Genomic DNA, 56,039 nt, shown 5'->3' on the forward strand with positions numbered 1-56,039 from the left:
CGAGCCCATAGGCAATGTGCCGCCCGCAGAAGCCGAAGCCGCATTCCACGCTGCGCTGGAAACGCGCGATGTGGCCGCGTAGCTAACGAACATCGGCCTCCGGCAGACCCGGAGCGGTTCACCCTCCTCTTGCGTCCGCAGCCTGATGCCGGTCGTGCGGGCGCTTCAACGAGGCGCGCGGCTCGTGGGTCAGGAGGAAGAGGGTGAGGCGCGCGCTGGAACTCTCACGGGCGCCCGCCCGCCGCCCGCGCATGAAAAAGGGGCCGCGGCTCGCGCCGCGGCCCCCTGCACTGTCCCTCGCGATCTTCGCCGCGTGGTTCCGGGGAGGCGAACCTCCCCGGAGGCGGATCACATCATGCCGCCCATGCCGCCCATGTCGGGCATCGCCGGGCCGGCGCCCTTGGGCTCGGGCTTGTCGGCGACCATCGCCTCGGTGGTGATCAGCAGGGCCGCCACCGACGCCGCATCCTCGAGCGCGGTGCGCACGACCTTCGCGGGGTCGATCACGCCGAACTTGAACATGTCGCCGTACTCTTCGGTCTGGGCGTTGAAGCCGAAGTTCCGGTCCTCGGACTCCAGCACCTTGCCCGCCACCACGGCGCCGTCGAGGCCCGCGTTGGTCGCGATCTGACGGATCGGAGCCTGCAGCGCCTTCTTGACGATGGTGATGCCGGCGTTCTGGTCGCCGTTGGCGCCCGTCAGGCCCTCGAGAGCCTTCGAGGCCCACAGCAGCGAGACGCCGCCGCCGGGAACCACGCCCTCCTGGACCGCGGCGCGGGTCGCGTTGAGCGCGTCGTCGACGCGGTCCTTGCGCTCCTTCACCTCGATCTCGGTGGCGCCGCCGACGCGGATCACCGCGACGCCGCCCGCGAGCTTCGCCAGACGCTCCTGGAGCTTCTCACGGTCGTAGTCGGAGGTGGTCTCTTCGGTCTGGGTGCGGATCTGGGCGACGCGCGCCTCGATCTCGGACTTCTCGCCCGCGCCGTCGACGACGGTGGTGTCGTCCTTGGTGATGCGGATCTTCTTCGCCCGGCCCAGCATGTCCATGCCGACGTTCTCGAGCTTCATGCCGAGATCCTCGGAGATCACCTGGCCGCCGGTCAGGATCGCGATGTCCTGCAGCATGGCCTTGCGGCGGTCGCCGAAGCCGGGGGCCTTGACGGCGGCGATCTTCAGGCCGCCGCGCAGCTTGTTCACGACCAGGGTCGCCAGGGCCTCGCCCTCGACGTCCTCGGCGATGATCAGCAGCGGCTTGCCCGACTGGATCACGGTCTCGAGCAGCGGCACCATCGGCTGCAGCGACGACAGCTTCTTCTCGTGCAGGAGGATGTAGCAGTCCTCGAGCTCGGCGATCATCTTGTCGGCGTTGGTGATGAAGTACGGCGACAGGTAGCCGCGGTCGAACTGCATGCCCTCGACGACCTCGGTCTCGGTCTCGAGGCCCTTGTTCTCCTCGACCGTGATGACGCCCTCGTTGCCGACCTTCTGCATCGCGTCGGCGATCTGGCGACCGATCTCGGTCTCGCCGTTGGCGGAGATCGAGCCGACCTGGGCGACTTCGGCGGTGTCGTTCACGGGACGCGAGGCGGCCTTGATCGACTCGACGGCCTTGGCGACCGCGGCGTCGATGCCGCGCTTCAGGTCCATCGGGTTCATGCCGGCGGCGACCGACTTCAGGCCCTCGCGGACGATGGCCTGGGCGAGAACGGTCGCGGTGGTGGTGCCGTCGCCGGCCTCATCGTTGGTGCGCGAAGCGACTTCGCGGACCATCTGCGCGCCCATGTTCTCGAACTTGTCCTCGAGCTCGATCTCCTTGGCGACGGTGACGCCGTCCTTGGTGATGCGCGGAGCGCCGAACGACTTGTCGATCACGACGTTGCGGCCCTTCGGGCCGAGGGTCACCTTCACCGCGTCGGCGAGGATGTTGACGCCGCGCAGCATGCGGTCGCGGGCGTCGGTGGAGAAGCGTACGTCTTTGGCGGCCATCGAATGGTCTCCTTCAGAACTTCAGGGGATCAGGCGCGAGCGGGGATCGCTCAAGCGGCCTTCGCGGCGGCGTCGTCGCCGAGGATGCCGAGGATGTCGGACTCCTTCATGATGAGGAGCTCCTTGCCATCCAGCTTGACCTCGGTGCCCGACCACTTGCCGAACAGGACGCGATCGCCGGCCTTGACGGCCATGGGGATCAGCTCGCCCGAGTCCTTGCGGGCGCCCTCGCCCACGGCGACGATCTCGCCTTCCTGCGGCTTCTCCTTGGCGGAGTCGGGGATGATCAGACCGCCGGCGGTCTTCTCTTCGCTTTCGATGCGGCGCACCAGCACCCGATCGTGCAGCGGGGTGAAGTTCATGACGTGGCTCCCTTGCAATGCGGCTTCCACGATGCTCCGAACGAGGGCCTGGACCCGTCTCACCGAGACCGGGCCCGGCTGTTAGCACTCGGAGCAGGGGAGTGCTAACGACGGCGGAGTTAGGAGATCGGCGCCATGCTGTCAAGATTCGCGAAACGCATCTTCGCGGCCCTTTCGAGCGGGGACGTCGACGACCCCTTCCGGACGGCCCGGGACGTGGCGAGCGGGGGCCTCCGGCGCAAGGCGCGGGCGGCCGGGCGTCTCGCCGCAGGGGCCTCGGCGCTGCTGTGGGCTGGGGCGGCCGCGGCCGACTGCGGCGGCGGGCGCGACCTGCTGGCGGCGCTGGCGCAGGAGGACCCCGCCGCCCATGCCGAGATCATGGCCGCCGCGGCGGCGGAGCCCGACCCCGACGGCGTGTTCTGGCGGGTGACGCGGCCCGGCGCGGCCGAGAGCTGGCTGATGGGCAGCTTCCACATCCCCCATCCCCTGATCGACCCGGCGCCGCCGAAGGCCATGGCCGCGCTCGACCGCGCGCGGGTGATGCTGATGGAGATGTCGCCCGAGGAGCTGGCCCGCTTCGGGCCGATGGCGGCCGCCGATCCGACGCTGGTGGCCAACGTCGATCACCCGCCGCTCGACCAGGCGATGTCGGCGGAGGATTTCGCCGCGGTGGCCGAGGCGATGCAGGCGCTGGGCGCCCCGCCCGAGCGCACCGCCTTCATGCGCCCCTGGATCGTGTCTCTGACGCTGGCCACGCCGCCCTGCGCGATGGCCGCGCTCGCCGCCGGCGCAGAGCCCATGGACACCCGCATCGCCGCGCGCGCCGCCGCGCGCGGGCTGGAGGTGAAGGGGATGGAGACCTGGGAGGACCTGCTGCCGATGCTGCAGGCCGACGAGTGGAGCGAGCAGGCGCTGCGCAGCCTCGCCAACGCCGCGCGCGACGCCGCCGAGGGCCGGGACATGCAGACCACCTCCGCCCGGCTCTATGCGCAGGAGCGGGTCTGGCCGCTGTGGACCTGGTCGGAATGGCGGGCGCGCCAGGACGGCCTGGAGGAGGCGATGGCAGAGGCGCGCGTGGAGCTGTTCGAGAAGCGCAACCTGCGCTTCGTCGAGGCGGCCGCGCCGGAGCTGGAGCGCGGCGGCGCCTTCGTGCTGGTCGGCGCCCTGCACCTGGGCGGAGAGGGCGGGATGATCGAGCTGCTGCGCGCCCGCGGGTTCACGGTCGAGCGGGCGGCCCTGCGCTGAGGGGCGGCGGGGGCCCGGCGGCCCCCGCCCGCGCTCAGGAGACGGCGCCGATCATCGTGCACAGGGTGCAGATCGCCAGCAGCGGCAGGATCAGCCCCGGCCACCAGCTGGGCGCCCCGCCCACACGCGCAAGCGAGACGTCGGCGGCGAAGACCGCGATGAAGGCGGGCGCCTCGATCCACAGCATCGCCCGCCCGCCGATCCCCAGCGCCAGGAAGCCCAGCAGCGCGGGCGCCACGCCCACGCCCAGGGTCCACCAGGTCGCGCCCTCGCCCAGGCCCGCGGCGGCGAAGCCCCAGCGGCAGCCGCCGTGGAAGGCCAGCAGGATCGCGCCCCAGACGCCCATCAGGTAACGGGCGCGGTCGGCGCCTCCGATCTCCGAGGTCAGGGCGAGCAGCAGCAGGACCACGAAGGGCGCAACCGCGACGAGACCCACCGCCAGGGCGGGAATCGGCGCCTGCAGCGGTCGGAAGGACAGCTCGGAACTCGGCATCGGACGCTCTTCTTCAGTGTATATGACGCTGCGACAGGTCAAAGCAGATCAGGCCCGCGCCGGGGTTGCAAGCCGGCGACTTGCGGCGCCCCCCCCTCGGCCCCCGCGCCGCCCGGCGGCTGGACCCCGCGGCGCCTTGCCGGTTGCCTCGGCGGCCCATGCGGGGCAGGGGACGGGGCGACCTCGCCGCGGCCGCGCGCGGCAGGACCGTCCCTCTGCCGGAGCCCCGCCATGACCCCGATCATCCGCTCGCTGTCCGAGCTCGACGGCCGCTACGACGTCCTGTTCTGCGACCTGTGGGGCTGTCTGCACGACGGCAAGCGGGTGTATCCCGCCGCGGTCGAGGCGCTGCGCCGGTTCCGCGCCGGCGGGGGCACGGTGATCCTGATGACCAACGCCCCCCGCCCCGCCTTCTCGGTCGAGCGGCACCTGGAGCGGCTGGGCTGCCCCCTGGACGTCCGCGACGGGGTGGTCAGCTCCGGCGACGCGGCGCTCGCCTCGGTCAACGCGGGCGACTGGGGCCGGCGGGTCTTCCACATCGGCGCCGACAAGGACGAGGCCTTCTTCGAGGTCGCGAAGGTCGAGCGCGTGGCGCTGGAGGAGGCCGAGTCGGTGCTGGTCACCGGCCTCGTCGACGACCTGACCGAGACGCCCGACGACTACGCCCAGGTGCTGGCCGCCGCGCACGCGCGCGGGCTGCGGATGCTGTCGGCCAACCCCGACGTGCATGTCGACGTGGGCGAGCGTCGGATCTGGTGCGCAGGCGGCATCGCCCAGGCCTACGAGGCGCTGGGCGGAGCGACCGCGGCCTACGGCAAGCCCCACGCGCCGATCTACGCGATGGGGCGGGCGATGGTCGATTCGCTCCGCGGCGCCCCGGTTCCGGACGCCCGCATCCTCTGCGTGGGCGATGGCATTCATACTGATGTCGCGGGGGGCGCCGCCCAGGGTCTCGACACGCTGTTCGTCACCGGCGGGCTCGCCGCCCCGCAAATGGGTGCGGACGTTGAGAATCCCGACCCGTCGCAGCTTGAAATTTACGTTGCGGAGCACGCGCTTCGCCCCACTGCCGCCATCGGGCGCCTGCGCTGAATGTGGCGAACGCGTTCATAAACATGGCTTTATGCAATCTCCGCTTCTCTGCTGCGACGCAAAATGCTATGGATTTTAGGGAACGGCGGAATTCCGTCCGCCAGAACAGTTCGGAGATCGACATGAAGATCGCCAAGACCGCAATGACGACCCTCGCCGCCGCCGCTCTCGCGACGACCTTCGGTCTCGCTCCGGCGTTCGCCGACCAGTCCGGCGCCGCCGCGCCCGCCGCCCCTGCGGTGAAGACCGGCGGCACCACGGCCGAAGTCGGCCAGGCCCCCGTGCTCGGCCTGCCCCCGGTGGTCGTCGGCGTCGCGGTCGTCGCCTCGGCTTTCGGCCTCGCCGTCGCGGCCAGCAACAGCGGCGGCGACAACACCCCGTCGACGCCCTCGACCCGCTGATCGGGGCGCCCGCGGGCGCGTCCCCTCGGGGCACGCCTGGCTGACGGGCCAGGAGAAGGTCGGGTCGGGGCCGCAGGGTCCCGGCGCGACGTAAACGGTTTGTTCACTTCCGTCCGTTATACGGCGGGAGTGGGCGGTGTCGGAGGAGCTGGGGGACGACTTCCATCAGGAGCGTTCCATGAGAACCTTGCTCGTCGCCCTCTGCATCCACGGATTGGCCCTAGGTCCAGCCCTCGCGGACACCGCCGCGCCGTCTTCGTCCCAGCCTCAGCCCAAGGGCGTGTCGCAGCAGCTGTCCGCGGCGCCGGTCATCGGCCTTCCGGTGATCGCCATCGGCATCGGCATCGTCGGCGCGGTGGCCGTCGCCGTGGCCGTGTCGTCGAGCAGCGACGACAAGAACTCGACGACCAGCACCAACTGATCCGCGTCGCGGCTTCGGCATTCGGGGTCCGTCTCCGTCGGCGCCGACGGACGACCGCAGGTCTCTTGCGGTCGCATCGGGCGAGAATCGGGGCGTCGCCAGCCAGGTCCGCTCGCGGACACGGCCCTCGGCGCCCGACGGACCGGTCGCCGGCGGCGCGCGAAAGGGCGATGTCCCCGCCTTTCGTCGTCGACGGCCGGTCCGGCCGATGCCGCGGCGTCGCGGAGCGATCCGACGGCGGCCTGAGCGGACGCTGCCTGAGCAGACTCGGTCGGTCATCGCCGGCCGGATGAAGCGGCGCTGCGGATGAACCGCCGCCGCGGATCACGGCGCCCAAGTGGAGGGATCCGCTCGAGCGCAACCTCGGCGCCGAACGCTGCAAGGCGGATGGCGGCGGCGGGGATCGGTGAAGGAATTCAGTCGGTTACGCCGTTCCGGCGTGATGTCAGGCCGCCCTGCAACAGGTCGCGGCCCCGACTGCGTTGCGCCCTTACACGGGTGTTGCCTGCCGACATCGAGTCATGTAACCCTTCGGCAAGTGGATGTCTTGGAGGGTGCAATGAAACTTATCGCTACCACTGTCGCCGCGCTGGGCCTGATGGCCGCGCCGCTCGCCGCTCAGGAAGCCGCGGCCCCGAAGGTGCGGACCGCCGGCGTCGCGCAGCAGGCCGAGCTGGGCGCCTCGCCGCTGCTGGGCGTGCCGCCGCTGGTGATCGGCCTCGTCGGCGCCGTGGTCGTCGTCGGCGCCGCCGTCGCGATCTCGAACAGCAACGACAACAACTCGACCCCCTCGACCAAGTGAGCTTCGCCTTCCTCCGTGGGGGAAGGGAGACGAAGACAGGTCGAGACTTCGGTCGCACGAACCGCGCGACGCCGGAAGCGGCGTTGCGCTTTGCGTTTCAGCCCCTGCCTGCCATGGCATTCGACAGGGCGGATGGAAGGCGGAGAGCCCGAGGCGCGCGGCGCCGCGCGCCGGTCAGGCCGGCGAGCGCCTGATCGCGACCACGACCAGGCGCCTGTCCTCGAAGACGACGCGACGCCCGCCCGCGGCGGACCGCGTCGGTTCCGGGCGCCTGGCCGCCTGGAGTCTCAGGGAGCGAAGGGGGTGAGGACCGAGATCTCGAGCGAGCCGCGCTCGGGCCCGAACCACTGCACCGACTTCCACACGAAGCCCGTCTCCTCGTCCGCCCAGTAGCGGTTGACGATGGTCAGGTACGGGCTGCGGCAGGTCTCCTCGACCTCGATCACGTCGAAGGTCACCTCGGCGATGACCAGCTCCGTCGGCCCGATCGCCCGCGGCGCGCACAGGAAGGTGCGCGCGAAGGGCCGCCCGACGCCGTCGAGGAAGCGCATCACCCGCGTCACCTGGCCCGGCCACTCGCGCACCGGGCGCTGCGTGACCAGGAAGTCCTCGTCGGGATCCGAGCGATAGCCCGTCCGCTGGTCGCCCAGCCCATGCCCCGAGAGCAGCGCCGCGCCGTCGAAGGTCAGGCTCTGCCGGGTCGGGTTGAAGTAGGTGACCTTGCCGTCCGGCTTCGCCGCGTAGGCCAGGAAATAGGCCATGGGCGAGCCGTTCGAGCTCGCGCCGATCAGGGCGCCGTTGATCTGGTTGATCTCGGCGCGGGTCAGCTGCCTGGGCGGCTCGGGCGTCTCGCCCAGGCCCACCGTCCCCGCGAGCGACGACAGCGCCGTCTCGCCCAGGCGGCGCATCAGCTCGGTGGTGCTGCCCTGCGCGCCGCAGCCCGCCAGCAGCGCCAGGCCCGCCAGCATCGCCCCGGCCCGCCGCAGCCGGCGACCCGTCGCCGACCGCGCGGCGCCTGTTTCCGCCCGTCCGCTCATCGCCAGAAATGCCCCCAGTCGGCGCGCAGGTCGCCGCGATCGACCTCCTGCACGATCGGATAGAGCCGGTTGGCGACGCTCAGCCGCGCGCCGCCGTCGCGGGTCAGCGGCCGGATGTTCATGTCGAGGCGCGAGCGCGTCTCGTAGGGCAGGCCCCAGGCGAAGGGGATGGTCAGGCGGATGCCCTTGTCGAAGCTGCCCTCGCCGTACTCGTCGAAGGGCACGTCGGTCAGGGTGAAGAAGCCGCCGATCTCCCAGCCGTTGGCGAAGCGCCGGGTCAGGGTGAAGGTGCCGCCCCAGTCGCCGGCCAGGTAGCGGCCCGCGTCGATCTGGACCTCCATCCCGTGCCAGCCGGTGTCCCAGTAGACCGAGGCGTGGCCGGTGACCACGTCGTAGTCCTGGAAGCCGAACAGCATGTCGAAGTCGCGCTGGGCCACGTAGTTGACCTCGAGCCCCAGGCCCCAGTCCTGCGTCGAGGGCTTCCACAGCACCTCGCCCGAGACGCCGCCGAACATCCGCTCGAGATAGCCCAGCGAGACGCGGCCGTAGGTCTCGGGCGTCACCTTGAACAGGTAGTCGCCGGTCAGCCGGTCGATGCCGGGATCGCCCTGCTTGAGGTACTTGGCGAAGTCCGAGCGCACCCGGGGCAGGACCGAGTCCGAGGTGCGGGTGATGTCGTCGAAGCCGTTGAGCAGCGATTTCGACACCGCCGCGTTCAGCCCCAGGCCGCGGGCCACCTTCAGCTCGCCGCCCGCGACCAGCTGCAGGTCGGCGCGCAGCGGGCTGTCGGGGTCGAACAGGTTCAGCGGCAGGGCCGGGCTGAGGAACCAGCTGAAGGTCGGATAGGCGTCCGGATCGAACTCGGGCAGGAACGAGCCGCCGGACGGCTCCGCGCTGAGCAGCTCGGCGTCGACCCAGGAGGTGCGCTCGGCGTCCGGCTCCTCGACCGCGGCCTCCAGGCGCGCGCGGCGCAGCAGGATGGTCGTGGTGGGCAGGTCGCTCTCGAGCAGGGTGATCTCGAAGTCCTCGACCGAGGGGGGCAGCACGTTGGCCATCGCCCGCGCGGTGCGCCCGATGGCCTGGGGCGCCGCGTTGTAGGTGGGGTTCGCGATTTCGACCCGGGCGCGCGTCCCCTCGATATCCGCCGAGACCAGGGTCACCCGGTCCGCGTCCAGCGTCTGGCTCAGCGCGTCGGTCAGCGCCGCGGCGTTGGCCGGATCGTTCGCCCAGGAGGTGTCGTAGGAGCCGACGAGAACCCGCTTGCCCTCGACATAGCGCCGGCCGGTCTCGCGCAGCAGCACCGAGCACAGCGGCGCGCCGGAGGAATCGAGGAAGGTCACCCCGTCGATCACGCCCAGCTCTGCGTCCACGTCCAGCGCGTCGTCGACCGGGCACTCGGCGCCGGGACGCAGGCGGGTGGGGGCCTTGGCCCAGCGCGCGCCCTCGGTCGAGCCCGAGAGCAGCGTCGCCTCCAGCCCCGCGTCGGAGCCGAGCGCCGGGCCCGGTCCGATGCGCTCGACCACCACCGCGCCCAGCTCGGGCGAGGCGGCGTTGTCGATCGGCGGGCGCACGGTCATCGGCGTGGGGCCGGGGTCCAGGTCGCGGGGACCGTTGAGCCGGGTCGGGTTCAGCCCGATCGAGGCGCGGACGCCGAACTCGGAGCCGTACATCGCGTAGGCGCCCAGCGAGAACCAGTCGTTCACCCGGTACTCGGCCCCGAAGTTGAAGGGGATCTTGGGGTCGAAGGAGCTGTTCTGCTGCTCGCGCAGGTAGGCGTCGGTCGAATACTCGGCCTTCAGCGCCAGCCCGTCGAGGAACGAGGGCCGCCACTCGACGCCGGCGAAGCCGCCCATGTCGGGGCCGCGGAAGAACTCGCCGACGTTGACCTTGCCGGTGCCGTTCGAGCCGCCGCGCGTCTTGAAGCGGTTCGAGAAGTAGCCCAGCGGGTTCTCGAAGTTGCCGGTGCCCGAGAGGCGCCCCCAGCCGAGGCCGCCGGTCACCTGGAGGCCGGGCGCGACCTCCTTGGTGGCGACGAAATACTCGGAGGAGTAGATGCCGGTGCCCAGGAAGTCGCGCAGGCCCAACGCGACGGCGGGGAAATAGCGGGATTCGTCCGAGAGCAGGATCTTGATGTCGAAGCTGCGGTCGAAGAGATCGTCTGCGGGGAAGAAATCCTCGATGATCGAGTAGCGGAACGCGGCCTCGACGCGCGGAAGCACCTGGAAGGACAGGGTGTTGCGCATGAAGCCGCCGAAGTAGCTCGACGTGAAGCCCAGCTCGGCGTCGGGCTGGACGCGCGCGGTGGGCATGTCGATCAGCCCGGTCATGCCGTAGAGGTTGCGGCTCTCGTACCGGGGGGGCGGAGGTTCCTGAGACAGCGCGGCCCCCGCAGGCGCCATGGCCGCGGCGAGCGCCACGCAGAACGAGATGCGTCTGCGGCCAGGAGCCGAAGGTGAAGTCATTCCGTCGCCCGTTCCAGAGGCAGGTTCGTTCTTGTCTAAAGTCTTGATCGCACGGGGCCGGGCCGCTGTCGACCGTCGCGCGGGGGCGCAGGCGCGGCGCGGCGGCGCGCTGTTGTGCGCGCGCTACGCAGGCGGCGGCGGCGCAGGCCCGGTCGCGCAGGACTTTCCGGCGCGGTCTGAACCGCCGTTCAGCGCAGGAGGTTCAGCGCCCGCGACGCCAGGCCGCGCCAGGCCTCCCGCGCGCGGCCGCGGGGGGTCTTCACGTAGTCCCGCTCGGCGTGCAGCCACTCCAGCACCTTCTCGGGCGGGGCGGGCAGGCGGGTGACCGGATCGACGTAGCGCGGGTAGAGGATCAGCGCGCAGGCGGCGAGCGCGTCGATCGACAGCGTCCGCCCGCGGGAGAAGGCGGGATCGAAGGGCGTCTCGGTCAGGCCCCAGCCGGCGTAGAAGGGCCGCCCGAAGGTGGTGACGGGCAGGTCGCGCAGCAACGCCTCGAACCCCATCAGGGAGGTCATGCACTCCACCCGGTCGGCCCATTCCAGGCAGGCCTCCGCGGCGCTGTCGGCGGCGACCGCGTCGGCGCATTCGGCCAGCGTCGCCGCGTCGACCGCGCCCGGGCGCATTCCGGTCAGCACGTCGGGGTGGGGCTTGTAGAGGATGAAGGCGTCGGGGTGACGCGCGCGCACCCGGCGCAGCAGGTCGGCGTTCTTCTGCACCTCGGGCGAGCCGAAGCGCAGGGACTGGTCGCCCTCCACCTGCCCCGGCACCAGGATACGCCGGCGCGGCGTCTCGGGCAGGGGGGCGGAGCGGCCGAGGTTGTACTTGGTGATCCCCAGCTCCACCAGCCGCCGCCGCAGCGCGCCGCCGCGGGCGAGGAGCGCGTCGGTCAGCTCCGCCTCCCGGGTCAGCGCCTCGAAGTCGGTGGGGCGGGTGGCGTCGAAATAGAGGCCCATCCGGTCGACGGCCAGCGAGCAGGGCGGCGCGTGGCGCAGGCCCAGCCCGACCGAGCGCACGAATCCGTCCTCGAGCCGGACGACCTCCAGCCCCGCCGCCTCGGCCTCCGCCGCGTCGCGCATCCCCCAGACGGCGAGGCGGGCGCGGGTGGCGGCGGCGACCTGCACGGCGTTCTTCATGCCCCCGACATGGGCGGGCGGCCCCTCGGGCCCGGTCAGGAACGGGTCGGCGTTGCGGCGTTTCCAGCGGGAGAAGCCCAGCGTCACCGTCCGCCGCTCGTTGCGCTGCGCCTCGGCGCGCAGCAGGGCGAGCGCGTCCAGCGCCTCGCCCGCCGGCGCCGAGAGCCCGCGCCAGGGATCGACGAAGCGCGCGCGGGCGAGCCAGGGCGTGGGGTCGGCCGGCCCCGCCAGCGTCAGGCCGAGCCGCCCGCCCACGGCCGCGCGATGGGCGAGCGCGCCGTGGGACGCGACGACCCGGTCGAGCCGGGAGGGGCGGACCTCCGCCACCCGGCGCACCACCGGCAGACCGCGGCGGCGGGCGGCGACCTCGCCCTCCCCTCCATGGGCGAGGACCACGGTCTCGGCCCCCGGCGCCTCGGCCTCTGCGAGATCCAGCAGCGCCTCGGCCCGCGCGGCGTCGGCGTCGCGCAGGTCGATCAGCGTCTCGGGCGTGGCGGCGGCGGCGACCGTCGCGGGCCACCAGGTGAGGTCGGCGGCGATGCGCGCGGCGAGCTCGGCGGTGGCGGAGGGGGAGCGGGGCGGCGCCTCGCCCAGTCCCAGCGCCACCGGGGGATGGCCGTGGATCGCGGCGGGCAGCAGCCAAGGCAGGGCGGCGCCGGCGGTCGGCGCGTCCTCCCAATGCACCAGGCGCGGGGTCCCGCGGCCGCCGGTCAGCGTGCGCAGCGCCCGGCGCAGGCGCGCCCGGCCAGCGTTGGCGCGGCGGGCGTCGGGGGGATCGTCATGCCCCGCGGGATCGCCCCGGCGGCGGGCGCCGGGGGCGGAGACGCCGGAAGGGGCGGTCCTGTCCATGGCGGAGCGGACGTCGGCCCTCAGGCCCCGGCCCCGAAGGGCAGCTTGCGGGCCCGGACCTTGGCCAGCGCCTCGGCGCAGATGTCGACGGCGCGGTCGATCTGGGCGTCGGTATGCTCCGAGGTCAGGAAGAAGCGCAGGCGGGCCTGCTTCTCGGGCACCGCGGGGAAGGTGATGGGCAGGGCGTTGAGCCCGGCCTTGAAGCATTCGTCCGACAGCATCGCGGCGCGCGCGCTGTCGCCCACGATCACCGGCATCACGGCGGCGCCCTTGGCCTCGCCGGTGTTCAGCCCGGCGGCCTTGGCGCGCTCCAGCAGCCGGCGGCCGTTGGCCTGCAGGCGATGCACGCGGTCCGGCTCGGCCTGGAGGACTTCCAGCGAGGCCAGCGCGGCGGCCGCCAGCGGCGCGGCGAGGCCCACCGAGAACACGAAGCCCGCGGCGTTGGCCTTCAGGAACTCGATCAGCGCGGCCGAGCCGCAGATGTAGCCGCCGCAGGAGGAGAAGGTCTTCGACAGCGTGCCCATCCAGATCTCGACCGAGGTCGGATCCACGCCCTGCATCTCGGCGATGCCGCGGCCGGTCTCGCCCAGCACGCCCACCGCGTGGGCCTCGTCGACCATCAGCCAGGCGTCGTGGCGGTGCTTCAGCTCGACCAGCCGGGGCAGGTCGGGCCAGTCGCCGTCCATGGAGTAGAGCCCCTCGACCACGATCAGCGCCCGCTCGTAGCGGCCGCGGTTGCGCGAGAGGAAATCGTCCAGCCAGTCGAGGTCGTTATGCGGGAAGGTCACCCGGGCCGCGCCGGACAGGCGTGCGCCCTCGGTGATCGAGTTGTGGATCCAGGTGTCGGTCAGGATCACGTCCTTCGGGCCCATCAGGGCGCCGATGGTGGTCATGTTGGTGGCGTGGCCCGAGACCATCGTCAGGCAGTCCTCGGCCCCGTAGAAGGCCGCGAGCCCCTTCTCGAGCTTCGCGTGCAGGTCCCGCTCCCCCGCCACCACGCGCGACGCGGAGACCGAGACGCCGTAGCGGTCGATCGCGTCCTTCGCGGCGGCGTGGACCTTCGGGTGCCCGTTCAGGCCGAGGTAGTTGTAGGAGCTGAAGTTCAGCACCTCCCGCCCCTCGATCACGCAGGTGGGGCCGGCGTAGCCCTCCTGCTCGCGGAAGTAGGGGACGCCGATGTCGAGCATCTCGGCGGCCGACTTCTGCAGGCGGATCTGCTTGTGGCCGGGCAGGGCGCCGAAGTCGAAGGCCTTGGGCTGCGGCTTCGGACCCGGGCGCGGGGCCGGGCGGTCGGACGGGGTGCGGCGGGAGCGCGTCTGGCGCAGCTCCTCCAGCAAGGCGGAGCGGCGCGCGGCGCCGAAACGGCCTTCGCGTTCAGAGCCGGACATGGGGCTCGTTCCTTCTTACGGTGCGGCGCGGGGCCGTCGTCGTTTCGTGCGAGGCCCTCGGGGCCGCCGCCCGTCGAGCTGCGGCCCCAGGGGCCGCAGGCGTTCCGTGTGCGGTCCAGGAGACCGCCGGGCGCTCAGTGAATCGCGCCGGCGGGGCCGCCCGCGCGGCGCTTGAGCTCCGCGAGGGCTTCCTGGTCGATCTCGTCGCCGGCCCCGACATGGCGTTCCACCAGCCCGTCGAGCACGGCGTCGCCGGTCTCGGCCCCCTCGGGGCTCGCGCCGGCCTCGGCCGGGTCGAGCCGCTTGAGCACGCGGGCGGCGATGTCCATCAAGGTGGCTCCGCCGGCGAGGCTCATCAAGGGGATGTCGATCCCGAGCTTTTCTTCCGCCGCCATGCGCAGGTCGACGGCCATCAGGCTGTCGAAGCCGAGCTCCGTCAGCGGCTGGCGGGGGTCGATCTCCTCGGCCGGCAGGCGGAGGATGCGCGAGGTCTCGCCGGCCAGCAGCTCGGAGATCTTCTTCAGCGCCTCCGCCTCCGACAGCCCCGCCACCAGGGCGGCGAGGTCGAGGGCGGCGTCCCCCGCGGCGGAGGCGTCGGGCATCTCCATCCGCGCGAAGAGGGGCGTGCGGGTGATCGCCAGCTCCCGCGAGGCCGAGGCCCAGTCGATCTGCGCGTAGTTCACCGCCGAGGCGTCCTGCGGATCGGCGGCGGCGAGCGCCATCTCCAGCCCCTGGAACGCCTCGCGCGCGGTGATCGCCGAAGAGCCGAGGCGGTCCGAGAGGATCGCGCCGGTCTTGGCGTCGCGGGTCAGATACCCCGCATCCGAGATCGCGCCCCAGGCGACCGCGAGGCCCGGCAGGCCCGCGCGGCGACGCTCGGCCATCAGCGCCTCGAGGTAGCAGTTGGCGGCGACGTAGGCCGTCTGGCCGGGGTTGCCGACCAGGGTGGTCGCCGAGGAGTAGACGACGAACAGGTCCAGCTTCAGGTCGCGCGTCAGGCGATCCAGCGTCTCGGCGCCCGCGATCTTGGGGCGCAGGACGGTGCGGATCCGCTCGCCGTCGAGATTGGCGAAGAGCGCGTCGTCGAGCGTCATGGCGGTGTGCAGCACGCCGCGCAGGCGGGCGGGGCCGGCCTCGATCTCGTCGATCAGCTCCTTCTGGGCCGTCTCGTCGGCGGCGTCGCAGGCGCGGGTGATCACCTTGGCGCCCATCGCCTCCATCCGGCGGATGGCGGTTTTCGCCGCTTCCGTGACCCGGCCGGAGCGGGAGGTGAGCCAGATGTGGCGCGCCCCGCGCTCGACCAGCCAGGCGGCCGTCTCGGCGCCGAAGCCGCCGAGGCCGCCGACCACCAGGTAGGCGCCCTTGGCCCCGATCTTCGGAGCGCGGGTCTTGGGCGCCTCCACCTTCGGCGGGGCCTTCACCAGGATCTTCCCGATGTGGCCGGACTTCTGCATCAGGCGGAAGGCGTCGACCACCTCGGCCGAGTCGAAGACGATGTGGGGCAGGGGGATCAGGTCGCCCTGCTCGAAGCCCACGCCCAGCTGCTCGAACACCGAGACGGCGAGCTCGGGGCGGTAGACCAGCAGCTGGTCCGCGTCGACGCCGAAGTAGGTCAGGTTCCGCCGGAACGGCCGCAGGCCGATCTGGGAGTTGGCGTAGTAGTCGCGCTTGCCCAGCTCCACGAAGCGCCCGAAGGGCTTCAGGCACTCGATCGAGCGCTCCATCGCCTCCCCGAACAGGGAGTTCAGGACCACGTCGACGCCGCGGCCTTCGGTGACGCGCATCACGTCGTCGGCGAAGACGAGCGAGCGGCTGTCGAAGACATGCGCGGCGCCCAGCTGGCGCAGCAGCTCGCGCTTGGCCGGCGAGCCTGCGGTGGCGATGACCTGCGCGCCGCGGGCGGCGGCGATCTGCAGGGCCGCGAGGCCCACGCCGCCGGCGCCGCCGTGGATCAGCACCGTCTCGCCGCGCGAGAGATTCGCAAGCTCCACCAGCCCGTACCAGGCGGTCAGGAAGGTGGTGGGGATGGTCGCCGCCGCCGTCAGGTCCACGCCCTCGGGCAGCGGCGCGACGGCGTTCTCATGCACGCAGACATGGGTCGCGAAGCAGGACGGCGCGAAGGCGATCACGCGGTCGCCCTCCCGGAAGCGGGCGCAGCCGGGGCCGGTGCGCACCACGACGCCGGAGCATTCCATGCCCAGCGTGGGGCCGGCGAAACCGTCCTCCAGCGCCTCCTCGGGCAGCAGGCCCTGGGCCCACATGATGTCGCGGAAGTTCAGACCGGCGGCGACGACCTCGATCTCGACCTCGCATTCGGCCGGGGCGCCGCGATCCTCGACCCGCCACTCCAGGCTGTCGATGGAGCCCTGCTGGCCCAGCGCCAGGCGACGCACGCCCATCGCGGGGTTGGAGAGCTGCGCCGCGCGGGCGCGGTCGGCGAGATCGGAGACGCGCTCCGCCCGCACGCCGGCGCGGCCGGCGAGGTCGTGGACCGTCTCGCGGTCCTCGGCGGGGCTCAGGATCTCGGCGGCGAGGCGCGCGGGCAGGTCGGCGGCCGCGATCTCGGGCGCGAAGTCGGCCAGGCGCACGTCGATGTCCGGGAACTCGTTCGCCAGCACGCGGGCGAGGCCCCAGGCGGCGGCTTCGGATGGGCAAAGCGGGCGCAGGGGGCCGGCGGCGACGCCGCCGCGGGTGACCACCCACAGCCGCGCCACGCGGCCGGGCAGGGCCAGCGCGGTCTTGGCCGACAGCATCCGGGCGTGGGCCGCGGCCAGCGCCGGGCCGCTCTCGGCCAGGTGCGCGGCCAGCACGATCTCCACCCCCTCGGAGGCGTCGAGCGCGGCGGCGAGGCCGGCCTCGGCGACCGGCGAGGCCTTGCGCCCCGCGGCCGTCAGGCGGGCGGCGAGCGTCTCGGCGAAGGCCTTCTCGGCGGCGGCGTGGACCACCAGGATCGGGGCGTCGGTCGCCTCCGCCTCGGGCCGCATCCGGGCGGGAGCGGTGGCGAGGATCAGGGCGGCCTGCGCCTCGGCGCTCGCCAGCGGGCGGGCGGAGACGTCGAGGAAGCCGGCCTGGGCCAGGGTCTCGGTCCACTCGGCGGCCTCGCGCAGGCGCCCGACCGGCAGGGTCGGATCCAGCGTGTCGGACCACCAGGCGGCCTCGTCGCCCTCGGTCAGGTCGGCGATCAGGCTGGGCGCCTCCTCGACGGCGACGAGGGCGGCGCCCTCGGCCATCAGGCACTTCAGGTCCGCCAGCGCCGGCGCGCCGAGGCGGCACAGCGCGTCGCCCGCCAGCACCAGGTCGAAGCTGCGGCCCTGCGGGATCTCGTCCATCGCCAGGTAGGCGATCTTCGCCCGCTCCGGGTCGCCCACCTTCAGGGAGCGGACGTGGCGCGGATCGGGGTCGGTCACCACGCAGGAGGAGACGACGGAGGCCGCCTGCAGGCGGTCCAGCAGCGCGGCCGGGGCGGCGCCGGCGACCAGCACGTCCAGGCGCCGGTCGGCGCGGGCGTTGGCCAGCGTGATCTCGGTCGCCTGGGCGATGGCGGACCAGCGCGCCTCGCCCGAGGGGCCGGAGGCCGCCATGCGAAGCTGCGCGGCCGTCACCGGCCCGTCGGCGCCCTCGTGCGGGCCGGCGGCCAGCAGCCTGGGCAGCGCGTCGGGCAGGGCCATCAGGCGCGCGATCTCGACGATGCGGCGCGGGGCCTCGGCGAACAGCGCCTCGGTCAGGGCCGAGAGCGGCGGGTAGGGCGGGTTGGGATCGAGCAGCGCGCGCCCGTCCTCGGCCCGGCCCACGGCCTCGTCCTCCTCCAGCGCGATCAGCAGGCGCTCGAACAGGGGGCGGGCGGTCTCGGCCAGGCGGCCCTCGGCGATCAGCGCCTCGGCGTCGAGCACGGTGGACTCGGTCGCCAGCGTCGCCAGCGCGTCGCGCGCGATGCGCCGCGCGGTGGTGTCGAGCAGGAGCGAGCCGGCGGACAGCTCCGGCGCCTCGTCGACCGCGAGGTCGCGCAAGAGGCCCGGGGCCAGCGCGCCGAGGTCGGTCTTGGCGCCCTCCGGCGGGGCGATGCGCGCGAGCGCGTTGCGGTAGGTCAGCTCCGAGGCGGGCTTGGCCTTGGCGATCCGCACGCCCTTGAAGCGCGCGCCCGTCAGGGTCGCGATCGGGCCGCCGGTGGCGTCCACCAGCCGGAACGTCGCCTCCAGCGAGCGGTCGGAGGCCTTGTCGATCTCCACCCAGGCGCCGACCGGCGCCGCGTGGGGCGCGTGCAGGATCAGCGAGCCGATGCGCACCGGCAGGTAGGACATGGTGCCGTCCGCGGCCTCGGCCCGCTCGGCGATCAGGGCGAAGAGGCCGTGGAAGGCCGCGTCCAGCAGCGCCGGGTGCAGCGCGTGGCGCGTGCAGTCGAGCGCGGGATGCGCGGCGTCGAGCGTCACGAACGCCGACCGGGCGTCGACCAGGCGCGCGGAGACGGCGCGGCGGAACACCTCGCCGTAGCCCAGCCCGAAGCGGCGGGTCAGCTCGTAGAGGCGCTCGGCGCCGATGGTGCGCTCGGCGTCCGGCGCGGGCGGGGTCTTGGCGGCCGGGATCGGGCCGGCGGGGCGGCGCAGGCGGCCGCGGGCGTGCAGGCCGAAGTCCTCGCCCGACAGGCGCCGGCGGCTCTCGACGTCGACCACGTGCCGGTCGCCCTGGATGCGGGTGCGCAGCTCGTAGCCGGTCCCCTCCTCCATCGCGAGCGGGCGCAGGATGTCGAGGTCGGCGAGCTCGATCGGGCCGCCGTCGTGACCGTCGCCGGCCATCGCCTCGATCCCGGCGGCGAGCGCCATGTCGACGTAGCCGGCGGCAGGGAACACCACCGCGTCCTCGACCCGGTGGTCCGACAGCCAGGCGGGGGAGGCGGGGTCGACCGTGGCGCGCCAGTCGCGCGCGCCCTCGCGCAGCGCCGGGCCCAGCAGCGGATCGCCGCCCAGGTCCTCGAGCTGGCGCACCGCCTCCTGGGAGGGGGGCACGAAATAGGTCTGCAGGCGCCAGGGATAGAGCGGCAGGTCCTGCTCGGGCCGGGCGTCGCGGCCGAAGAAGCGGTTCTCCACCACCTGCGCGCCCTGCGCCACGGCCAGGGCGACGACGCGGCGCATGTCGGCGCGCTCGTCCTTCTCCTCCAGCGTGGGCAGCACCGCGGCGGGTTTCGAGCGTTCGGCGGCCGTGTCGCGGACGTAGGTCGACAGCACCGGGCGGGGCCCGATCTCGACGAAGGTCACGCAGTCGGCCTCCAGCAGCGCCTCGAGGCCCTGGCGGAACAGCACCGGCTGGCGGATGTTGGTCCACCAGTAATGCGGGCCCAGCGCCTCGCCGTCGCAGGCGGCGCCGAAGGTGGCCGAGATGAAGTCGCAGCGCGTCTCGGACGGGCGCAGCCAGTCGAGGTCGGCCAGCAGGTCGTCCTTCAGCGCCTCGGCGATGGGGGAGTGGAACGGATAGTCCAGCCCCAGCGCCTTGCAGGCGATCTTCTTGCGGCGCGCGAACTTCGAGAAGGCGGCGATCTGGTCGGCGGGGCCGGAGATCGTGACCGAGCGGGGCGAGTTGTCGGCCGCCACCGCGATCTCGTCGAAGCCGCCTTCCTCGAGCGCGGCGCGCGCGGCCTCCTCGCCGGCGAGGACCGCCGCCATGGTGCCGCGGTCGCGGATCTTCTCCTGGTTGCGGGAGCGCACGTGGATCAGGCGTACCGCGTCGGGCAGATCGAAGGCGCCGGCGGCCCAGGCCGCGGCGACCTCGCCGACCGAGTGGCCGACCACGGCGTCGGGCTTCAGGCCCTTCTCGGCCAGGCTCTCGACCGTCGCGACCTGGGTGGCGAAGATCAGGGGCTGGGCGAGGGAGGTGTAGGGCAGACGCTCCTCGAGGTCCTCGGCATGCATCGCCTCGACCAGCGAGACGTCGGCGAGCTTCTCGAAGATGGTCGAGACCGCGTCGAAGGTGGCGCGGAAGATCGGGTCGTTGGCGTAGGCGGCGCGGCCCATGCCGACGTGCTGCGCGCCGTTGCCCGAGAAGACGAAGGCCGTGCGGCCCTCCTTCGACTGGGCGCGGCCTGTGGCCAGCAGCGGGGACTTGTCGCCGGCGATGTAGGCGTCGAGCGCGGCGAGCTGCTCCTTGCGGTCGTCCGACAGGGCGATCAGGCGGTGGGGCAGACGCTCGCGCTGGTAGGCGGCGGCGTTGGCGATGCGCGAGGATTCCGCGGCCGAAGCGCCGTCGAGCCGGTCGCGATAGGCGCGGGCCAGCGCGGCGAGGGACTCTTCGGAACGGGCCGACAGGATCAGCGGCGCCGGCTCGATCTTGCCGGGCTCGGGGCGCTTCTCCTCGGCCTTGGGCTGGCGCAGCACCACGTGGGCGTTGGCGCCGCCGAAGCCGAAGCTGTTGACGCCGGCGTAGAGGGGGGCGCCCTGCGCCTCCAGCGGCGTCGCCTCGGCCGCGACCGACAGGTTCCAGTCGTCGAACTTGATGTCGGGGTTCGGCTCGTTGAAGTGCAGCGAGGCCGGGAGCATCCCGTGCTCCAGCGCCAGCTGCGCCTTCAGCAGGCCGACGAGGCCGGAGCCGGCCTCGAGATGGCCGACGTTGGTCTTGGCGGAGCCGATCAGCAGCGGCTCGGTCCGGCGCTGGCCCAGCGCCTGGCCCAGCGCCCAGGTCTCGATCGGGTCGCCCGCGCGGGTGCCGGTGCCGTGCGCCTCGATGAAGGCGAGCTTGGCCGGGTTCACCCCGAAGCGCTGGTAGACGTCGTCGAGCAGCGCGCGCTGCTGGTCGCCCGAGGGCAGCGAGACGCCGGTGGTGCGGCCGTCGGAGTTGATGCCCGCGCCCGAGATCACGCCCAGCACGCGGTCGTTGTTGGCGATCGCGGATTCCAGCGTGCGCAGCACGAAGACCACCGCCCCTTCGGAGCGGACGTAGCCGTCGCCGTTGGCGTCGAACGCCTGGCAGAGGCCGACCTTCGACAGCATCGTCGCGGCCGAGAAGCCCACGAACGGGAACGGCGACAGCAGCATGTTCACCGCGCCGACGATGGCGGTGTCGACCAGCCCCGCCTGCATGGCGACGAACGCCTCGTGCAGGGCGTAGAGGCCCGACGAGCAGGCGGTGTCGACCGTGTAGCTCGGCCCGTTGAGGTCGAGGATGTAGCTGATCCGGTTGGAGATCAGCGACAGCGTGTTCCCGGTCATGAACTGGGAATCGATGCCCGCCGGGTCGTAGTAGAACCGGTTCGCATAGTCGGAGGAGGACGCGCCGACGAAGACGCCGGTGGTGGCCTTGGGCAGGTCGGTCGCGCGCAGGCCGGATTTCTCCAGCGCCTCCCAGGTCACCTGGAGGATCAGGCGCTGCTGGGGGTCCATCTGCTCGGCCTCGCGGGGCGAGATGCCGAAGAAGCCCGCGTCGAAGTCGAAGGGCGCGTCGAGCTGGCCGGCCGCGAACGTATAGCTCCGCCCGGGGCCGCCCGCCGGAGTCTTCCAGCGATCGGTGGCCCAGCGGGAGGGGTCGACCTGCCCGACCGAACAGCGTCCGTCCTTCAGCAGCGACCAGAATCCGTCCGCGTCGGAAGCGCCGGGGAGGCGGCAGCCGTACCCGACGATGGCGATCTCGCCCGGCTTGGTGGATTTAAGCACAGCCTGCCCTCTGCGACCTCAGCAGCGCGCCGGGGTCTTGCGCCCGACGTTCTCGATCTTCGGTCCCCTTCCCCCCGCGTCGTTGCGCGCCGGGACCGTGCCTCGCCTTCGCCCTAGCGGAATTCTGGTTCCGCGGCAACTTGGCCCTGCGGCCGCACCTCTCTTAACAGGGCGTCGGTCGACGGCGTCGATTAACAACCGGTTAAGCATAACTTTCCGACCGTGTCGAAACAACGCTTTGCAACGGAATGTTGCAGGCGCCGAGTTAGCGCGGCGGCGCGATATGACGAAGAACCCACCCGGCCAGGTAGAGCGAGCCGCAGATCAACACCCGCGGCGGAACCCCGGACTCGGCCCCTTCGGAGTCGGTCTGGGCGTCGGGCCGGGCGCCGGCGCGGCGGAGGGCCGCGTCGAACCCGTCGGCGGGCGTGGCGTCGAGGCCCGCGGCGCGTCCGGCCTCGGCCAGGACCTCGGCGCTCAGGCTCGCGCCCGCATCTGGGATCGCCAGCGTCTCGACCGAGGCGGCCAGCCCGCGGAAATGCGCCAGGAACCCCGTGGGATCCTTGGTTTCCAGCATTCCCACCACCAGCCGCAGGGGGGCGGGGCGACGCTCGTTCAGCGCGGCCATGTGCGCGGCCAGGACCTCGCCCGCCGCGACGTTGTGGCCGCCGTCGAGCCAGACCTCCGACTCGGGCGGCAACCCGGGCAGCAGGGCGGCGTCGAGGCGCTGCAGACGCGCGGGCCACTGCACCTGCGCCAGCGCCGCCGCGCAGCCCGCGTCCGAGACGCCCAGCCGGCGCAGGGCGGCCAGCGCCGCGCCCGCATTTTCCACCTGGTGGGCGCCGGGCAGCGCCGGCAGGTCGAGGTCGAGCAGGCCGTTCCCGTCCTGGAACACCAGCCGCCCGCGCTCGGACCAGGCCTGCCAGTCGCGGTTCGCCACGATCAGCTCGCAGCCCAGCGCCTCGGCCCGCGCCTCGATCACGGCCAGCGCGTCGTCGGGCTGCGGGCCCACCACGCAGGGCACGCCGGGCTTCAGGATGCCGGCCTTCTCGCCCGCGATCTCGGCGATGGTCTCGCCCAGGTACTGCTGGTGGTCGATCGAGATCGGCGTGATCACGGTCAGCGCCGGGCGGTCCACCACGTTGGTCGCGTCGAGGCGGCCGCCCAGGCCGGTCTCGAGCAGGGTGTAGTCCGCCGGCCTCCGCGCGAAGGCCAGCATCGCTGCGCAGGTGGTGATCTCGAAGAAGGTGATCGAGGTCCCGCCGTTCACCCGCTCGCACTCGTCCAGCAGGGCGGCGAAGTCGGGCTCGGAGATCAGCTCCCCCTTCAGGCGGATCCGCTCGTGGAAGCGGGCGAGGTGGGGGGAGGTGTAGACGTTGGTGGTCTTGCCCTCCGCCTCCAGCCCCGCGCGGATCATCGCCAGCGTCGAGCCCTTGCCGTTGGTGCCCGCGATATGGACCACGCCGGGCATCGAGCGCTCGGGGTGGCCGAGCTCAGCCAGCAGGCGGTGCATGCGGTCGAGCGTCAGGTCGATGATCTTGGGGTGGAGCGTCATCAGGCGCTCCAGGATCACGTCGGAGGGGGCGGAGCCGGCCTGGCCGCGGATCGAATCCGCGGTCACGCCGCCGACGCCGGCGGGCAGGACGGGGCCGTCGGTTTCGGCAGCTCTGGGGCTCAAGCCTCGGGGGACCCTGACTTCGCGGCTTCGACGACCTCGGCGGCTTCCTGGGCGGCGGCCGAGGGGGCGGGCAGGTCGCCATGGACCCGCGGGCTCTCGTTCATCAGCAGGCGCAGAAGACGCGCGAGCTCGTCGCGCATCTCGCGGCGGTGGATCACCCGGTCGAGCATGCCGTGGTCCAGCAGGTATTCCGCCCGCTGGAAGCCCTCGGGCAGCGTCTCGCGGATGGTCTGCTCGATCACGCGGGGACCGGCGAAGCAGATCAGGGCGTTGGGCTCGGCGATCTGGATGTCGCCCAGCATCGCGTAGGAGGCGGTGACGCCGCCGGTGGTGGGGTTGGTCAGCACCACCACGTAGGGCAGGCCGGCCTCCTTCACCATCTGCACCGCGACGGTGGTGCGCGGCATCTGCATCAGGGACAGGATCCCCTCCTGCATGCGCGCGCCGCCGGCGGCGGAGAAGACCACGAAGGGCGCGCGGCGCTGCACGGCGCGCTCGGCCCCCGCGATCATCGCGTTGCCCACGGCCATGCCCATCGAGCCGCCCATGAACGAGAAGTCCTGCGCCAGCGCCACCACCGGCAGGCGGCCCAGCTCGCCCTCGGCCAGCAGCACGGCCTCATGCTCGCCGGTCTTGCGGCGGGCGTCGCGCATGCGGTCGGGATAGCGCTTCTCGTCCCGGAACTGCAGCGGGTCGGCCACCGGCTCGGGGATCGCGATCTCGTGGTACATGCCGCCGTCGAACAGCGCCGTGAAGCGGTCGCGCGGCGAGATGTGCATGTGATGCTGGCACGAGGGGCAGACGTTGAGCGCCTCGGCCAGCTCGCGGTGGAACAGCATCGTCCCGCACTCGTCGCACTTGCGCCAGAGGTTGTCCGGCATCTCGCGCTTCGAGGTGAAGAGCGTGTTGAGCGAGTTGATCCGCGGGCGGACGTAGTCGTTGATCCAGTTCATGGCCCGATCCCGTTGTTCCGCCCCGAGCGGGGGCGCGCCTCCAGCGCCGGCCGGTCTGGCGGCGAGGTAAAGGCGCGGGGCCCGATTTGCAAGCGGCTCGGGGCGCGGGAGGGGCGATCCGTTTCGCGACCGAACGACCCGTCGGCCGGGGCAGGGACGCGGGCGGGGGGCCAAGCCGGCGGGCCGGCGGGCCGGCGCATCGGGGCGGCGGGCGGAAGACGGCGCCGGATGTCGCATTCCCCGGCGCCCCGGGTTGAAGGCCGCGCCGCGCCGCCCCATGCTGCGGCGCGATTGCAGCGAGGCGGAGGGCCGGCGGATGCCGATGGGCGCGGGCGAGATCTGGACCTGGAGCGAAGGGTCCTGGCATCAGGGCGACGTGCGGGTGGCGGGCGCCGCCGATCACGGTCTGTGGCAGGGCGCGTCGGTCTTCGACGGCGCGCGGGGATTCGAGGGCGTGGCCCCCGACCTCGACCTGCACTGCGCCCGGGTGAACGCCTCCGCGCGCGCCATGGGGCTCGAGGCGACGGTCCCCACGGGCGAGATGATCGAGCTGGCGACCGAGGGGCTGGGCAAGTTCGCCTCCGACGGGCCCGTCTACATCCGGCCGATGTACTGGTCGCGCTCCGGCGACGCCTCGCTGATCTCCGCCGATCCCGAGAGCACGGTCTTCGCCCTATGCCTCGAGGCGCTGCCGATGACCGATCCGGCGACGCTGCCCAACGGCGGCCTCGCGCTGACCACAACGCAGTTCCGCCGGCCGATCCAGGCGGTGGCGGTGATGGACGCGAAGGCCGGCTGCCTCTACCCCAACAACGCCCGCATGGTGCGCGAGGCGAAGTCGAAGGGCTTCGACAACGCGCTGGTGCAGGACCTGAACGGCAACGTGGCCGAGCTCGCCACCTCCAACGTCTTCCTGGTGAAGGACGGCGTGGTCGCGACCCCGATCCCCAACGGCACCTTCCTCAACGGGATCACCCGCCAGCGGGTGATCAAGCTGCTGCGCGGCGCGGGGATGGAGGTGGTCGAGACCACCCTGACCCTCGACGACTTCCGCGCGGCGGACGAGGTCTTCTCGACCGGCAACGCCAACAAGGTGGTGCCGTGCTGGAAGTTCGAGGATGTCGAATACGGCCCGGGCCCCGTCGCGAAGCGCGCGCGCGAGCTCTACTGGGAGTTCGCCCACGCCTGAGCGCGGTCCCGGCCGCTCCAAGAAAGGCCCCGCTCCAAGAAAGGCCCCGGGGTTCGCCCCCGGGGCCTTGCTCGTTCTTGGGAGCTGGCGGAGGGTCAGACCCGGCGCAGGAAGCGGCGCAGGCGGGCGGCGTTCAGGCTGCCGGCGACCAGGTGGGCCAGCGTCTCGCGCGAGGTGACGGCGTCCCAGGCGGCGCGGCGGCGATCCTGCTCGCGCCAGCGTTCCGCCAGCGCGGGGTCGGCCAGCGCCGCCAGCGTCTGCTCGGCCCAGGCGCCGTGGCGGGCCTCCCACCTGGCGGGGGCGGGCGTCTCCCACACCCGGGCCATCAGGGTCGCGAAGCTCTTGAACGCCTTGCGCGGCAGGCCGGGGGCGAGGCGCGCGGCGGCGGCCTCGGGGTCGGCCGGGCCGCCGGGGGCGGCGGGATCGGCGCGGGTCAGCAGCCGCCAGTCGAGCGCGTCGCGCAGCCGGACCGAGCGGCGGTGGTGGCGCCGGTCGGCGACCTGGGAATGCTGGACCAGGTGGATCAGCCGATCCTCGGCCGTGGGGACCCGCAGCCCCGGCAGGGCCGAGGGCAGCGCCCGCGCGCCGAGGTCGCGCAGCGGCCCGCCGTGCGACCAGCCGGTGCGCGCGTGCAGCTCCACCGTCGCCACGCCCCGGCCCGGCGGGGGGTAGAGCGCGGGGAAGTGGTAGTCGGTCGCGACATAGGCCTCGACGTCGCCGGTGTAGCCGGCGTCGAGCAGCGCCTGCACCGCGCGGGGCAGGTCGGCCTCGTCGGTCAGCAGGTCGATGTCGGTCATCTCGCGCCAGGGCGCCGGCGCCCCGCCCGCGGCGACCACCGTGGCCGCGCCCTTCAGCGCCGTCGCCTCGACCCCCGCGGCCGAGAGCAGGGCGGCGAGGTCGCGAAGCTGGGCGGCCATGCGCTCGGCCACCGCCTCGCGCGGGGCCATGGCGGGGCGCAGCAGCAGCTGGGCGACCGGCGGCGGCAGGCGGCGCGAGAGCGCGTCGCACACCGCCCAGGCGACGCCGTTGTCCGAGGCGAAGGCGACCAGGTCCAGCGCGCGCGCCTTGGGCGCCGGCGGCGTCGCGCCCGTCTCCCAGGCGCGCAGCAGGGCCAGCGTCTCGGCCACCACCAGGGGGCCGGGCGCCCTGGCGGGCGGGGCGGGATCGGGCGCGGTCATCGGGCCGGGGCCTGTCGCAGGGGCCCGCCGCGGCCGGCCGCTCGCGGCGCCGGGCCGCGGGGCCGGGGCGCGCCGGGCGCGGGCGCGTCCCCACGACGGTGCGCGGACGCTCCCGCCTGACGGGGCGCGGGCGCCTCCGCCCCGGCGGGGCGGGCCCGATGCGGTCGGGGACGGGTCACGGTCGTCGTCGTCTCCTGGCTGTGGTCCCTCCTGTCGCCCATCGCGCCGGGCGCGTCCAGCGCCGCGGAGCCGCGGCCCGGGGGGACGTCGCGTCGTCCCGCTATGGTGGCGCCGGGGTGAAGGCCGCGTTACACCTCCCGGACCATGCCGACCGGGAGACCGCATGACCCTCGCCCTCATCCACCACGAATCGAGCCTCGCGCATGTCGAGCCCGCCGGCCATCCCGAGCGGGTGGACCGCATCCGCGCCGTGCAGGCCGCGCTGGAGGACGAGCGCTTCGCCCACCTGCGGCGGATCGAGGCGGTCCCGGCGACCGAGGCGCTGCTGCGCCTCGCCCATCCCCAGGGCCACATCGATCGGATCCGCGACGCGATCCCGGCGGAGGGCGGGGCGATGCTGGATTCGGACACCTACCTCTCCCCCGGCTCGCTCGACGCCGCGCTGCATGCCGCGGGCGGGGCGGCGCAGGCCGTCGACCTGGTGCTGGACGGCGAGGCGCGCGGCGCCTTCGTCGCGACCCGCCCGCCGGGACACCACGCCGAGCCGGACAAGCCCATGGGCTTCTGCCTGTTCTCCAACGCCGCCATCGCCGCGCTGCACGCGCTGGAGAACCGGGGCCTGAGCCGGGTGGCGGTCGTGGACTTCGACGTTCACCACGGCAACGGCACCCAGGCGGTGCTGTGGAACGAGGGGCGGGCGACCTTCTGCTCCTCCCACCAGTGGCCGCTCTATCCCGGCACGGGGGCCGAGTCGGAGACCGGCGCCCATGGCAACGTCCACAACGCGGGCCTGCGCCCCGGCTCGGGCGGCGCCCTGTTCCGCGCGGCGTGGGAGAACCGGCTGCTGCCCGCGGTCGCGGCCGCGGCGCCCGAGCTGATCATCGTCTCGGCCGGGTTCGACGCCCACCTGCGCGACCCGCTGGCCGAGCTGAACCTGGTCGAGGCCGACTTCGCCTGGATCACCCACCGGATCTGCGACCTGGCCGAGACCTGCGCGGATGGGCGCGTGGTCTCGGTGCTGGAAGGGGGATACGACCTCGTCGGACTCGCGGTCTCGGCCGCGGCCCATGTCCAGGCGCTGATGGAGCGGAGCTTATGAGCGAACCCAAACCCGTCGAGGACCTGTCCTTCGAAGACGCCATGCGCGAGCTGGAGCAGGTGGTGGACCGGCTGGAGAGCGGGGACGCCCCGCTCGACGCCTCGATCGCGCTCTACGAGCGGGGGGCGAAGCTGAAGGCCCATTGCGAGGCGATGCTGAAGGCCGCCGAGCTGAAGGTCGCCCAGATCGCCGAGGGGCCGGACGGATCCGTCTCGGCCAAGCCCGTCTCCATCGACTGAGGGAGCCCGCGGGCATGACCACCGAGGCCGAGGCCGGCTGGGCCGCGGAGTTCGCCGAGCGCCTGGCCACCGACGTCGCCATCGCCGAGGGCGCGCTGGAGGCGCTGCTGCCGCCGGCGAACCTGCTGGGGGAGCGGCCGGGCCTCGCCCCCGCGATGCGCTACGCCTGCCTGGGCGGGGGCAAGCGGCTGCGCGCCTACCTGACGCTGGAGACGGCGGAGCTGTTCGGCGCCCCCGCCGAGGGGGCCGAGCGCGCGGCGGCGGCGGTCGAGTGCCTGCACGCCTATTCGCTGGTCCACGACGACATGCCCTGCATGGACGACGACGACCTGCGCCGCGGCCGGCCCACGGTCCACAAGCGCTGGGACGAGGCGACGGCGGTGCTGGTGGGCGACGCCCTGCAGACGCTCGCCTTCGAGATCCTGGCCGACCCCCGCACCCATTCCGACCCGGCCGTGCGCGCCGAGCTGTGCCTGGGCCTCGCGCGCGCCTCGGGCGCGGCGGGGATGGTGGGGGGGCAGGCGCTCGACATCGCCGCCGAGAGCGCGCCCTCGCCCCTGAAGCTCGCCGAGATCGAGCGGCTGCAGGCGCTCAAGACCGGCGCGCTGATCGTCTTCGCGGCCGAGGCGGGGGCGATCCTGGGCCGGGCCGACCCCTCCGCCCGCGCCGCGGTGCGCGGCTATGCCGAGGCGCTGGGCCGGGCCTTCCAGATCGCCGACGACGTGCTGGACGTCTCCGGCGACGCCGAGGCCGCGGGCAAGGCCCTGCGCAAGGACGAGGCCGCTGGCAAGGCCACCTTCGTCTCGCTGCTGGGGCTGGAGGGGGCGCGCGCCCGCGCCGCCGAACTGGCCGCCGAGGCCGAGGCGAAGCTCGCCCCCTTCGGCCCCCGCGCCCGCCCGCTGGCGCTCGCCGCCCGCTTCACGGTGGCGCGCGAGAGCTGAGAGGCGGGCGGCCCCGCCGCCATCCGCCTCCTCCTCCGCCGGACGCGCCGGGGCCGGAGGGCCCAGCGCCCCGGGGTCGCGGCCCTTCCCGCATTGCCCCGTCGGCTCGCTTCCCCTAAGTGTCCCCGATCGCCGACCCCGCGCCGAGCCAGGGACAAGCATGACCGACGAGACGCCCCCGACCGATCGCCCGCGCACCCCGCTGCTGGACCGGGTGGCCAGTCCTGCGGACCTGCGCGGCCTCTCGGATGGAGACCTCGCCCGCCTCGCCGACGAGCTGCGCGCCGAGACCATCTCGGCCGTGTCCGAGACCGGCGGCCACCTGGGCGCGGGCCTGGGCGTGGTCGAGCTGACCGTGGGCATCCACGCCGTCTTCGACACGCCCCGCGACAAGCTGATCTGGGACGTCGGCCACCAGGCCTATCCCCACAAGATCCTCACCGGCCGGCGCGACCGCATCCGCACCCTGCGCCAGGGCGGCGGGCTCTCGGGCTTCACCAAGCGCTCGGAAAGCCCCTACGACCCGTTCGGCGCGGCGCATTCCTCGACCTCGATCTCCGCGGCGCTGGGCTTCGCGGCCGCGCGCGACCTCGGCTTCGGCGAGGGCGGGCACGCCATCGCGGTGATCGGCGACGGGGCGATGTCTGCGGGCATGGCCTACGAGGCGATGAACAACGCCGGCCACCTCGGCTCGAAGCTGGTGGTGATCCTCAACGACAACGAGATGTCGATCGCGCCCCCCGTGGGCGCCATGTCGCGCTACCTGACAAGCTTGTGGGCCGGCGAGCCTTTCCAGGACTTCGCCGCCGTCGCCAAGGGCGCGGCCAGCCTGCTGCCGGGACCGTTTCGGGAGGGCGCGCGCCGCGCCAAGCACCTGCTCAAGGAGCTCGCCGTCGGCGGCACCCTGTTCGAGGCGCTGGGCTTCTCCTACGTCGGGCCCATCGACGGGCATGACATGAGCCAGATCCTCCCCGTCCTGCGCACCGTCAAGGCGCGGGCCGACGGGCCGGTGCTGATCCACGCGATCACCCAGAAGGGCAAGGGCTACAGGCCCGCCGAGCAGAGCGCCGACCGCTACCACGGCGTCTCGAAGTTCGACGTGGTGACGGGGGCGCAGAAGAAGGCGCCGTCCAACGCGCCCTCCTACACCAAGGTCTTCGCCAACGCGCTGGTGAAGGAGGCCGAGCGCGACGAGCGCATCGTCGGCATCACCGCCGCGATGCCCGACGGCACCGGCCTCGACATCTTCGGCAAGCGCTTCCCGAACCGGATGTTCGACGTGGGCATCGCCGAGCAGCACGCGGTGACCTTCGCCGCGGGCCTCGCGGCCTCGGGCATGAAGCCGTTCTGCGCGATCTACTCGACCTTCCTGCAGCGCGCCTACGACCAGGTGGTCCACGACGTGGCGCTGCAGTCGCTGCCCGTGCGCTTCGCCATCGACCGCGCCGGGCTGGTTGGGGCCGACGGCGCCACCCACGCCGGCGCCTTCGACGTGGGCTACCTGGCGAACCTGCCGGGCATGGTGGTGATGGCCGCCGCCGACGAGGCCGAGCTCGCCCGCATGGTCGCCACCGCCGTCGCCCACGACACGGGCCCCATCGCCTTCCGCTATCCCCGCGGCGAGGGCGTGGGCGTCGAAATCCCCGAGCGGCCCGAGCCCCTCGAGATCGGCCGCGGCCGGGTGGTGCGCGAGGGGACCGCGGTCGCGCTCCTTTCCTTCGGCGCCCGCCTCGCCGAGGCGACGAAGGCCGCCGAGGACCTGGAGGCGAAGGGCGTCTCGGCCACCGTCGTCGACGCGCGCTTCGCCAAGCCGCTGGACCGCGAGCTGATCCTGCGCCTGGCGCGGGAGCACGCCGCGCTGGTGACCATCGAGGAGGGCGCCTCGGGCGGCTTCGGCTCCCAGGTGCTGCATCTGCTGGCCTGCGAGGGCGCGCTGGACCGCGGCCTCGCGGTGCGGCCGATGACGCTGCCGGACCTGTTCCAGGACCACGACGCGCCGTCGGCCATGTACCACCAGGCCGGTCTCGACGCCGAGGCGATCGCCGCCACCGCCCTCTCGGCGCTGGGCGTCGCGCAGATCGGCAAGGCCGGCCGCGGCTGAGCGGGGGAGCCGGGCTTCGCCCGGTTTCCGCTGCGCGGGCGCCCGCAGGCCGGGCTTCGCCCGGCTTTCGCTTCGCGGGGCGCTTCATCTTCGAGCGACGGCGGATCGCCGCCACGCTTCGGCGCGCTTGACCGCGGGGGCGGGGCGGGCCGACAACTCGGCCTCCCTCCTCCCCGGACCGGAGCGCCCATGAGCCTCGCCGCCCCCGACCTCGCCGACCTGCCCGAAGCTTCGCCCGGCGTCCCGATCCGCCTCGACCGCTCCGATCCCGCGGTGGCGCGGGTGATCCTCGACCGGGCGGGGCGCAAGAACGCGCTGACGCTGGCGATGTGGACCGCCCTGGGCGACGTGTTCGAGGCGCTGGCCGAGGCCCCGGAGGTCCGCGCCGTGATCCTGACCGGCGCCGGCGGCGTGTTCTGCGCGGGCGCCGACATCTCCGAGTTCGGGGCGGCGCGCTCGGACGAGGCCTCGGGCGAGGTCTACTCGGCCGCGGTCGAGCGGGCCAACCGCGCGATCCGCGACTGTCCCAAGGCCACCTACGCCGCGATCTCGGGGCCGGCGATGGGGGGCGGCTGCGGGCTGGCGCTGTGCTGCGACTTCCGCTTCGCCGACGAGACCGCGGTGTTCTCGATCCCCGCCGCCCGCCTCGGTGTGGTCTACGCCGCGACCGAGACCGAGGCGCTGGTCGCAACCGTCGGCGTCGAGGCCGCCAAGGACATCCTCTTCACCGGCCGCCGGCTCGACGCGCGGGAGGCGCGCGAGCGGGGGCTGGTGACGGCGCTGGCCGAGGACGCGATGGCCGCGGCGCTCGCCCATGCCGACCTGCTGCGCGCCAACGCCCCGATGACCATCGCCGGCGCCAAGGCGACCCTGCGGGCGCTCGCCGGCGCGCCCGAGCCCGGCGCGATGGCGCGCGCGCTCGACTGGCAGCGCCGCGCCCTGCTGTCGGAGGACTACCGCAACGCCGTCGAGGCCTTCGCGCAGAAGCGCAAGCCGGAGTTCCACGGACGATGACCGATCCCGCTCCCACCCTCCCCGCCGCGCCCGACCGCGCCGAGATCGTGCGCGCCCATTTCCGACGCCAGGCGGAGACCTGCACGTCGATGGGCTCGCCCTTCACCGGCGCCCTGCTCGACGGGCTGGCGGCGCGCATGTCGCCCGAGGGGCCCGTCGCGCGCCGCCTCCTCGCCTGGCCGGGCGATCCCGGCGACGACGCGCTGGCGCTGCGCACGGCGGGGGCCCTGCACGCGCTGGCGCGCGCGGGGCTGGACCCGGCGCTGACCGCCGCCTGGCCGCCGCGGGCGGAGGGGGCGGGCGATCCGGTCGACCTCGCCCTCGCCGCCTTCGCCGGGCACGAGGCCTGGCTCGACCCCTGGCTCGACGGCCCCCCGCAGACCAACGAGACGGGGCGCTCCGGCTCGCTGCTGGGCGGGCTGCTGGCGCTGTCGGCGCGGACCGGCGGGATGGAGGTGGAGGTGCTGGAGATCGGCGCCTCGGCCGGGCTGAACCAGAACCTCGACGCCTTCCGCTACGACTTCGGCGAGGGGCGCGCCTGGGGCGACCCGGCGGCGACGGTGCACGTGCGCCAGGCGTGGCGGGGGACGCCGCCGCCGCTCGACGCGCGGCTGGAGATCGCGGCGCGGGCGGGCTGCGACCTCAACCCGCTCGATCCCGCCGACCCCGCGGCGCGGGCCCGCCTCGCGGCCTATCTCTGGCCCGACCAGACCGAGCGGCTGGCGCGGGCCGAGGCGGCGATGGCGCTGGCCGCCGCGCGCAACCGCCCCGTGGAGCGGGCGGACGCGGCCGAATGGCTCGAGGCGCGGCTCGCGACGCCGCAGCCCGAGGGGCGGGTGCGGGTCGTGATGCACTCGATCATGTGGCAGTACCTGCCCGCCGCGGTGCAGGCGCGCATCTCCGTCGCGCTGGCCTCGGCGGCGGCGCGGGCGACCGCCGCGCGCCCCCTCGCCTGGCTGCGGATGGAGCCGGACGGGGCCCGAGGCTCGGCCGCGCTCAGCCTGTCGCTGGCCCGCGGGGATGGCGCCGAGTGGGCCGCGCAGGAGCTGGCGCGGACCGACTTCCACGGACGCTGGACGGAGTGGACGGGCTGAGGGGCTGAGGGGGCGGGGGGGGCAGGGGGCGACCCCCTCCCTAAAACTTGAGACGTTCGGCCCCGCCCCCGGGCCCGGCCGCGGGTTGTCTCATCCGGCCGGCGCGGCGATACAGGGGGCGTTCATCGCGTCGTCCTTCCGCCTCCGGTCCCCGAGGTTTCATGCTGCGCCTGCTGTTCTGGACCGTCGTGTTGGGCGCGCTGGCCGCGCCGCCGGCGCTGGTCTATGCGGCGCTGGAGCCGGAGCCGGCGCTGGAGCGCGCAGCCGCGCCCAGCCCGCAGGCGGCGCGCAGCTCCCGCAAGCTGGCGCTGCGCCTGCACGCCGCCGCCACCGGGCAGGGCCCGGCCGAGGTCGAGGTCTCGGCCGAGGAGATCGACGGCCTCTTCGCCACCGCCGCCCGGGCGCTGCCCGACCTGCGCGGCCGAGCCGAGATCGGCGACGACGGGGTGCGCATGGCGATGTCGCTGCGCCCCTCGGCGCTGGCGGACCTGGGCTGGATCAACCTCGACCTCGAAGTCGCCCCCTCCGACCGGGGCCTGGACCTGCGCCGGCTGACGGTCGGGCCGCTGGCGCTGCCGCCTGGCCTGACCGTCGCCGTCCTGCGTCGGCTGGCGGACTTCGCGGCGGACGAGCCGGTGGGCACGCTGATGCTGGGCGCGGTGGAGCGGGTCGCGACCACGCCCGGCCAGGTCGCGCTGACCCTCGACCCGCGCGAGGGCGCGCAGGACCCCGGGGCGCCGGGCGTCTACGAGCGGGTGACCGGCTCGCTCCGCCGCCTGATGGGCGCGGAGGAGCGGCCGCGCGTCGGCGTCCACTACCTCGCGATGCTCGAGGCGACGAAGACCGGCCGCCTCCCCCGCTATGGCTCCACCGCTCCCTGGATGGCCTTCGCGGTCGAAAGCGCGCGCGGCGTGGTCGCGGCCGAGCGTCTGGGCCCCGACGCGGCGGAGGCGGAGATGGAGGCGGCGATCCTGGCGCTGGCGGCCCATTGCGGGGCGCGCTGGGCGATCGAATCCGCGGTCGGCGACATGCCCGCGCCGCCCCTGCGCTCGCGCTGCGTCGACACCCGGCTGGCGGAGCGCGACGACCTGCGCAAGCATTTCGTCCTCTCCGCGGCGCTGGAGGCGGCGGGCGATTCCACCCTCTCCTTCGGCCTGGGCGAGGTGAAGGAGCTCGACGACGCCTCGGGCGGGGGCTCGGGCTTCAGCTTCGACGACGTGGCCGCGGACCGGGCGGGGATCCGCTGGTCGCAGGCGGTGCGCGCGGCGGCGCGGGCCGGCGACGCCGCGATGGCCGAGGCCGCGCGCCTCTCGGCCGGGGAGGCCGCGGTGATGCCCCCGATCGAGGGCCTGCCCTCCTTCCTCGCGCCGTCGAGGTTCGAGGCGCTCTACGGCGAGGTCGACAGCCCCGCCTACCTCCGCCAGCTGGCCGAGATCGACGCCCGCATCGACGCCCTGCCGCTGCACGACCGCTGAGGGAGCGCCGCGCGACGCGCCCGCCCGGGGCCGGCGTCCCGCCCGCGGCGCGGCCCGGCGTCGCGCGCGGGGCGGCCGCCGCCCGGCCGGAGCGTGCGCGGGCCCCCCTTCCGTGCGGCCCGGACGACGGCCGGCGAAGGCGCGCGCGGCCCGCGCCCTGCGGCATTCGCCCCGCGGCGCCGCGCCGGCCTTGCGCCGCGGGCGGGGCGATCCCCATCTGTGCGACGCCCGACGCGGCGCCTCCGTCCAGAGGGAACAGGCGTCGCACGGGCGCCGCACCTTGACGCCCGCGTCGCCCCCGGATGCCCCCTGCGCCGCATCGCCGTCTTGCGGCGCCGCGGCATTTGCGTCATGGGGGCGCCCAACCGATGGCGCCCGCGCAGAAGCGGGGGGGCGCCCGACCCCCCGATTCCGACGAACGGACCTATCCACGATGCAGCTTCGCAACATCGCCATCATCGCCCACGTCGACCACGGCAAGACCACGCTGGTCGACGCGCTCCTGCGCCAGTCCGGCGCCTTCCGCGAGAACCAGGCCGTCGCCGAGCGCGCCATGGATTCGAACGATCTCGAGCGCGAGCGCGGCATCACCATCCTCGCCAAGGCCACCTCGGTCGAGTTCGAGGGCGCGCGCATCAACATCGTCGACACCCCCGGCCACGCCGACTTCGGCGGCGAGGTCGAGCGGATCCTGTCGATGGTCGACGGCGCCATCCTGCTGGTCGACGCGGCCGAGGGCCCGATGCCGCAGACCAAGTTCGTGACCTCCAAGGCCCTGCGCCTGGGCCTGCGCCCGATCGTGGTGCTCAACAAGGTCGACAAGCCCGACGCCGACCCCGACCGCGCGCTCGACGAGGTCTTCGACATGTTCGCGGCGCTCGACGCCGACGAGCATCAGCTCGACTTCCCCGTCCTCTACGCCTCCGGCCGCGCCGGCTGGGCGGACGACGAGCTCGACGGCCCGCGCCAGGACCTCTCGGCCCTGTTCCGCAAGGTGATGGAGCATGTGCCCGCGCCCAAGCAGGTCGCGCACGCCGCCGAGCCCTTCTCGATGCTGGCCACCACGCTCGAGGCCGACCCGTTCCTGGGCCGCCTGCTGACCGGGCGCATCGAGACCGGCAAGATCACCGCCGGCGCCACCATCAAGGCCCTGCGCCCCGGCACGGGCGAGATCGAGCGCTTCCGCGTCTCCAAGATCCTGGCCTTCCGCGGCCTGGCCCGGCAGGCGGTGGACTCGGCCGAGGCCGGCGACATCGTGGCGCTGGCGGGCCTGGCCAAGGCCACCGTCGCCGACACGCTGTGCGACCTTGCCGTGAACGATCCGCTGTCGGCCCAGCCGATCGACCCGCCGACCATCGCGGTCACCTTCTCGATCAACGACAGCCCGCTCGCCGGCCGGGACGGCGACAAGGTGCAGTCGCGCGTGATCCGCGACCGGCTGATGCGCGAGGCCGAGGGCAACGTCGCCATCCGCATCACCGACACCGCCGAGAAGGACGCCTTCGAGGTCGCCGGCCGCGGCGAGCTGCAGATCGGCGTGCTGATCGAGAACATGCGCCGCGAGGGCTTCGAGCTCAGCGTCTCCCGTCCCCGCGTGATGATGCGCGAGGAGGGCGGCAAGCGCCTGGAGCCGATCGAGGAGGTCACCGTCGACGTCGACGAGGAATTCGCCGGCGCGGTGGTCGAGAAGCTCAGCCAGCGCAAGGCCGAGATGACCGAGATGCGCCCCTCGGGCGGCGGCAAGACCCGCATCGTGTTCCTCGCCCCCGCCCGCGGCCTGATCGGCTACCACGGCGAATTCCTGACCGACACCCGCGGCACCGGCATCATGAACCGCGTGTTCCACAGCTGGGCCGAGTGGAAAGGTCCGATCCCGGGCCGCCGTCACGGGGTGCTGGTGTCGATGGAGCAGGGCGACTCGGTTCCCTATGCGCTGTTCAACCTCGAGGAGAGGGGCCGTCTGATCATCGGGTCGGGCGAGCCGGTCTACCAGGGGATGATCATCGGCGAGAACGCGCGCCCGGGTGACCTGGATGTGAACCCGCTGAAGGGCAAGAAGCTGACCAACGTTCGCGCCTCGGGCAAGGACGACGCGGTGGTGCTGACCACCCCGCGGCGCTTCGGCCTCGAGGAGGCGATCGCGTTTATCGAGCCGGACGAACTGGTTGAGGTCACCCCCGCCGCGATTCGTCTGCGCAAGCGGTTCCTCGACCCGCACGAGCGCAAGCGCGAGGCGCGGGCGGCCCAGGCCGGGGCCGCTTGACGCGGCTGCCGATTGTACTGATTCCGTACGAATTCACGGTTTCCGCTCCTAATTGGCTAGGCGCGCCGCGTTGTCTGCGCGCCTGAGTTGTGCGTAAATTCGTCCGTGGCGTAACCGTGTCCGGGCGGGCCGCGTTATTTCAGGCCGATGCGGACGTGGGGACACGAACGCCTGCTGAGCTCGGACCAAAAAGTGAGTTCGAGCGAAGTCAGGAGCAAAATAGAGATGAAGCATCCCGTAGACGCGCACGTCGGCAAACGTGTGCGCCACCGTCGCTGGATGATGGGCATGACCCAGCAGCAGCTCGGCGACATGGTGGGCATCAAGTTTCAGCAGATCCAGAAGTATGAAACCGGCATGAACCGCATCAGCGCCTCGCGCCTGTGGGACATCGCCAAGGCGCTTGAAGTGCCGATCAACTACTTCTTCGAAGGGCTCGAGGCGGAGTCGCTGTCGGACGCGGCCGAGGCCGAGACGACGAACGCGGCCCGCGGCGATCTGCTGGCCGACAAGGAAGCGCTGGAGCTGGTCCGCTCCTATTACGCCATTCCCGAGAACCAGCGTCGCCGGTTGTTCGACCTGGCCCGGGTTCTGTCCGAGGCGGCGTAAGCGAAGAAGGTCCGACGGAAAGCCAAAGGCCGCCGCGACGCGACCGCCGGGACGAGGGATCCGGCAGGCGCGATGACGAGGCGCCGGGGGAAGCCATCCGTCGATCTTGAAGAATCGGAGGGCCGGGGACGTAGGGGTGCGTCTCCGGTCCTTCCTTTTCGGGCCAGGCCCGGCGGCCGGCGCGCCTGCCGTCCATGCCGCGTGGACCGAGCCGGGATTGGGCGCGCAGGGCGGGGCGCTCCGGGGCGGGACGCGCCCGGCGATCCGTGCTAAGCGGCGGGGCCTTCGCCGCCCGCCCCCCTCACGCCCGCACGAGCCCTGCCGATGACCGACGCGCCCGCCTCCGACCTCCGTCCCGAGCTGTCCGCCGCCCTCGCCGCCGCCCGCCGCGCGGCCGACGCCGCGCGTCCCGCCGCGCTGGCGCATTTCCGCGCCGAGGGGCTGGCGGCCGACAACAAGGACGAGAGCGGCGGCTTCGACCCGGTCACCGCCGCCGACCGCGGCGTCGAGGCCGCGATCCGCGCGGTGCTCGAGGCCGACCGCCCCGAGGACGGCGTGCTGGGCGAGGAGCAGGCGGCGCGGCCCTCGACCTCGGGCCTGACCTGGGTGGTGGACCCGATCGACGGCACCCGCGCCTTCCTGATCGGAGCGCCCACCTGGGGCGTGCTGATCGGCTTGAACGACGGAACCCGCCCGGTGATGGGCCTGATGGACCAGCCCCATGTCGGCGAGCGCTTCTGGGGCGACGGCGCCACTGCGTGGTGGGCGAAGGACGGGCAGGCGCCGCGGCGCATGACCGCCCGCCGGGGCGTCGGCCTCGCCGAGGCGCGCCTGTGCTCGACCTTCCCCGAAGTGGGCTCTCCCGAGGAGCGCGCGGCTTTCGAGCGGGTGCGCGACCGCGTGCGCCTGACCCGCTACGGGCTCGACTGCACCGGCTATGCGCTGCTGGCGGCCGGCGGGGTGGACCTGGTGGTCGAGGCGGGGCTCTACGCCTACGACGTGCAGGCGCTGATCCCGATCGTCGAGGGCGCGGGCGGCGTGATCACCACCTGGGACGGCGGCGATCCGCAGGACGGCGGCCGGGTGCTCGCCGCCGGCTCGCCCGAGCTTCATGCCGAGGCGATGGCGCTGCTGGCCGGCTGATCCCCGGGCCGGCCGCCCCGGATCCGCAGGCTCTCGCCCAGGCGTGGCGGCGCCCGCGGCGGGCGGCGGGCGGCGGCCTTCGGCGCCCTCGGTCGTCCGCCCCGCATTGACCGGGGACGCGCGCCGGGTCAGGAAGCGCGGATGTCCGGCCCCGATCCCCACTCCTCCGCGCCGAAGCGGCGACTCGACCAGGCGATGGTCGAGCGCGGCCTGTGCGATAGCCGCGCCCGCGCCCAGGCGCTGATCGCCGCCGGCGCGGTGACGGTCGGCGGCGCGCCGGCCGCGCGCGCCTCGGCCAAGGTCGCGCCGGGGGCCGAGATCGCGCTGGTCGCCGACCCGCTCCCCTGGGTCTCGCGCGCCGCGCTGAAGCTGGAGCATGCGCTCGACGCGTTCGGCCTGACGCCGGGCGGCGAGGCGCTGGACCTCGGCGCCTCCACCGGCGGCTTCACCGAGGTGCTGCTGGCCCGCGGCGCCGCGCGCGTCCATGCCGTCGACGCCGGGCGCGACCAGCTCCATCCGCGCCTGCGCGCGGATCCGCGGGTCGTCAGCCTCGAGAGCCTGAACGCCCGCGACCTGACGCCCGGGATGGTCCCGGCGCCCGACTGGATCGTCGCCGACCTCTCCTTCATCGGCCTCGCCAAGGCCCTGCCGCCCGCGCTGGCGCTGGCGAAGCCCGGCGCGCGGCTCGTGGCGCTGGTGAAGCCGCAGTTCGAGGCCGGCCCCGCCGACGTCGGCCGCGGCGGCCTGGTGCGCGACCCCGCCGTCCACGCCCGCGTGCGGGCGGAGGTGCGCGCCTTCCTCGAAACCTCCGGCTGGACCGTGACCCACGAGGGCGTCAGCCCCATCGAGGGCGGCGACGGCAACCGGGAATTCCTCATCGCAGCGGAGAAGCCACGATGACCGACGCCTCCCCGCAAGAGATCGAGATCGCCCGCCTGGGCCGCCACGGCGACGGGGTGGACGCCACGGGCGAGACCTTCGTTCCCCTGACCCTGCCCGGCGAACGGGTCGCTGGCGTGATCGAGGGCGGCCGGATGGAGGCGCCCGCGATCCTCGCGCCCTCGCCCGACCGCGTCGCGCCACCGTGCCCCCATTTCGGGACCTGCGGCGGTTGCTCGCTGCAGCACGGCTCCGACGCCTTCGTCGCCGCCTGGAAGCGCGAGCGGGTGATCGAGGCGCTGGCCTCCCGCGGGCTGGAGGCGGAGGTGCGCCCGACCGCCACCGCCCCCGCCGCCAGCCGCAGGCGCGCCACCTTCTCCGGCCGGCGCACCCGCGCCTCCGCCATCGTGGGCTTCCACGAGCGGCGCGACGAGCGGCTGGCCGAGGTGCCGGAGTGCAAGGTGCTCGACCCCGCCCTGCTGGCGGGGATCGAGGGGCTGCGCGCCCTGGTCGTCGCCGGCGCGGGGCGTCGCGGCGAGATGAAGCTGGCGGTGACGCTGACCGAGGCGGGGCTCGACGTCGACGCCCGCGGGGGGCGCAAGCTCGACGAACGGCTGCGCATGGAGCTGCCGGGGATCGCCGCGCAGGCCGGCCTCGCGCGGCTGACCTGGGAGGGGGAGCCGGTCTCCTCCCCGCATCCGCCGGTGGTGCAGGTGGGGATCGCGCGCCCCGTGCTGCCCCCCGCCGCCTTCCTGCAGGCGACCCCCGAGGCCGAGGCGATGCTCGCCGCCGCGGTTGACGAGGCGCTGGGCCGCAAGGTCGGGCGCGTGGCCGACCTCTTCTGCGGCGTTGGCGCCTTCGCCCTGCGGCTGGCGGAGCGGATGGAGGTCCGCGCCATCGACAGCGACAAGGCGATGGTGGCGGCGCTGGCCGCCGCCTGGCGCGGCGCCGGCGGCCGTCTGAAGAAGGTCGAGGCGGAGGCGCGCGACCTGTTCAAGCGCCCGCTGATCGGCCCGGAGTTCAAGGGCCTGGACGCGGTGGTCATCGACCCGCCGCGGGCGGGCGCGAAGGCGCAGTCCGAGGCGCTGGCGGCCTCGGCCATCCCGCGGATCGCCGCCGTCTCCTGCAACCCCGAGACCTTCGCCCGCGACGCCCGCATCCTGGTGGACGGGGGCTATCGCCTCGACTGGGTGCTGCCGGTGGACCAGTTCCGCTGGTCCGCGCACGTGGAACTGGCCGCCGCGTTCTCGCGACGCTGAGAGGGCGGGGACCGGCGGCCGGGACCGGACGGTCGGTCCCGCCCGCCCCCGTGCCAGAGCCCGCCCGCCCCCGTGCCAGAGTTAGCCGACTAACCGCCGATCTGCCGGGCGAGGTCCACGAAATCCTCGGCCATCACGTCGTAGGTCTGGGTGGGCATCTCGGGCTTTCCGGTCCCGTATTCGCCGGCGCGGGGGACGAAGGCGGTCTGCAGGCCGGCGGCGCGGGCGGCGCGCAGGTCGCCGTCGTGGGCGGCGACCATCATCACCTCGCCCCGCGCCAGCCGCAGCGCCGCGGCCGAGGCGTGGTAGACCACCGACTCCGGCTTGTAGTTCCGCGCCACGTCGGCGCCCAGGATGCAGTCCCAGCGCAGCCCCGCGAAGCGCGCCAGCCGCACCATCAGCGCGGTCGAGCCGTTGGAGCAGGGCGCGAGGAAGACGCGTTCGCGCAGCCGCGCCATCCCCTCGGCCACGTCCGCCCAGGGCGGCAGCGCCTCCCACGCGGGGTTGAGGGCGTCGCGGGCGGGGGCGTCGAAGGCGTCGGCGATCCCCAGCGCCTCGAGCGCGCGGTCGAGGTTCTCGCGGTGCAGGTCGTCGAGGGGGATGTAGCCGCGCCCGCCCTCGCGGATGCGCTGCATGGCCGGCTGGTACTCGGCCCGCCAGGCGTCGGCGAGGGCCGTGGGCTCGACGGTCAGCCCCCGCGCCTGCAGCGCCGGGGCGACGAAGGCCGCCACCCCTCCGCGCCAGTCGACCACGGTTCCGAAGACGTCGAAAATCAATGCTTTGGGCTTCATCTGGGCGGCTCCCTGGCCTGTCGAGTTTTCCGCAGGATCGCAGCGCCGACCGCGACTGTCGAGCACCGCGGCCGCGCCGGATCCCTCGCCTGCGCCCCCTGCGCACGAGGCGGGGCGGCCCGCGCCCGAGGTCCCTCCCGACGCGCGCCCCCCGAAACGGCGCCCAGGCGCGGAACGCCGGCGCCGCGCCGCGCGCGCGCCCGAACCCGCGGGCGCGACGGCCGCCGCGGCGCCTGCCTGCGCTTGACCCCATCCGCGGGCGGGGCTACGCCGCTTCGCGGCCGCGATCGGCCCACGATCCATGAGGAGCGCCCGCGACATGCCCGACAAACTCCTGATCCTCCCCGGCGACGGCATCGGCCCCGAGGTGATGACCGAGGTCCGCAAGGTCATCGACTGGTTCGCCGCGAACAAGGGCCTCGCCTTCGAGGTCGAGGAGGACCTGGTCGGCGGCGCCGCCTACGACGTCCACGGCAAGCCGCTGGCCGACGAGACCATGGAGAAGGCGCAGGCCGCCGACGCCGTGCTGCTCGGCGCCGTGGGCGGGCCCAAGTACGACAAGCTCGACTTCTCGGTGAAGCCCGAGCGCGGCCTGCTGCGCCTGCGCAAGGAGATGGACCTCTTCGCCAACCTGCGCCCCGCCGTGTGCTTCGACGCGCTGGCCGACTTCTCGTCCCTGAAGAAGGACGTGATCGGCGGGCTCGACATCATGATCGTGCGCGAGCTGACCTCCGGCGTCTACTTCGGCGAGCCCCGCGGCGTCTTCAAGGAAGGCAACGAGCGGGTGGGCATCAACACCCAGCGCTACACCGAGGGCGAGATCGCCCGCGTGGCGCGCTCGGCCTTCGAGCTGGCCCGCGCCCGAAACAACAAGGTCTGCTCCATGGAGAAGGCCAACGTGATGGAGTCCGGCATCCTGTGGCGCGACGTCGTCCAGGAGGTCCATGACGCCGAATACCCCGACGTGGAGCTGAGCCACATGTACGCCGACGCCGGCGGCATGCAGCTGGTGCGCTGGCCCAAGCAGTTCGACGTGATCGTCACCGACAACCTGTTCGGCGACATGCTCTCGGACGTGGCGGCCATGCTGACCGGCTCGCTGGGCATGCTGCCCTCGGCCTCGCTCGGCCTGCCGATGGCCAACGGGCGGCCCAAGGCGCTCTACGAGCCGGTGCATGGCTCTGCGCCCGACATCGCCGGCACGGGCAAGGCCAACCCCATCGCTTGCATCCTCAGCTTCGGCATGGCGCTGCGCTACTCCTTCGGCAAGCTCGACGAGGCGGCGCTGCTGGAGCGCGCCATCGACGCGGTGCTCGCCGACGGCAAGCGCACCGCCGACCTCATGCAGGCGGGCGACGCGCAGCCGGTCTCGACGGCCGAGATGGGCGACGCGATCGTGGCGAAGCTGGGCGAGCTCGCCTGACGGGCGCTTTCAGTTTCGCTTGAGACAAGGGCGGCCCTCGGGCCGCCCTTTGCGGTTCGGGGGCGCCGAGGGCGAAGGGGGGGCCTCCGAGGCGGGGCTCGTCGGCTGGCCGCTGCGCGGGGGCGCGCCTTGCGCGCCCGGAAGGGCGCTTCGGGAGCTCACCAAAGAACAGGGGCCGCGCCTGTCCTTCGGATCCGTCCGTCGCTGAAGATGCCTGAGCGAGTCGGGGGGAGGGGTCAAGGACAAGCCCCGCGCAAGCGCGGGGTCGCTTCGCGATCCTGGACCCCTCCCCCCGACTCGCTCTTCACGGCATCAGCGACGGACGGCTCCGAAGAACAGGCGCTTCGCGAGGCCCGCGGGCGTTGCGCAGGGCGCGCCTGGCTGGGGTCAGGCGCGCTCGATGCGGAACTGGTAGCAGTTGTTGGTCGCCGAGCGGACGTGCAGGTAGGCGGTGCGCGGGTCGGAGAGCAGCTCCGCCGCCGCCTCGGGCAGGTCGTCGGGGTGCACGATCCGGCCGGTGCCGTAGTGGATCCGGTCGTTCGCGAGGTAGCCCTTCACCAGCATCTTGTTGACCCGGCAGATCCCGGTCGCGGGGACCGTGGGGTCGTGGGGCGCGCAGGGCTCGGCGTGCAGGAAGATCGGGCCGGTCTCGGCATAGGGATCGAGCGCGGGGAACGGCCGATGGGCGAGGATCAGCATCGGCTCGCCCGGCTCGATGTTCCTCAGGCAGCAGCGGCAGGGGGCGGGGCCGCCCTCGGCGATCACGCGCTCGGGGGCGGCGCCGTAGGCGTCGGGGCGGCCGGCGCGGATCGCGGCGGCCTCCTCGGCGGAGATCGGGATGTAGGCCAGCGCCGCGGGGCGCGAGACGGCGTCGGCGGGGGCGGAAGAGGCGTCGAGAGGGGGCATCGCGGGGGCTCCGGGTCAGGGTCTGTCCCGGGAGTTTCCGGCGGCGGGGACCGCTTCGCGACCCGAATCCTGCGCTCGCCGTCTGGACCCCGGCGCAGACGTTCCGTAAGACGCCCGCGGCGACGGCGGCATGGCGGGAGACGCGCATGAACATCCTGATCCTCGGCGGCGGCGGGCGGGAGCACGCGCTCGCCTGGAAGATCGCGCAGAGCCCCCTCTGCGACCGCCTGTTCTGCGCCCCCGGCAACGCCGGCATCGCCGAGCTGGCCGAGTGCGTGCCGCTCGACCCCGAGAACGGGCGCGAGGTCGCCGCCTGGGCCGAGGCGAACGGCATCGGCCTGGTGGTCGTGGGCCCCGAGGCGCCGCTCGCCGCCGGCACGGCCGACGCGGTGCGCGCCGCCGGCATCCCCTGCTTCGGCCCCTCGAAGGAGGCCGCGCGGCTGGAGGCCTCGAAGGCCTTCACCAAGGAGATCGCCGACGCCGTGGGCGCCCCCACCGCCGCCTGGGGCCGCTTCACCGACGCCGAGTCCGCCAAGGCCTATGTCCGCCAGCAGGGCGCGCCCATCGTGATCAAGGCCGACGGGCTCGCCGCCGGCAAGGGCGTCGTCGTGGCCATGACCCTCGACGAGGCGCTGGCCGCCGTGGACGAGATGTTCGGCGGCGCCTTCGGCGAGGCCGGCGCCGAGGTGGTGGTCGAGGAATTCATGGAGGGGGAGGAGGCGAGCCTCTTCGTCCTCTCCGACGGCGAGGCCTCGGTGGCGCTCGCCCCCGCGCAGGACCACAAGCGCGCCTTCGACGGCGACGAAGGCCCCAACACCGGCGGCATGGGCGCCTACTCTCCCGCCCCGGTGCTGACGCCGGAGCTGCAGGAGCGGGCGATGGCCGAGATCTGCCGCCCCGTCATCGCCGAGATGGCGCGGCGGGGGATGCCGTTCCGCGGCGTGCTCTACGCGGGCCTGATGCTGACCAAGACCGGCCCGCGGCTGGTGGAGTTCAACGTCCGCTTCGGCGATCCCGAGTGCCAGGTGGTGATGCTGCGCATGGACAGCGACCTGGTGCCCGCGCTGCTCGCCTGCGCGAAGGGCGAGGGGCTGGGCGACGTGCCGGTGACCTGGCACGACGACGCCGCCGCGACCGTGGTGATCGCCGCGAACGGCTATCCGGGCGCCTATGCGAAGGGCGAGGAGATCCGGGGCATCCCGGCGGCCGAGGCCTCGGACCCCCAGGCGGTGGTGTTCCATGCCGGCACCCGCGCCGAGGGCGGCCGGATCCTGTCGAACGGCGGCCGGGTTCTGAACGTCACCGCCCGCGGCGACACGCTCGAGGAGGCCGTGGCCCGTGCCTATCGCGCGGTGGCGCGGATCGACTGGCCGGGCGGCTTCAACCGCTCCGACATCGGCGCGCGGGCGCTGAAGGCGGACTGAGGCCGGGTCCCGGCTCCGCCGCCCCCGCCCCTGTCGTCGTCAGCTGGTGGGGTCGAGGCCGCAGCTCAGCGGGGTCGAGTCGATCCGGTCGATCAGCTGCGGCTCGCCCAGGCGCGACAGGGCCCAGAGCTTGTCCTGGTAGCGGATGTGGCGGAAGCAGTGCGGCGGGCCGCCCCCCAGCGCCATGCCGAAATCGAAGCAGAACCACGGCTCGGAATAGGTCCAGTCGGCCTCCAGGCACTCGCCGTCCGGGAACTGGAAGGTGACGTGGCCGGGGGTGGACCGGTAGCTCTCGCGCCCCCAGACCTCGCCCTCGATCCGGTACCAGACGGTGCGCCCGCCCGCGAGCGCCTGCCATTCCTCGGGCGAGAGGTCCTGCCCCTCGGCGGCGAGCTGGTCGCGGGTGGGCTCGTCCTGCGCGCCGGCCTGGGCCGGGGCGAGCGCGAGGGCCCATCCCGCCCCGGCGAGGAGCGCGAGCGCCCCGAGACGGCGGGCGCGGTCGAGCGGGAGCCGGGCGGCGCGGGGGCGGAAGGCGGGGATCCGATAGGTCATGCGTAAAGATTTAACTTTCCCCACCGAGTCGTTGAAGGCGCCCGCGGCAGGGAAACCGCTCCGCGCTTGGTGAATCAGCATTAACCTGGGGCCGGGGCGGGACCGGCGGCTCAACTCCCGGCGTCTCGGCGCGGCGGTCGCCCTCGCGAGGGTTGCGCGCCTCTCCGCCATGCGGGAAGGTTCCCCAGGCGGCAGGATCGCCGCGCAAGGGAGGCGTCGATGCCGATCACCGTCCAGGCCATCTACCCGATCACCGAGGGCGCGACCTTCGACTACGACTACTACACGTCCACGCACCTGCCGCTGGTGCAGAAGCACTTCGGGCCGAAGGGGTTGAGCGGGATCTCGGCCTCGAAGGGGCTGGCGGGCGGGCCGGGCGTGGCGCCGGGCTACTTCGCGGTCGCCACGATGACCTTCCCCGACGAGGCCGCCATGCAGGCGGCGCTGGGCGAGGCCGGGCCGGTGCTCGCCGACATCGCCAACTTCACCACCTGCCAGCCGGACCTGCTGATCGGCGAAGTGATCGCCTGAGGCGCGGTCGTTCTCGGCGCGGAGGCGCCGCGTCGGGCGTCGCGCCCGGGGCCGGCCGGACGCGCGCGGCGCAGGGCGACCGGGGCGCCGCGGGGGCGCCGTTTCCGGGCCGGACGGCCGTGACGGAGCGGGAGCGGTCGGGACCCGGACGGGCCGGGGGCCCTAGCGCTCCGCCTCCATCTTCAGGCGGGTCTCGTAGGCGCGGGAGATGTGCAGGCGGGCGGCGGCGTCGGCGGCGTCCTCGTCCCGCGTCTCGATGGCCCGGGCGATGGCGTCGTGCTCCTCCACCGTCTCGGCCCCGCGCGTCGGATCGGCCAGCGAGGTCAGCGTCAGCAGCGCCATCGAGCGGCGGATCCCGTCGAGCATCGTGTTGAGGTAGCGGTTGTGCGAGGCGAGGTGGAGCTGCCGGTGGAAGCGGCGGTTGTTGTCGCGCAGCGCCTCGGCGTCGTGGGTCATCCGCCGGCTGTCCTCCACGAGGCGGCGCAGCAGCGCCTGCTCCTCGGGGGCGGCATGGCGGGCGGCGAGGCGGGCGGCCAGCCCCTCGACGACGGCGCGCACCTCGTAGAGCTCGCCCAGCTGGTTGTGGTCGAGCGAGGCCACCACCAGCCCGCGGCGCCCGTCATGGGCGACGACGCCCTGCGTCTCCAGCCGGCCCAGCGCCTCGCGGATCGGGGTGCGCGAGACGCCGAAGCGCTCGGCGAGCTCCGTCTCCACCAGGCGCGCGCCGGGGGGGTATTTCCCGCGGTCGATCGCGTCGAGGATCAGGGCGTAGGCGTCGGGCGCGCCGTCGCGCGACATCTCTGGCCTCCGAATCTCGGCTCTCCATGGCAGGGGCCGGCGGCTCAGGCCGCGCGGCGGATGCGGTAGAGCACCATGCGGCGCAGGGGCGACCCTAGCGCCAGGGCGGGGTGATCGAAATCGTCCGCGGGGTCGCGGGTCATCCCCAGCCGCGCCATCACCGCGCGGGAGGGGGCGTTATCCTGCGCCGTGAAGGCCACGACCTCGTCGAGGTCGAGCCCCCCCTCGGCCGCCGGGGCGAAGGCGGTGGCGAGGCGGGCGCGCGCCGCCTCGGTCGCGTAGCCCTTGCCCCAGGCGGAGCGCGCCAGACGCCAGCCGATCTCCATGCAGGGGGTGAAATGGGCCTCGAAGTCGGGGGCGTTGAGCCCGACCATGCCGACGAGCTCGCCGGTCGCCTTCTCCTCCACAGCCTCGAAGCAGACGCCGTCGCGGGCGCGCGTCGCCTCGATCCGCTCGATCAGCGCCGCGGTCTCGTCGCGGCTTAGCGTGCGGGGGAAGTGGCGCATGATCTCCGGGTCGCCGTTGAGCGCGGCGAAGGGGGCGAGGTCGCTCTGCCGGAACGGGCGCAGGATCAGCCGCTCGGTCTCGATCGGGGGCAGGGGCGTCATGCGCAGGGTCAGCCGAGGCGGGCCAGCAGCGCCTCGACCAGCGCCTGCGCCTCGCGTGCGGCGGTGGAGCGGGGCGAGGTCTCGGAGGCGGCGCGCCCCTCGAGGAAGGCGGTCGAGAAGGCGACGCGGTTGCCCAGCGTGACCGGCAGGATGTCGGCGCCCGCCTCGGCCAGGGCCGCCTCGACCGCGGGGCCGGCGCCGCCGCGGGGCGGCACGCGGTTGAGGATCACCACGGCGGGCGTCTTCTCGCGCGCGGCCATCTCCAGGATCGGCTGGGTGGCCCAGGCGTCCATGGGGCTCGGCTGGCAGGGGATCGCCACCAGGTCGGCCGCGCGCACCGCGGCGCGCAGCAGCACGTCGGCGTTGCCCGGGCAGTCGGCGAGCACGATCTCCCCGGCCTTGGCGGCGCGGCGCAGCGCGGTCGAGGCCTGCCACTCCGACGCGCTCTCGATCGGCAGGGCGTCGGCGCCGCGCAGGTCGTTCCAGCGCGTCAGGCTGCGCTGGGGGTCCAGGTCCACCAGCGAGGGCGCCCGGCCCATCGCCGCCAGCGCCGCCGCCGTCTGAACCAGCAGCGTGGTCTTGCCGGCGCCGCCCTTCTGCTGGGCGAAGACGAGGGTGCGGGTCATCGACGGATCTCCGGGATGCGGGCGTGTTAACGGAACGAAAACTCTTTGGGGCGGAATGGCAAGCGGTTGCGCGGGGGGCGCGGTGCGGCGAGGATGCCTGACGTCCGGGGACCGACTGGGAGAGATGGGGATGAGATCACGCTTGGGGACCGTCGCCGCGCTGGCGCTGGCGGGGATCGTCGCGGCGGGGGCCGCGCTGGCCGAGCCGGTGAAGCTGAAGCGCGCCGACCCGCAGCCCGAGGGGCTGAAGCAGGGCCTGTCCGTGAAATACGGCTACCCCGCCGAGGTGCGCGAGCTGAAGATCGCCAAGGACTACCGCTCGGGCGCCGAGACCGGCCCCCCGCTGGTGGGCTTCGACTACATGGACAGCGCGCCGGGCCAGAACGCCCTGACCTCGAAGCGCGCGGAGAGAGTGGTCGCGATCATAAAGGGTTACCTGCATTTCGACCAGGCCGGCATCTGGCGGATGCGCTGGCATTCCAACGACGGGCTCGAGGTGATGGTGGGGGGCGAGGAGGTCTACCGCCACGACGGCCGCCACACCTGCGAGACGCTCGGCTGGAAGGACGACTACCTGATCGAGGAGCCCGGCTGGTACGAGGTCGAGGCGGTCTGGTTCCAGCGCCTGAACACCTCCTGCCTGATGATGGAGTGGCAGCCGCCCGGCGGGTCCTGGGCGTGGACCCCCAACGAGGCGACCGGCTACCAGTGAGCCGCGCGGCCCCGGCGGAGCCTCCGCCGGGGCGCACCGAATCCCCCGTCATGGATGTGGCCTCCACGCATCGGGCCCGGGCGAGACCCCGTGCACGATCCGTGCAGACGCGCGTCTGCACGCGCGTTGCGTCCGCCCGCCGGAACGGCGTCTCGGCGGGGCGGACCGCAAGCCGGGTTCAACGCCATTTTCACCTAGGTCGAGGCAAACTCGCCGGCTCCGCCCGCGGGCCCCGGCCGCCGTCCGCCGGCGGGGACGCGGGGCGCGGCGGCCGGGCGGAGGGGCTGCACATGGGCTGCAAGAGCAATGAGCTGAGTCTGGCGGAGGAGGCCGAGGCCTCGGCCCTGCGCCTGGCCTCGCGCGGGGAGATGGAGCTGGCGGAGGGCCAGCTGATGCTGGGCCGGATCATGCGCGACCTCGACCGCGAGCTGCGCGGCGTCGACCTCGACGCCGCCGAGCGCCGCCTGCGCAACCGGCGCGAGCGCGAGTCGATCCTGCGCGCCAAGGACGAGGCGCGGCGCGAACAGCTCAAGGTCATCCCGCGCGGCTGGCGGCTGACCGACATCGAGGCGCCCGTCGCCCCGGGCAAGACCCGCGTGACCCTGCGCCTGGACGACGACGTCCTGCGCTGGTTCCGCAAGATGGGCCCCGGCTACCAGACCCGGATCAACACGGTGCTGCGGGCCTACTGGCAGGCGAAGGCGGACGGGGCGATCTGAGGCTCGGCCGGGGCCGGGATCCCCCATGCGCCCGGCCGGACCTCGGCGCGGCCGAGGCTGGACGAGGCCGGTCCGGGGTGGTTCCGTGGGGAGAGGCCCGGCGGCCGGAGGCGCATCGCCGCGCCGCGTCCGGGGAAGCCGCGGAGCGGCGCGGCCGGGGCCCGGCCCCCGCCGCGCCTGCGGGTCTGCAGGGGAGGGGTCCGCATGGCCGCGCGCAGGCCGCTGGAACTGGAGCTGGAGCCGGGCGAGCGCCTCCTGTGGCGCGGCCGGCCGGTCCCGCGCGCGGGGTGGGGCCTGCCGCAGCTCGCCGGCCTGATCGTGGGCGGGCCGACGGCGCTGGGCGGGATCTGGATGGCGCAGGCGCAGCTTCGCGCGACGGGCGGCGACGCGTTCGCGGCCCTGCCGGCGCTGGTCGCGATCGGCTTCGGCCTCGCCGCCCTGATCGCCGGCCTGTGGTACGAGCCCCGCCGCCGCGCCGCGACCGTCTACGTCCTGACCGACCGCCGCGGCGCCGTCCTGACCCGCGACCCGATCTTCGGCCGCACGGTCATGGCCCGCCCGATCCTCGAGGGCGAGGTGCTGGAGCTGAAGGAGCACGGCGACGGCTCCGGCTCGGTCTGGTTCCACCGCGAGACCTTCCGGCGCAGCGGCGACGACCCCGGCACGGTCCGCCACCGCAGCCTGGGGTTCCTGGACGTCGAGGATCCGGGGCAGGTCTTCATGCTCATCCGCGGGCTGCGGGACGCGGCGAAGCAGGGCTGACCCCGTTTCGCCCCTTCGGACGCTGCGTCCGTCTTCGGGTTCCATTTGCTGAATGCGATGTTAACCTGCCCTGACGCTGGGCGCGGGCGGAGGGGTGAGGATGACCGATTTCAACGGCACGGCGGGGCCGGACGACCTGAAGGGCGAGGGCGGCGACGACCGCCTCTACGGCTTCGGCGGGGACGACAAGCTCTGGGAGTCCGAGGGCGTCGACAGCTTCTACGGCGGCGAGGGCTTCGACACCTATTACGGGTTCATCGACGACGCGAGCCTCGACGACCGGGGGATGTGGGCCGACCTGAAGAAGGGCAAGGCCCGCGACACCACCGGCGCCGACGCCTTCCTGGAAAGCATCGAGGAGGTGGTCGGCTCGGCCGGGTCGGACCGGCTGCTGGGGTCCGGCGCGGCCGAGACCTTCTCGCCGGTCGACGGGGACGACTACGTCGACGGCCGCGGCGGCATCGACCAGATCTATTTCTGGGTCTCGCCCTTCGCGACGCGGGGCACGTTCGTCGACCTGAAGAAGGGGGTGGCGATCGACCCCTCGGGCGGCCGGGACGTGCTGAAGAACATCGAGAACGTCCATGTCGACGTGACCGACGACAAGGTGCTGGGCGACGGCGGGGACAACCTCTTCCGCGACCGGGGCGGCGACGACCTGTTCAACGGCCGCGGCGGCGACGACTGGATCTGCTACGACCGGGGCAAGTACATCGACGGCGACGTCTCGGTGAAGGTCTGGCTGAACAAGGGGAAGTCGAAGGACTCCGACGGCGACGTCGACAAGCTCAAGAACATCGAGAGCATCCGCGGCACGTTGTTCGACGACGTGCTGGTGGGGGACCGCGGGGACAACGGCCTCAACGGCCGGGTCGGCGCCGACAAGGTGAAGGGCGGCGGCGGCGAGGACACGTTCTTCTACAGCTGGTCGGGCTACTCGAGCCGGGAGATGGGCGTCGACGTGATCCTCGATTTCCAGGACGGGTGGGACACGATCCAGGTCGACCTGGGGTTCGAGAGCCGCGAGGACCTCGAGCAGCTGGAGATCGACGTGAAGAAGAACGTCGCGACCGTCGCGTTCGACGCGTTCTTCCTGAAGGTAAAGGGCGACATCGAGGGGCTGGGCCTCGAGGACTTCTCCCTGTTCTGAGGCGGGAGCGGGGCCGGGCGGCCCCGCTCGGCCATTCAGACCGTGCGCCCGAAGAGGTCGTACTCCGAGGCGTCGGTGATCTCGATGCGGATCATCTCGCCGACCTCGAAGGTCTCGCCCTCGGCGGCCTCGACGAAGACGTTTCCGTCGATCTCGGGGGCGTCGGAGGCGGTGCGGGCCACCGCGTCGCCGTCCACGTCGATCTCGTCCACCACCGCCCAGGCCCTGGTCCCGACCTTGCCGGCGAGCTTGGCGGCGGAGATGCGCTGGGCGGCCTCCATGAAGCGGGCGTGGCGCTCCTCCTTCACCGCCTCCGGCACGTGGTCGGGGAGATCGCGGGAGGGGGCGCCGACCACGTTCTCGTACTTGAAGCAGCCGACGCGATCGAGCTGGGCGGCCTCGAGCCAGTCGAGCAGGTGCTGGAACTCGTCCTCCGTCTCGCCGGGGAAGCCGACGATGAAGGTGGAGCGGACCACGAGGTCGGGGTTGATCGCGCGCCAGGCGGCCAGCCGCTCGAGCGTGTCCTCGGAGGCGGCGGGGCGGCGCATCCGGCGCAGCACCTCGGGGTGGGAGTGCTGGAAGGGGATGTCGAGATAGGGGAGGAGGCCGGCGGGCGCCGCCTCGGCCGAGGTCCGGCACATCAGCGGTATCAGGGCGTCGACGTGCTTGTACGGATAAATGTAGTGCAGCCGCGTCCACAGGCCGAGGGAGGCGAGGCCCTGGGCGAGGTCCTGCACGTGGGTGCGGTATTCATCATCGCGCCAGCGATGAACTGGGTGGCGCAGGTCACGCCCGTAGGCGGAGGTGTCCTGGGAGATCACCAGCAGCTCGCGCACCCCGGCCTCGGCCAGCTTCTCGGCCTCGCGCAGCACCGCGTGGACGGGGCGGGAGGCGAGGGGGCCGCGGAGCTGGGGGATGATGCAGAAGGCGCACTTGTGGTTGCAGCCCTCGGAGATCTTGAGCCAGGCGTAGTGGCGGGGCGTCAGCTTCAGGCCCTGCGGGGGCACGAGGTCGATCAGGGGATTGGGGGCCACGGGGGCGGCGGCGCGGACCGCCTCGATCACCTGCTCGTACTGCTGGGGGCCGGTGACGGCGAGGACCTTGGGGTGCTGGCCGGTGATGAAGGCGGGGTCGGCGCCGAGGCAGCCGGTGACGATCACGCGGCCGTTCTCGGCGAGCGCCTCGCCGATGGCGTCGAGCGACTCGGCGCGGGCCGAATCGAGGAAGCCGCAGGTGTTCACGATCACGGCGTCGGCGCCTGCGTAATCGGGGGAGAAGTCGTATCCCTCGGCCCGCAGGCGGGTGAGGATTCGCTCGGAATCGACCAGCGCCTTGGGGCAGCCGAGCGAGACCATGCCCACTTTTCGAGACGGGATCGGGGTTTCCGGCGAACGGTTGCTCATGATCGGGGCGCTTTGTCTCTGTCTGGGGCGGGAAGGCCGGGCGAGGCGTTTTCAGCTTCTCACGATATGAATTGTCTGTTAAAACGGGGCAGATCGAGGAGCAACGGCCATTCGCCCCGCTCCCGAACAGATGTTCGCGAGCCGGGGAAGCTCGCCCGAAGGATATGGAGTTGGGAATGCGCAGCCTGAATGTGGGGATCGTCGGCCTGGCGCTCGTGGGGGTCGCTGCTCTTCTGCCGCAGAACGCTTCGGCGTACGCGAGCTACTCGGTGGACGTGGACACCACGACGACCGCGTCGCTCGGCGGGACCGGCACGGTCTCGATCGTGAACTACTACTCGGGCGTCGAGAAGTCCGGCTACGTTGACGCCGGCGGCGTCAGCACGTTCACCAACACGGTCAACACCGTCGGGACCGGGTCGGGCGAGAACGACATCCTGCTGAGCGGCGTCGCGACCGGCGACACCTCGGCGTCGGACGCCTACTGGTCGAACCCGAACACCAACGTGAAGCTGCCCACCAACGCCAACACGCTGGGCACGATCGTCACGATCGCGGGTCTGACGGCCGACACCAACCTGTCGCTCGACATGACGCTCGATTACCTGCTGAGCACGATCGTCACCCCGGGCAGCACCGCATACTCCTACTTCAACTGGACGGTGACCTATCAGACCCGCACCGCCGGCGCGACGCTGCCGACCGCGTGGTCGAACTGGATGCCGAGCTACGTGATCGGCGGCAACACCACCTACTTCGGCCCGGGCTCGACCCTGTTCGGCGAGTCCAACTGGGGCTTCCACCTGACCCAGAACGGCAACTCCGCCTCGGGCACCGACCAGTTCGCGATCAACACGCTGCTGGACGACGCGCTGGAGTATCGCTTCCGCCTCGCCCTCGAGGTCCGCGGCGCCGCCGAGTCGACCGCCGTGCCGCTGCCCGCCGCCCTGCCGATGCTGGGCGCCGCGATGGCCGGCCTGGGCCTCTTCGCCGCGAAGCGTCGCAAGAAGGCCTGAGGCCGACGCTGCAAGGCGCGACCCGATCCAACAGGAAAGCCGCCCTTCGGGGCGGCTTTCTTCGTTTCCGGGCGCCGGTCGCGGCGCGGGGGACGAGATCGGGCGGCACGCGGGCCCGGCGACGGCGGCCGGGAGCGACAGGCCGCCGGGATCCGGCCGCGAATCGAGCGGGCGGGCCGCTCCGGCGCCGGGCCGAGACGGGCGCCCGGAGGCTGAACCCGGCCTGACCGGAGCGACGCCCACGGTCTCGGCCGCGCAGGACGGCCGCCGGGGGCGCGGACGCGGCCGGATCCGTCGATCCAGACGGTTGCGCGGGCCGGGCCTGCGCCTGCGGCGGGCCTACGCGCAGCACCCGCGAGCCGATACGCGTTCATCGCCGGACGATTTCGCTCGCCATCCGTTTGCGGAAGGGCTAAGGCCGCCTTATGAGCCGCTCTCCCGTCCCCATCGCCGAAGCTCCGAACTACCCGTTCTGGCGCCGTCCCGTGGCCCTGCTGATCCTGCTCGCCGCGGGCATGCCGCTCAGCTTCGCGACCTGGAACGCGCTGCTGAACAACTTCGTCATCGAGGCGGCGAACTTCGACGGCTCGGACATCGGCTGGCTGCAGACGGTGCGCGAGATCCCAGGCTTCGCGGCCATCGGGGTGATCGCCGTCATCATCTTCGTGCGCGAGCAGACGCTGGCCCTGATCTCGCTGATGGCGCTGGGCGCCGCGGTGGCGGTGACGGCCTATTTCCCGACCTTCGGGGGGCTGCTGATCACCACCTTCATCGGCTCGCTCGGCTTCCACTACTACGAGACGGTGAACCAGTCCCTCCAGCTGCAATGGCTGTCGAAGGAGCAGGCGCCCAAGGTGCTGGGCTGGATCCTGTCGGCGGCCTCGGCCGCCTCGCTCGCGGCCTATGCGCTGATCGTGGGGGCCTGGAAGGCCTTCGATCTGAGCTACGAGACGGTCTACCTGGTCGGCGGCATCGCCACGCTGGCGGTCGTGATCTTCGCCTGGTTCGCCTTCCCCAAGTGGGAGGCGCCGAACCCGCAGATCAAGAAGATGGTGCTGCGCAAGCGCTACTGGCTCTATTACCTGATGCAGTTCTTCTCGGGCGCGCGGCGGCAGATCTTCGTGGTCTTCGCGGCGTTCATGATGGTCGAGAAATTCGGCTACCAGGTGCACGAGGTCACGGCGCTGTTCCTGATCAACTACCTGGCCAACATGCTGTTCGCGCCGCTGGTGGGGCGGATGATCGCCCGCTTCGGCGAGCGGCTGGCGCTGACGCTGGAGTATGCGGGGCTGGTGGGGGTGTTCACGCTCTACGCCGGGATCTACGCCTTCGACTGGCCGGCCTGGGCGGCGGCGGCGCTCTATGTCGTCGATCACCTGCTGTTCGCGATGGCCTTCGCGCTGAAGACCTATTTCCAGAAGATCGCGGCGCCGGGCGACATCGCGCCGACGGCGGCGGTGGCCTTCACGATCAACCATATCGCGGCGGTCTTCCTGCCCGCCTCGCTGGGCTACCTGTGGCTGGTCAGTCCCGAGGCGGTGTTCGTCCTCGCTGTGGGGCTGGCGGCGTGCTCGCTGGGGCTGGCGCGGCTGATCCCCCGCCACCCGGAGGAGGGGCGCGAGACGATCCTCGCGGCCCGCGCGCCGCTGAGCCCGCCCCCGCCGGCCACGCCGGCGGAGTGAACCGGGCGCGCGCGATGGCTGCGATCCTCCCCTCCGCCCTGCGCGCGCCCTTCGGGCCGCGCCGCCCGGCCGGCGGAGGCGCGCATGGCTGACGCAGGCCTGCCCGAGGCCGTGCCCCCCGGACCGGCGCCGCAGGGGGAGGCGGGGCGCTTCACCACCGGCTCGATCATGCGGCACGTGTCGGTGATGACGCTGACGGGCTCGCTGGGCCTGACCTTCATGTTCCTCGTGGACTTCGTGACGCTGCTCTACGTCTCGATGCTGGGGAACGAGGGGCTGACCTCGGCGGTGGGCTACGCCTGGACGCTGCAGTTCTTCACCGTGGCGATGGGCATGG

Annotated in this window: 46 protein-coding genes (1 of these 46 running past the window's edge); 28 read left to right on the forward strand and 18 right to left on the reverse strand. The window is 73.4% G+C overall.

Annotated features, from left to right (window positions below):
• Positions 1 to 348 precede the first annotated feature (348 nt).
• Positions 349 to 1,986 carry a chaperonin GroEL gene (gene groL, locus P2H44_RS23450; protein ID WP_275767620.1) on the reverse strand — a complete coding sequence of 546 codons (1,638 nt, stop codon included), beginning with the start codon at positions 1,984 to 1,986 and terminating at the stop codon, positions 349 to 351.
• Between the two features lie 50 nt (positions 1,987 to 2,036).
• The gene (groES, locus tag P2H44_RS23455) at positions 2,037 to 2,348 is read right to left on the reverse strand and encodes a co-chaperone GroES (RefSeq protein WP_275767621.1); all 312 of its coding nucleotides are present in this window, start codon (positions 2,346 to 2,348) and stop codon (positions 2,037 to 2,039) included.
• 135 nt (positions 2,349 to 2,483) lie between these two features.
• Here groES and P2H44_RS23460 point away from each other — a divergent pair, with 135 nt between their 5' ends.
• Positions 2,484 to 3,593, forward strand: coding sequence for a TraB/GumN family protein (locus P2H44_RS23460; RefSeq protein ID WP_275767623.1), 1,110 nt, complete (start codon positions 2,484 to 2,486; stop codon positions 3,591 to 3,593).
• 34 nt (positions 3,594 to 3,627) lie between these two features.
• Here P2H44_RS23460 and P2H44_RS23465 read toward each other — a convergent pair whose 3' ends face one another.
• Complete coding sequence (locus P2H44_RS23465) at positions 3,628 to 4,086, reverse strand: DUF3429 domain-containing protein (protein ID WP_275767625.1); 459 nt, start codon at positions 4,084 to 4,086, stop codon at positions 3,628 to 3,630.
• 231 nt (positions 4,087 to 4,317) lie between these two features.
• Between P2H44_RS23465 and P2H44_RS23470 the strand changes: the two genes are divergently transcribed.
• From P2H44_RS23470 to P2H44_RS23485, 4 genes are all read left to right on the forward strand, one after another.
• Positions 4,318 to 5,178, forward strand: a complete 861-nt coding sequence (locus P2H44_RS23470) for a TIGR01459 family HAD-type hydrolase (protein ID WP_275767626.1) — start codon at positions 4,318 to 4,320, stop codon at positions 5,176 to 5,178.
• Positions 5,179 to 5,300: 122 nt separating this feature from the next.
• Entirely contained in the window at positions 5,301 to 5,579 is a 279-nt protein-coding gene (locus tag P2H44_RS23475; protein ID WP_275767627.1) for a hypothetical protein, read from the forward strand.
• A gap of 178 nt (positions 5,580 to 5,757) precedes the next feature.
• Positions 5,758 to 6,000 (forward strand): hypothetical protein, encoded by a 243-nt coding sequence (locus tag P2H44_RS23480; RefSeq protein WP_275767628.1) that lies wholly within the window; start codon positions 5,758 to 5,760, stop codon positions 5,998 to 6,000.
• A 559-nt stretch (positions 6,001 to 6,559) separates the two neighbouring features.
• Positions 6,560 to 6,802, forward strand: coding sequence for a hypothetical protein (locus P2H44_RS23485; protein ID WP_275767629.1), 243 nt, complete (start codon positions 6,560 to 6,562; stop codon positions 6,800 to 6,802).
• A 287-nt stretch (positions 6,803 to 7,089) separates the two neighbouring features.
• Here the strand turns inward: P2H44_RS23485 and P2H44_RS23490 are convergent, their stop codons facing one another.
• The 7 genes from P2H44_RS23490 to accD form a co-directional block, all read right to left on the reverse strand.
• Positions 7,090 to 7,770, reverse strand: coding sequence for a YjbF family lipoprotein (locus P2H44_RS23490; protein WP_275767630.1), 681 nt, complete (start codon positions 7,768 to 7,770; stop codon positions 7,090 to 7,092).
• Positions 7,771 to 7,835: 65 nt separating this feature from the next.
• On the reverse strand, positions 7,836 to 10,301 hold the full coding sequence (locus P2H44_RS23495; RefSeq protein WP_275767631.1) for a YjbH domain-containing protein: 2,466 nt from the start codon (positions 10,299 to 10,301) through the stop codon (positions 7,836 to 7,838).
• 188 nt (positions 10,302 to 10,489) lie between these two features.
• Positions 10,490 to 12,283, reverse strand: coding sequence for a capsular polysaccharide export protein, LipB/KpsS family (locus P2H44_RS23500; protein ID WP_275767632.1), 1,794 nt, complete (start codon positions 12,281 to 12,283; stop codon positions 10,490 to 10,492).
• Positions 12,284 to 12,303: 20 nt separating this feature from the next.
• A complete protein-coding gene (locus P2H44_RS23505) occupies positions 12,304 to 13,671 on the reverse strand; it encodes an aminotransferase class I/II-fold pyridoxal phosphate-dependent enzyme (RefSeq protein WP_275767633.1) in 1,368 nt (455 codons plus the stop codon).
• Positions 13,672 to 13,805: 134 nt separating this feature from the next.
• Entirely contained in the window at positions 13,806 to 21,305 is a 7,500-nt protein-coding gene (locus P2H44_RS23510; RefSeq protein WP_275767634.1) for a type I polyketide synthase, read from the reverse strand.
• A 265-nt stretch (positions 21,306 to 21,570) separates the two neighbouring features.
• The gene (locus tag P2H44_RS23515) at positions 21,571 to 22,860 is read right to left on the reverse strand and encodes a bifunctional folylpolyglutamate synthase/dihydrofolate synthase (RefSeq protein ID WP_275767874.1); all 1,290 of its coding nucleotides are present in this window, start codon (positions 22,858 to 22,860) and stop codon (positions 21,571 to 21,573) included.
• Between the two features lie 119 nt (positions 22,861 to 22,979).
• Positions 22,980 to 23,936, reverse strand: coding sequence for an acetyl-CoA carboxylase, carboxyltransferase subunit beta (gene accD, locus P2H44_RS23520; RefSeq protein ID WP_275767635.1), 957 nt, complete (start codon positions 23,934 to 23,936; stop codon positions 22,980 to 22,982).
• A 316-nt stretch (positions 23,937 to 24,252) separates the two neighbouring features.
• Here accD and P2H44_RS23525 point away from each other — a divergent pair, with 316 nt between their 5' ends.
• Positions 24,253 to 25,125 carry a branched-chain amino acid aminotransferase gene (locus P2H44_RS23525; protein WP_462976320.1) on the forward strand — a complete coding sequence of 291 codons (873 nt, stop codon included), beginning with the start codon at positions 24,253 to 24,255 and terminating at the stop codon, positions 25,123 to 25,125.
• A 95-nt stretch (positions 25,126 to 25,220) separates the two neighbouring features.
• Here P2H44_RS23525 and P2H44_RS23530 read toward each other — a convergent pair whose 3' ends face one another.
• Positions 25,221 to 26,303, reverse strand: a complete 1,083-nt coding sequence (locus tag P2H44_RS23530) for a nucleotidyltransferase family protein (protein WP_275767636.1) — start codon at positions 26,301 to 26,303, stop codon at positions 25,221 to 25,223.
• A gap of 343 nt (positions 26,304 to 26,646) precedes the next feature.
• Between P2H44_RS23530 and P2H44_RS23535 the strand changes: the two genes are divergently transcribed.
• The 12 genes from P2H44_RS23535 to P2H44_RS23590 all read left to right on the forward strand — a co-directional run bounded on the left by P2H44_RS23535 (position 26,647) and on the right by P2H44_RS23590 (position 40,599).
• Positions 26,647 to 27,582 (forward strand): histone deacetylase family protein, encoded by a 936-nt coding sequence (locus P2H44_RS23535; RefSeq protein ID WP_275767638.1) that lies wholly within the window; start codon positions 26,647 to 26,649, stop codon positions 27,580 to 27,582.
• Positions 27,579 to 27,821: an exodeoxyribonuclease VII small subunit gene (locus P2H44_RS23540; RefSeq protein WP_275767640.1), complete on the forward strand. Its 243-nt coding sequence runs from the start codon at positions 27,579 to 27,581 to the stop codon at positions 27,819 to 27,821. Before P2H44_RS23535 ends, P2H44_RS23540 begins: the two co-directional genes overlap by 4 nt.
• Before the next feature lie 14 nt (positions 27,822 to 27,835).
• Positions 27,836 to 28,762, forward strand: a complete 927-nt coding sequence (locus P2H44_RS23545) for a polyprenyl synthetase family protein (RefSeq protein WP_275767642.1) — start codon at positions 27,836 to 27,838, stop codon at positions 28,760 to 28,762.
• A gap of 160 nt (positions 28,763 to 28,922) precedes the next feature.
• Positions 28,923 to 30,863: a 1-deoxy-D-xylulose-5-phosphate synthase gene (dxs, locus tag P2H44_RS23550; RefSeq protein WP_275767644.1), complete on the forward strand. Its 1,941-nt coding sequence runs from the start codon at positions 28,923 to 28,925 to the stop codon at positions 30,861 to 30,863.
• Between the two features lie 189 nt (positions 30,864 to 31,052).
• On the forward strand, positions 31,053 to 31,877 hold the full coding sequence (locus P2H44_RS23555; protein ID WP_275767646.1) for an enoyl-CoA hydratase/isomerase family protein: 825 nt from the start codon (positions 31,053 to 31,055) through the stop codon (positions 31,875 to 31,877).
• On the forward strand, positions 31,874 to 32,971 hold the full coding sequence (locus P2H44_RS23560; protein WP_275767648.1) for a DUF2332 domain-containing protein: 1,098 nt from the start codon (positions 31,874 to 31,876) through the stop codon (positions 32,969 to 32,971). The genes P2H44_RS23555 and P2H44_RS23560 overlap by 4 nt, the downstream gene beginning before the upstream one ends.
• Positions 32,972 to 33,132: 161 nt before the next feature.
• On the forward strand, positions 33,133 to 34,446 hold the full coding sequence (locus P2H44_RS23565; protein ID WP_275767650.1) for a hypothetical protein: 1,314 nt from the start codon (positions 33,133 to 33,135) through the stop codon (positions 34,444 to 34,446).
• Between the two features lie 433 nt (positions 34,447 to 34,879).
• A complete protein-coding gene (gene typA, locus P2H44_RS23570) occupies positions 34,880 to 36,709 on the forward strand; it encodes a translational GTPase TypA (RefSeq protein ID WP_275767652.1) in 1,830 nt (609 codons plus the stop codon).
• A 225-nt stretch (positions 36,710 to 36,934) separates the two neighbouring features.
• Positions 36,935 to 37,318: a helix-turn-helix domain-containing protein gene (locus tag P2H44_RS23575; RefSeq protein ID WP_275767653.1), complete on the forward strand. Its 384-nt coding sequence runs from the start codon at positions 36,935 to 36,937 to the stop codon at positions 37,316 to 37,318.
• A 324-nt stretch (positions 37,319 to 37,642) separates the two neighbouring features.
• A complete protein-coding gene (locus tag P2H44_RS23580; RefSeq protein WP_275767655.1) occupies positions 37,643 to 38,461 on the forward strand; it encodes an inositol monophosphatase family protein in 819 nt (272 codons plus the stop codon).
• Positions 38,462 to 38,602: 141 nt separating this feature from the next.
• Complete coding sequence (locus P2H44_RS23585) at positions 38,603 to 39,361, forward strand: TlyA family RNA methyltransferase (RefSeq protein WP_275767657.1); 759 nt, start codon at positions 38,603 to 38,605, stop codon at positions 39,359 to 39,361.
• The gene (locus P2H44_RS23590; protein ID WP_275767659.1) at positions 39,358 to 40,599 is read left to right on the forward strand and encodes a class I SAM-dependent RNA methyltransferase; all 1,242 of its coding nucleotides are present in this window, start codon (positions 39,358 to 39,360) and stop codon (positions 40,597 to 40,599) included. The genes P2H44_RS23585 and P2H44_RS23590 overlap by 4 nt, the downstream gene beginning before the upstream one ends.
• A gap of 89 nt (positions 40,600 to 40,688) precedes the next feature.
• Here P2H44_RS23590 and P2H44_RS23595 read toward each other — a convergent pair whose 3' ends face one another.
• Positions 40,689 to 41,390 (reverse strand): haloacid dehalogenase type II, encoded by a 702-nt coding sequence (locus P2H44_RS23595; RefSeq protein ID WP_275767661.1) that lies wholly within the window; start codon positions 41,388 to 41,390, stop codon positions 40,689 to 40,691.
• Positions 41,391 to 41,709: 319 nt separating this feature from the next.
• Between P2H44_RS23595 and leuB the strand changes: the two genes are divergently transcribed.
• Complete coding sequence (leuB, locus tag P2H44_RS23600; RefSeq protein ID WP_275767662.1) at positions 41,710 to 42,813, forward strand: 3-isopropylmalate dehydrogenase; 1,104 nt, start codon at positions 41,710 to 41,712, stop codon at positions 42,811 to 42,813.
• 387 nt (positions 42,814 to 43,200) lie between these two features.
• Here the strand turns inward: leuB and P2H44_RS23605 are convergent, their stop codons facing one another.
• Positions 43,201 to 43,719 (reverse strand): DUF1203 domain-containing protein, encoded by a 519-nt coding sequence (locus P2H44_RS23605; protein ID WP_275767663.1) that lies wholly within the window; start codon positions 43,717 to 43,719, stop codon positions 43,201 to 43,203.
• Positions 43,720 to 43,865: 146 nt separating this feature from the next.
• On the opposite strand from P2H44_RS23605, the gene purD reads away from it, so the two are divergent.
• Positions 43,866 to 45,143, forward strand: a complete 1,278-nt coding sequence (gene purD / locus P2H44_RS23610; RefSeq protein ID WP_275767665.1) for a phosphoribosylamine--glycine ligase — start codon at positions 43,866 to 43,868, stop codon at positions 45,141 to 45,143.
• A 39-nt stretch (positions 45,144 to 45,182) separates the two neighbouring features.
• On the opposite strand, the gene P2H44_RS23615 is transcribed toward purD, so the two are convergent.
• Positions 45,183 to 45,695, reverse strand: coding sequence for a hypothetical protein (locus tag P2H44_RS23615; protein WP_275767667.1), 513 nt, complete (start codon positions 45,693 to 45,695; stop codon positions 45,183 to 45,185).
• Positions 45,696 to 45,914: 219 nt separating this feature from the next.
• Between P2H44_RS23615 and P2H44_RS23620 the strand changes: the two genes are divergently transcribed.
• Positions 45,915 to 46,226, forward strand: a complete 312-nt coding sequence (locus P2H44_RS23620) for an EthD family reductase (RefSeq protein ID WP_275767669.1) — start codon at positions 45,915 to 45,917, stop codon at positions 46,224 to 46,226.
• Between the two features lie 162 nt (positions 46,227 to 46,388).
• Here the strand turns inward: P2H44_RS23620 and P2H44_RS23625 are convergent, their stop codons facing one another.
• From P2H44_RS23625 to P2H44_RS23635, 3 genes are read right to left on the reverse strand one after another with little or no spacing between them, the layout of a single operon-like run.
• Positions 46,389 to 47,024, reverse strand: a complete 636-nt coding sequence (locus tag P2H44_RS23625) for a GntR family transcriptional regulator (protein ID WP_275767671.1) — start codon at positions 47,022 to 47,024, stop codon at positions 46,389 to 46,391.
• A 44-nt stretch (positions 47,025 to 47,068) separates the two neighbouring features.
• Positions 47,069 to 47,632, reverse strand: coding sequence for a GNAT family N-acetyltransferase (locus P2H44_RS23630; protein ID WP_275767673.1), 564 nt, complete (start codon positions 47,630 to 47,632; stop codon positions 47,069 to 47,071).
• Positions 47,633 to 47,640: 8 nt separating this feature from the next.
• Positions 47,641 to 48,258, reverse strand: a complete 618-nt coding sequence (locus P2H44_RS23635) for a ParA family protein (RefSeq protein WP_275767675.1) — start codon at positions 48,256 to 48,258, stop codon at positions 47,641 to 47,643.
• 130 nt (positions 48,259 to 48,388) lie between these two features.
• On the opposite strand from P2H44_RS23635, the gene P2H44_RS23640 reads away from it, so the two are divergent.
• From P2H44_RS23640 to P2H44_RS23655, 4 genes are all read left to right on the forward strand, one after another.
• Positions 48,389 to 48,970 carry a PA14 domain-containing protein gene (locus tag P2H44_RS23640; RefSeq protein ID WP_275767677.1) on the forward strand — a complete coding sequence of 194 codons (582 nt, stop codon included), beginning with the start codon at positions 48,389 to 48,391 and terminating at the stop codon, positions 48,968 to 48,970.
• A gap of 290 nt (positions 48,971 to 49,260) precedes the next feature.
• Positions 49,261 to 49,689, forward strand: a complete 429-nt coding sequence (locus P2H44_RS23645) for a BrnA antitoxin family protein (RefSeq protein WP_275767679.1) — start codon at positions 49,261 to 49,263, stop codon at positions 49,687 to 49,689.
• Between the two features lie 204 nt (positions 49,690 to 49,893).
• Complete coding sequence (locus P2H44_RS23650; RefSeq protein WP_275767681.1) at positions 49,894 to 50,451, forward strand: hypothetical protein; 558 nt, start codon at positions 49,894 to 49,896, stop codon at positions 50,449 to 50,451.
• 100 nt (positions 50,452 to 50,551) lie between these two features.
• Positions 50,552 to 51,601 (forward strand): calcium-binding protein, encoded by a 1,050-nt coding sequence (locus tag P2H44_RS23655; RefSeq protein ID WP_275767682.1) that lies wholly within the window; start codon positions 50,552 to 50,554, stop codon positions 51,599 to 51,601.
• Positions 51,602 to 51,636: 35 nt separating this feature from the next.
• Here P2H44_RS23655 and rimO read toward each other — a convergent pair whose 3' ends face one another.
• Entirely contained in the window at positions 51,637 to 53,004 is a 1,368-nt protein-coding gene (gene rimO / locus P2H44_RS23660) for a 30S ribosomal protein S12 methylthiotransferase RimO (protein WP_275767684.1), read from the reverse strand.
• Between the two features lie 176 nt (positions 53,005 to 53,180).
• Between rimO and P2H44_RS23665 the strand changes: the two genes are divergently transcribed.
• The 3 genes from P2H44_RS23665 to P2H44_RS23675 all read left to right on the forward strand — a co-directional run.
• Entirely contained in the window at positions 53,181 to 54,020 is an 840-nt protein-coding gene (locus P2H44_RS23665; protein WP_275767686.1) for a VPLPA-CTERM sorting domain-containing protein, read from the forward strand.
• 425 nt (positions 54,021 to 54,445) lie between these two features.
• A complete protein-coding gene (locus tag P2H44_RS23670; protein ID WP_275767688.1) occupies positions 54,446 to 55,702 on the forward strand; it encodes an MFS transporter in 1,257 nt (418 codons plus the stop codon).
• Positions 55,703 to 55,786: 84 nt separating this feature from the next.
• On the forward strand, positions 55,787 to 56,039 hold the start of the coding sequence (locus P2H44_RS23675; RefSeq protein WP_275767690.1) for an MATE family efflux transporter. 1,178 nt of this gene lie beyond the right edge of the window; only the first 253 of its 1,431 coding nucleotides appear in the window; its start codon is at positions 55,787 to 55,789; the stop codon falls past the right edge of the window.

This window comes from Albimonas marina (assembly GCF_029223255.1).
GTDB lineage: Bacteria > Pseudomonadota > Alphaproteobacteria > Rhodobacterales > Rhodobacteraceae > Albimonas.

What these genes read in the sequence shown, in the direction of transcription:
- groL (WP_275767620.1), bottom strand. Translation starts at nt 1,986, where the DNA reads ATGGCCGCCAAAGACGTACGCTTCTCCACCGACGCCCGCGACCGCATG.
- groES (WP_275767621.1), bottom strand. Translation starts at nt 2,348, where the DNA reads ATGAACTTCACCCCGCTGCACGATCGGGTGCTGGTGCGCCGCATCGAA.
- P2H44_RS23460 (WP_275767623.1), top strand. Translation starts at nt 2,484, where the DNA reads ATGCTGTCAAGATTCGCGAAACGCATCTTCGCGGCCCTTTCGAGCGGG.
- P2H44_RS23465 (WP_275767625.1), bottom strand. Translation starts at nt 4,086, where the DNA reads ATGCCGAGTTCCGAGCTGTCCTTCCGACCGCTGCAGGCGCCGATTCCC.
- P2H44_RS23470 (WP_275767626.1), top strand. Translation starts at nt 4,318, where the DNA reads ATGACCCCGATCATCCGCTCGCTGTCCGAGCTCGACGGCCGCTACGAC.
- P2H44_RS23475 (WP_275767627.1), top strand. Translation starts at nt 5,301, where the DNA reads ATGAAGATCGCCAAGACCGCAATGACGACCCTCGCCGCCGCCGCTCTC.
- P2H44_RS23480 (WP_275767628.1), top strand. Translation starts at nt 5,758, where the DNA reads ATGAGAACCTTGCTCGTCGCCCTCTGCATCCACGGATTGGCCCTAGGT.
- P2H44_RS23485 (WP_275767629.1), top strand. Translation starts at nt 6,560, where the DNA reads ATGAAACTTATCGCTACCACTGTCGCCGCGCTGGGCCTGATGGCCGCG.
- P2H44_RS23490 (WP_275767630.1), bottom strand. Translation starts at nt 7,770, where the DNA reads ATGCTGGCGGGCCTGGCGCTGCTGGCGGGCTGCGGCGCGCAGGGCAGC.
- P2H44_RS23495 (WP_275767631.1), bottom strand. Translation starts at nt 10,301, where the DNA reads ATGACTTCACCTTCGGCTCCTGGCCGCAGACGCATCTCGTTCTGCGTG.
- P2H44_RS23500 (WP_275767632.1), bottom strand. Translation starts at nt 12,283, where the DNA reads ATGGACAGGACCGCCCCTTCCGGCGTCTCCGCCCCCGGCGCCCGCCGC.
- P2H44_RS23505 (WP_275767633.1), bottom strand. Translation starts at nt 13,671, where the DNA reads ATGTCCGGCTCTGAACGCGAAGGCCGTTTCGGCGCCGCGCGCCGCTCC.
- P2H44_RS23515 (WP_275767874.1), bottom strand. Translation starts at nt 22,860, where the DNA reads ATGACGCTCCACCCCAAGATCATCGACCTGACGCTCGACCGCATGCAC.
- accD (WP_275767635.1), bottom strand. Translation starts at nt 23,936, where the DNA reads ATGAACTGGATCAACGACTACGTCCGCCCGCGGATCAACTCGCTCAAC.
- P2H44_RS23525 (WP_462976320.1), top strand. Translation starts at nt 24,253, where the DNA reads ATGCCGATGGGCGCGGGCGAGATCTGGACCTGGAGCGAAGGGTCCTGG.
- P2H44_RS23530 (WP_275767636.1), bottom strand. Translation starts at nt 26,303, where the DNA reads ATGACCGCGCCCGATCCCGCCCCGCCCGCCAGGGCGCCCGGCCCCCTG.
- P2H44_RS23535 (WP_275767638.1), top strand. Translation starts at nt 26,647, where the DNA reads ATGACCCTCGCCCTCATCCACCACGAATCGAGCCTCGCGCATGTCGAG.
- P2H44_RS23540 (WP_275767640.1), top strand. Translation starts at nt 27,579, where the DNA reads ATGAGCGAACCCAAACCCGTCGAGGACCTGTCCTTCGAAGACGCCATG.
- P2H44_RS23545 (WP_275767642.1), top strand. Translation starts at nt 27,836, where the DNA reads ATGACCACCGAGGCCGAGGCCGGCTGGGCCGCGGAGTTCGCCGAGCGC.
- dxs (WP_275767644.1), top strand. Translation starts at nt 28,923, where the DNA reads ATGACCGACGAGACGCCCCCGACCGATCGCCCGCGCACCCCGCTGCTG.
- P2H44_RS23555 (WP_275767646.1), top strand. Translation starts at nt 31,053, where the DNA reads ATGAGCCTCGCCGCCCCCGACCTCGCCGACCTGCCCGAAGCTTCGCCC.
- P2H44_RS23560 (WP_275767648.1), top strand. Translation starts at nt 31,874, where the DNA reads ATGACCGATCCCGCTCCCACCCTCCCCGCCGCGCCCGACCGCGCCGAG.
- P2H44_RS23565 (WP_275767650.1), top strand. Translation starts at nt 33,133, where the DNA reads ATGCTGCGCCTGCTGTTCTGGACCGTCGTGTTGGGCGCGCTGGCCGCG.
- typA (WP_275767652.1), top strand. Translation starts at nt 34,880, where the DNA reads ATGCAGCTTCGCAACATCGCCATCATCGCCCACGTCGACCACGGCAAG.
- P2H44_RS23575 (WP_275767653.1), top strand. Translation starts at nt 36,935, where the DNA reads ATGAAGCATCCCGTAGACGCGCACGTCGGCAAACGTGTGCGCCACCGT.
- P2H44_RS23580 (WP_275767655.1), top strand. Translation starts at nt 37,643, where the DNA reads ATGACCGACGCGCCCGCCTCCGACCTCCGTCCCGAGCTGTCCGCCGCC.
- P2H44_RS23585 (WP_275767657.1), top strand. Translation starts at nt 38,603, where the DNA reads ATGTCCGGCCCCGATCCCCACTCCTCCGCGCCGAAGCGGCGACTCGAC.
- P2H44_RS23590 (WP_275767659.1), top strand. Translation starts at nt 39,358, where the DNA reads ATGACCGACGCCTCCCCGCAAGAGATCGAGATCGCCCGCCTGGGCCGC.
- P2H44_RS23595 (WP_275767661.1), bottom strand. Translation starts at nt 41,390, where the DNA reads ATGAAGCCCAAAGCATTGATTTTCGACGTCTTCGGAACCGTGGTCGAC.
- leuB (WP_275767662.1), top strand. Translation starts at nt 41,710, where the DNA reads ATGCCCGACAAACTCCTGATCCTCCCCGGCGACGGCATCGGCCCCGAG.
- P2H44_RS23605 (WP_275767663.1), bottom strand. Translation starts at nt 43,719, where the DNA reads ATGCCCCCTCTCGACGCCTCTTCCGCCCCCGCCGACGCCGTCTCGCGC.
- purD (WP_275767665.1), top strand. Translation starts at nt 43,866, where the DNA reads ATGAACATCCTGATCCTCGGCGGCGGCGGGCGGGAGCACGCGCTCGCC.
- P2H44_RS23615 (WP_275767667.1), bottom strand. Translation starts at nt 45,695, where the DNA reads ATGACCTATCGGATCCCCGCCTTCCGCCCCCGCGCCGCCCGGCTCCCG.
- P2H44_RS23620 (WP_275767669.1), top strand. Translation starts at nt 45,915, where the DNA reads ATGCCGATCACCGTCCAGGCCATCTACCCGATCACCGAGGGCGCGACC.
- P2H44_RS23625 (WP_275767671.1), bottom strand. Translation starts at nt 47,024, where the DNA reads ATGTCGCGCGACGGCGCGCCCGACGCCTACGCCCTGATCCTCGACGCG.
- P2H44_RS23630 (WP_275767673.1), bottom strand. Translation starts at nt 47,632, where the DNA reads ATGACGCCCCTGCCCCCGATCGAGACCGAGCGGCTGATCCTGCGCCCG.
- P2H44_RS23635 (WP_275767675.1), bottom strand. Translation starts at nt 48,258, where the DNA reads ATGACCCGCACCCTCGTCTTCGCCCAGCAGAAGGGCGGCGCCGGCAAG.
- P2H44_RS23640 (WP_275767677.1), top strand. Translation starts at nt 48,389, where the DNA reads ATGAGATCACGCTTGGGGACCGTCGCCGCGCTGGCGCTGGCGGGGATC.
- P2H44_RS23645 (WP_275767679.1), top strand. Translation starts at nt 49,261, where the DNA reads ATGGGCTGCAAGAGCAATGAGCTGAGTCTGGCGGAGGAGGCCGAGGCC.
- P2H44_RS23650 (WP_275767681.1), top strand. Translation starts at nt 49,894, where the DNA reads ATGGCCGCGCGCAGGCCGCTGGAACTGGAGCTGGAGCCGGGCGAGCGC.
- P2H44_RS23655 (WP_275767682.1), top strand. Translation starts at nt 50,552, where the DNA reads ATGACCGATTTCAACGGCACGGCGGGGCCGGACGACCTGAAGGGCGAG.
- rimO (WP_275767684.1), bottom strand. Translation starts at nt 53,004, where the DNA reads ATGAGCAACCGTTCGCCGGAAACCCCGATCCCGTCTCGAAAAGTGGGC.
- P2H44_RS23665 (WP_275767686.1), top strand. Translation starts at nt 53,181, where the DNA reads ATGCGCAGCCTGAATGTGGGGATCGTCGGCCTGGCGCTCGTGGGGGTC.
- P2H44_RS23670 (WP_275767688.1), top strand. Translation starts at nt 54,446, where the DNA reads ATGAGCCGCTCTCCCGTCCCCATCGCCGAAGCTCCGAACTACCCGTTC.